The organism is Sinorhizobium sp. GQ132, from assembly GCF_059758575.1.
Window position 1 is genome coordinate 54,840 of the sequence record NZ_JCAXDX010000010.1, and the last position, 55,339, is coordinate 110,178.

A 55,339-nucleotide genomic window follows, 5' to 3' on the forward strand; every position below is an offset into this window, starting at 1 on the left:
GTGGACGTGATCTGGGGCGAGGCGAAGCTCACCAAACCCGGCGAGATCGTCGTCGGCGCGCCGTCCAAGCCGGCCGTCCAGCCGCAGAACCCGGTTCCGAAGGGCGTCAAGGGAGAGGGGACCTATACGGCCAAGCACATCATCGTCGCGACCGGCGCGCGCCCGCGAGCGCTGCCCGGCATCGAGCCGGACGGCAAGCTGATCTGGACCTATTTCGAGGCGATGAAGCCGGAGGAGTTCCCGAAGTCGCTGCTCGTCATGGGCTCCGGCGCGATCGGCATCGAATTCGCGAGCTTCTACCGCTCGATGGGCGTCGACGTGACCGTCGTCGAACTGCTGCCGCAGATCATGCCGGTCGAGGATGCGGAAATTTCCGCCTTGGCCCGTAAGCAGCTCGAAAAGCGCGGCCTGAAAATCATCACCGATGCCAAGGTGACGAAGGTCGAGAAGGGCGCGAACGACGTCACGGCGCATGTAGAGACGAAGGACGGCAAGGTCACGCCGATCAAGGCGGACCGTCTGATCTCCGCCGTCGGCGTTCAGGGCAACATCGAGAATCTCGGCCTCGAGGCTCTCGGCGTGAAGACCGACCGCGGCTGCATCGTCACCGATGGCTACGGCAAGACCAATGTCGCGGGCATCTATGCGATCGGCGACGTCGCCGGGCCGCCGATGCTGGCCCACAAGGCCGAGCATGAGGGCGTCATCTGCATCGAGAAGATTGCCGGGGTTCCCGGCGTGCACGCACTCGACAAGGGCAAGATCCCGGGCTGCACCTATTGCGACCCGCAGGTCGCCTCCGTGGGCCTTACGGAAGCGAAGGCCAAGGAACTCGGCCGCGACATCCGCGTCGGCCGATACAGCTTCGGCGCAAACGGCAAGGCGATCGCGCTCGGCGAAGACCAGGGCCTGATCAAGACCATCTTCGACAAGAAGACCGGCGAACTCATCGGCGCCCATATGGTAGGCGCCGAAGTGACGGAACTCATCCAGGGCTTCGTCGTCGCCATGAACCTGGAGACGACCGAAGAGGAACTGGTGCACACGGTGTTCCCGCACCCGACCCTCTCGGAGATGATGAAGGAAAGCGTGCTCGATGCCTACGGCAGAGTATTGAACGCCTGATGACGCGCGGCCGTCCGGAACTTTCGGCTTTTTCACGCATTGATTGCATGACATCTACAATGCGGGGAGGTTCTCATGAGCTTGAATGGCGTAGGTATCCTGGCGGCGATCATCATCGGCGGGCTTGCCGGCTGGCTGGCGGAAAAATTCATGAACAGCCAGATGGGGCTGTTCGCGAACATCATCCTCGGCATTATCGGCGCCGTGGTGTTGAATTTCATTCTCGCGGCGCTCGGCATGGCTTACAGCGGCTGGATCGCCTACCTCATCATCGGATTCATCGGTGCCTGCCTGTTGATCGCAGCGGGGCGCGCCGTCCGAGGGTAGGGCCATTCACCCATCGCTTGCCGTCAGGCTGCCATGCAAATGGTGGCCTGACTTTTCATGTCCGGCTGTTTATATAAGGCGACAAGGTGCGGGCGGCCTTGTTGCCGCTCGCCCGTCACTATGAAGGAAGACACATGGTAACGGTTTTCGACGCCGTCTCGGATCGGGCGCAGCGTGTTCGTCACCCGGAAAAGGCCCACCGGCCAGACACCGAGGTCCTGCGCAAGCCGGACTGGATCCGTGTGAAGGCACCGACCTCCAAGGGGTATCAGGAGACCCGTTCGATCGTGAAGAGCCATAAGCTCGTTACGGTCTGCGAGGAAGCCGGGTGCCCGAACATCGGCGAGTGTTGGGACAAGAAGCACGCGACGTTCATGATCATGGGCGAGATCTGCACGCGTGCCTGTGCCTTCTGCAATGTCGCGACGGGCAAGCCCAATGCCCTCGATCTGGACGAGCCCGCAAATGTCGCCAAGGCGGTGAAGCAGATGGGCCTGAGCCATGTCGTCATCACCTCCGTCGATCGCGACGACCTCGACGATGGCGGCGCGGAGCATTTCGAGAAGGTCATCTTCGCGATCCGGGAAGCCTCGCCGGAAACCACGATCGAAATCCTGACGCCCGATTTCCTGCGCAAGCCCGGCGCGCTGGAGCGTGTCGTGGCCGCCAAGCCGGACGTTTTCAACCACAACCTCGAAACGGTTCCGTCCAACTACCTGACGGTCAGACCGGGCGCGCGCTATTTCCACTCGATCCGGCTTCTGCAGCGCGTGAAGGAACTCGATCCCACCATGTTCACCAAGTCGGGCATCATGGTCGGCCTCGGCGAGGAGCGCAACGAAGTGCTGCAGCTGATGGACGACCTGCGTACCGCCGATGTCGATTTCCTGACGATCGGCCAATATCTGCAGCCGAGCCGCAAGCATCACAAGGTCGAGAAATTCGTCACTCCGGAAGAATTCAAGTCCTACGAGACGGTGGCCTACACCAAGGGCTTCCTGATGGTGTCCTCGAGCCCGCTGACCCGCTCGTCCCACCATGCCGGGGACGACTTCGCCCGGCTCAAGGCGGCACGCGAGAAGAAGCTGGTGGCCGCGGCGGAATAAGTTCCCGCTCAACGTTGCTGGGAACGACAGCCGCGGGCGCCTGGGCGTTGCGGCGTTTCCTGTCCTGGGGGCGGAATGGCGACTTACTTGAGCGATATCGCGAAGGCGGCTTCTTTGCTTTCCGGTGCGAAACGTGTCCTTGTCATAGGCTGCTCCGGGGGCGGCAAGACGACCCTCGCGCGCTGGCTCTCAGCACGTTTGGACCTGCCATTCGTTTCGATGGACCAGGCGTTCTTCTGGCTGCCCGGCTGGGTGTCGAGGCCGCGCCAGGAACAAAGATCCTTGATAGCAGAAAGAATAGCAGAGCCGGAATGGATCATGGACGGAACCAATCCGTCGAGCTTTGACCTTCGGGTACCGCGTGCCGACTTCGTTATATGGGTGCGCATGCCGCGCCGGCTCTGCCTGTGGGGCGTTGCGCGGCGCTGGCTGAAGTGGCGCGGACGAGCGCGACCGGAAATGGCCGACGGTTGCCCGGAGCGGGTCAGCAGGGATTTCATTCGTTACATCTGGACTTTCGAGCACGAGTTCGCGCCCAAAATCGCGGCAGAGCTGCGGCGGTATGCCGTCCCGATCCTGGAGATAAGAAGCCGGGCACAAATGCGCCGCCTCCTTGATCTTCTCGCGCTGCAGCCTTAACTCACAATCCATGCCCCATTTCGAAACCAACCACGTCGTCAAGCACTCGGCCGAGCAGATGTTCGCTCTCGTCGCCGATGTCGAGCGCTATCCGGAGTTCCTGCCCCTTTGCGAAGCGCTGAGCGTACGCTCACGCAAGGAGCGCGACGGCAAGGTGCTGCTGCTTGCCGACATGACCGTGGGCTACAAGGCGATCCGGGAAACATTCACGACGCAGGTGCTTCTCAAAAGGGAAGAGCGGATCATCGACGTCAATTATATCGAGGGTCCGTTCAAGTACCTCGACAATGTCTGGCGTTTCGAGCCCGTGAACGATAACCAATCGATCGTGCATTTCTGCATCGACTATGAATTCAAGAGCCGCCTTCTGGGCGCGCTCATGGGCTCGATGTTCGATCGCGCCTTCCGCATGTTCTCCGAAGCATTCGAAAAGCGGGCGGATGTGATCTACGCGGCGTAAGCCAGTTCTGCGACCAGATCGAGCGCCGTGTGCACGGTGGCAAGCCGCACCGCAGCCCGGCCGATGTCTCCATAGCGCATCTCCCGGTGAGCCGTCGCGCCGTTACGGGCGGCGGCGGCGAGATGAACGAGGCCAACGGGCTTCTCGGCGGAGCCGCCGCCCGGGCCGGCTATGCCCGTGACGGCTATGGCGATATCGGCGGCTGAGTGCGAAACCGCTCCGCGGGCCATTTCGATGGCCGTCTCACGCGAGACGGCGCCATGTGCGGCAAGCGTTGCGGGATTAACGCCAAGCATCTCGACCTTGGCTTCGTTGGAATAGGTGACGAAGCCGCGGTCGACGACGGAGGACGAGCCTGCGATCTCCGTCAAGGCGCCGGCGATCAGGCCGCCGGTGCAGGACTCCGCCGTCGCCAGCTTCAGTCCGAGGGAAGTGAGATCCCGGATTATGGCCCGCGCTTTCTCTTCAGTATCGGTCGTCCACATCGGGCTTGCTCCGTGATGCATAGACGACGGTCGCGGTGGCGATCGCCGCAATTCCTTCATTCCGCCCGACAAAGCCGAGTTTCTCGTTGGTCGTCGCCTTGATCGAACAGCGGTCGAGCGAAATGCCGAGTATCGCTGCAAGGTTTTCTCGCATCTGCTGACGGTGCGGCCCGACCTTGGGCGCCTCGGCGATCAGCGATATGTCGGCATTGGTAATAGTGCCGCCGCGCTCGCGGACGATCTGCGCAGCGTGTTCGAGAAAGATGCGCGAAGCCGCGCCCTTCCACTGCGGGTCGGATGGCGGGAAGTGGTCGCCGATATCGCCGGCACCGCAAGTGGCGAGCAGGGCGTCCGTCAAGGCATGCAGGGCTACATCCGCGTCGGAATGGCCGGAGAGTTTGCGGTCGTGGGGGATGAAGACACCACAGAGGGTTACGCCGTCGCCGTCCACGAGTTGATGCACGTCATAGCCGTTGCCGGTGCGCACATCGGGAATGGCCATGCGGGTCAGTTTCTCGTCTGCCATCGACAGGTCCCTCCGGAGCGTCAACTTGAAATTGTCCACGGTTCCTTCCACCAGAAGGACGGGGATGCCGGCCCATTCGGCGATCGAGGCGTCGTCCGTAAAGTCGGACCTGCCGCCTGCCGCCGCTTGCCGGTGAGCGGAGAGGATAGGCTCGAGGCGGAAGCACTGCGGCGTCTGTGCGGCATAGAGATCGGTTCGCGGAACGGTCTCAGCGACGAGGCCGGCCGGCGTCCTACGCTTCAGCGTGTCGGCGACTGCAATTGCCGGCAGGAGGGCCTGGGCGCCGCCACGAAGCGCCGCACCGCAGCGATCGAGCAGTGCGTGATCGAAAAAGGGTCGCACCGCGTCGTGGATCATCACGTATTCCACGCCTGTAGCGGCGACCGCTTCCAGCCCGGCAAGCACCGAAAGCTGGCGTGTCGCTCCGCCGTGGACTACTGTCAGCTCCGAAGTTGCCGCCATCCGCCGGCGGGCCGCCGCGAACAGTTCTTCATCGTCCGGGTGGATCACGACGACGACAGGTCCCGTTCCGGGCCATGTCGCGAAAATGTCAAGCGTATGGGCGATAACGGGGCGATCACCGATCGTGCGGTATTGCTTCGGTCCCTCGGCCGACTGGCCGGCGCGCTCGCCGCGGCCGGCCGCAACGATCACGACGCCGCAGGAGAACTGTTCTTCGCCTTGCATCTTCTGTATGTGGTCCCGCATTCGCCAATATTCGCCGTGATGTACCGCGAAGGTCCTGCCATGGCCAGCCATGCGAGGAATTTTGTCCCGCGCGTCGAAAAGGCTTGGCAAGCAGAAGAACAATGTCTAAAAATAGTGCAAGATTTTCATGTGCCTGAAAGATATGCATTTGCCCTCGACGGCTTTTTCACCCTCGCTTCTGATCGGGAATGTCGAAATCCGCAATCGCGTAGCGCTCGCGCCGATGTCCGGCGTGACGGATCTGCCCTTTCGTACGCTTGCCTGGCGTTTCGGGGCCGGGTTCGTCGTGACCGAGATGGTGGCGAGCCGCGAACTGGTCGGTAATGCCGCCGAATCCTGGGCGCGGCTGAAGAATTCCGGCATCGACCCCCACATCGTGCAACTCGCCGGGCGTGAGGCGCATTGGATGGCCGAGGCGGCGAGGATCGTCGAGGCCAATGGCGCCGATATCATCGACATCAACATGGGCTGCCCTGCGAAGAAGGTCACCGGCGGCTATTCCGGATCTGCGCTGATGCGCGATCCGGATCACGCGCTTTCGCTGATCGAAGCGACGGTCAACGCAGCCACGGTCCCGGTAACGCTCAAGATGCGCCTCGGCTGGGATGAGAATTCGATCAATGCGCCGCTGATTGCCCGCAGGGCCGAGGAGGCAGGCGTGAAGGCGATCACCATTCATGGACGCACACGCATGCAATTCTACAACGGCAAGGCCGATTGGGATGCGATTCGGGCCGTCCGCGAGGTGGTCTCCGTCCCGCTGATTGCCAATGGCGATGTGGGTTCGGTTGCCGATGCGCACGAGATCCTGCGCCGGTCGGGTGCGGACGCCGTCATGGTCGGTCGATCGTGCCAGGGGCGGCCGTGGCATGCCGGCGTTCTCGCCGGCGCTGCGGCTCACCCGGATGCGTCGGGCGTCGCCTGCATATTTGCGGAGCATTACGAGATGATGCTGGAATTCTACGGCGTGGAGGTCGGGCTGCGGACCGCCCGCAAACACGCGGGCTGGTATCTCGATCGTTTCGCGCCCGAGCTTCCCGCTTCGGAGAAGGCCGCGATTCTGACATCGACCGATACGGCTTTCGTACGCGACAGCGTGGTAGCCGCCATTGCTCGCTCCGGCGATGCGGCGGCGAGGGAGGAGATTGCGGCATGACGGAGAAGGCAACGGCACCGGTGGAAGGCGCCAACGATCTTTCCATGGCCGTGCTGAACGCGATCCAGAATCCGGTCATCCTGGTGGACGAGAATGGCTTCGTCGCCTTCGCGAACTGGGAGGCCGAATCCTTCTTCGGGGCCAGCGCCAACCATCTTGCGCGGCACGAGATCAGCGCCTTCATTCCGTTCGGCAGCCCGCTCCTGACGCTGATCGAGCAGGTTCGCGAGCGGCGGGCGGCGGTCAACGAGTACCGGGTGGACCTCAGCTCTCCGCGCCTTGGAGCCGACAAGCTCGTCGACCTTTATGTGGCCCCGGTACTGTCGCAACCCGGATCGGTGGTGATCGTCTTCCAGGAGCGGTCCATGGCGGACAAGATCGACCGCCAACTCACCCACCGTGCCGCAGCGCGGTCCGTCACCGGCCTTGCTTCCATGCTCGCCCACGAGATCAAGAATCCGCTTTCGGGCATTCGCGGCGCCGCGCAGCTCCTGGAAACCTCCGTCAATGACGAGGATCGCGCCCTGACGAGACTGATCTGCGACGAGACCGACCGCATCGTCTCGCTCGTAGACCGGATGGAGGTCTTCTCGGACGAGCGCCCGGTCGACCGCTTGCCGCTCAACATCCATGCGGTGCTCGACCACGTCAAGGCGATCGCCAAGGCCGGCTTTGCCCGGAGAATCAAGATCTCGGAACATTACGATCCGTCGCTTCCCCCGGTTTTCGCAAACCGCGACCAGTTGGTTCAGGTCTTCCTTAATCTGATCAAGAATGCGGCCGAGGCGATCGGCGACAGGTCGGACGGCGAGATTCTGCTGACAACGGCCTATCGGCCGGGCATTCGCCTGTCGGTCGCCGGAACGCGCGAAAAGATTTCGCTGCCGTTGGAATTCTGCGTGCATGACAACGGTCCAGGCGTCCCCCCCGATCTGCTGCCGCATCTTTTCGACCCGTTCATCACCACCAAGACGAACGGGTCCGGTCTCGGCCTGGCGCTTGTGGCCAAGATCATCGGCGGCCACGGCGGCATCGTCGAATGCGACAGCCAGCATAGCCGCACGACCTTCCGCGTTCTCATGCCGGCATCCAAGGGGTTGGCGGCCGATGACGAAACTCCGATGACAAAAGGAACCGATGGATGACGGGCGCAACGATCCTCGTCGCGGATGACGACGCTGCCATTCGCACCGTGCTGAACCAGGCGCTCAGCCGTGCCGGATACGATGTGCGCATCACCTCCAATGCTGCAACCCTCTGGCGCTGGATAGCGGCCGGCGACGGCGACCTGGTCGTGACCGATGTCGTCATGCCGGATGAAAACGCCTTCGATCTCCTGCCGCGGATCAAGAAGGCGCGGCCGGATCTGCCGGTTCTCGTGATGAGCGCGCAAAATACCTTCATGACGGCCATCAAGGCTTCGGAGAAGGGCGCTTACGACTATCTGCCGAAGCCCTTCGATCTGACGGAGCTGATCGGCATCATCGGCCGGGCGCTCGCCGAACCCAAGCGGCGGCCCTCGAAGCTCGAGGACGATTCGCAGGACGGGATGCCGCTCGTCGGCCGTTCCGCCGCGATGCAGGAAATCTACCGTGTGCTTGCCCGGCTGATGCAGACCGACCTCACGCTGATGATCACCGGCGAGTCCGGCACCGGCAAGGAACTCGTTGCCCGTGCATTGCACGATTATGGCAAGCGGAGAAACGGCCCCTTTGTCGCCATCAACATGGCGGCGATCCCGCGCGACCTCATTGAGTCGGAACTGTTCGGTCATGAGAAGGGGGCTTTCACCGGCGCACAGACGCGCTCCACCGGTCGTTTCGAGCAGGCCGAGGGGGGGACGCTCTTCCTGGACGAAATCGGCGACATGCCGATGGATGCGCAGACGCGTCTCCTGCGCGTGCTGCAGCAGGGCGAATATACGACCGTCGGCGGACGCACGCCGATCCGCTCGGATGTCCGCATCGTCGCCGCCACCAACAAGGACCTGAAACAATCGATCAATCAGGGCCTTTTCCGCGAGGACCTTTACTATCGCCTGAATGTCGTGCCGCTGCGTCTGCCGCCCCTGAGAGACCGCGCCGAAGACATCCCGGACCTTGTCCGCCATTTCGTCCAGCAGGCCGAAAAGGAAGGGCTCGACGTCAAGCGCTTCGATCAGGAGGCTCTGGAGTTGATGAAGGCGCATCCCTGGCCGGGCAATGTGCGCGAACTCGAGAACCTCGTTCGCCGTCTGACGGCACTTTATCCACAGGATGTCATTACCCGCGAAATCATCGAGAACGAACTGCGCTCGGAGATACCGGACAGCCCGATCGAGAAGACTTCGGCGCGCTCGGGCTCGCTGTCGATATCGCAGGCGGTCGAGGAGAACATGCGGCAGTATTTCGCGAGCTTTGGCGATGCCTTACCGCCCTCCGGCCTTTACGACCGCGTCCTTGCTGAAATGGAATATCCTCTGATTCTCGCGGCTCTGACGGCGACCCGCGGCAACCAGATCAAGGCGGCCGACCTCCTGGGTCTCAACCGCAATACGCTGCGCAAGAAGATCCGCGAACTCGGGGTCTCGGTGTACCGCAGCTCGCGTAGCGCTTGACTGAGATGCAACACCGTTGCATTTTCGCCACAATGCGTTGCTTGAACCTCGCATAAGCGTCGATTCGCCGGCGCTCGGTCGCAGCCCGTCGATCAGACCGGTGCGGGCGGGGAGCTTTGCGTGTCCGAAAGGAGACGCGGCGCTGTAAGGTTCAATGTCTCGGTCCGGGACGCAGGCGTATGCCGGTGTCGTCGGTACGCCGGTTGGGGGTAGCACTTTTCATGGTGGATGGAATGGCCTTGCCATTGGGCACGGAGGACGGAGTCACTGCTGCCCAGGATCGGCGAGCCTCTTTTGCCTTGCCGGGACTTATGCTCGCCACCGGCGCCCTGATCTGCGCCACCTTGTCGCTGCTCGTTCTTCTCGGCCTGACGCCGATCCGTCCCGAGAGAAACATCGTGATCGCCTGCGCCGGCATCAACGGCCTCTTCGTTGTGGGCCTGATCTATCTCATCGCACGCGAAATCTTCAGGCTGCTCAGGGCGCGCAGCAAGGGAAGAGCCGCAGCGCGTCTGCACGTGCGCATCGTCGCGCTCTTCTCGATCGTCGCGATCACGCCGGCGATCCTCGTCGCGATCTTCGCCAGCATTACCCTCGATGTCGGCCTCGACCGCTGGTTCTCGCTGCGTACGCAGGCGATCGTCCGTTCCTCCCTGAACGTTGCGCAGGCCTATGTCCTCGAGAATGCCAGCTACCTTCAGGGTCAGACGGTGTCGATGGCCAACGACCTGGAGCGCAATCGCCAGCTCTATAGCCTCGACCGTACCGGCTTCGTCGAGCTGATGACACGGCAGGCGAGGGGGCGCGGCATGCTCGGCGCATTCCTCGTGCGCGCCGACGGCAGCGCCATACTCCAAGCCAATATTTCGACCGATCGTCCGCTGCCGGCGATCCCGCAGGACGCACTGAAAAGCACCATTGCCGGCCAGCCGACGCTTATCCCTCCGGGCGTGACCAATCTGGTGGGGGCGGTCATTCCGCTCGAAAACATTCCGGGCACCTATCTCTACACCGTCAGAAACGTCGATCCGGAAGTCATGCGATCGATGCGGCTGATGGAAGAGAACACTGCGGAATACAAGACGCTCGAGGCCGGGCGTACCTCCCTGCAGATCGCCTTCGGCGTCCTTTACATCGGTTTTGCCCTGATCGTGCTGCTGGCGGCGATCTGGACGGCCATTGCGGTCGCCGACCGCATCGTCCGGCCGATCCGGCAGCTGATCGGCGCGGCCGACAGCGTCGCTTCAGGCAATCTCGACGTCGTCGTTCCCGTGCGCGCCGTCGACGGCGACGTCGGCAACCTGTCGCGCACGTTCAATAAGATGGTGAGCGAAATTCGGACCCAGCAGGATCAGATCCTGGTGGCGAAGGACGAGGTCGACCAACGCCGCCGCTTTATCGAGGCAGTGCTCTCCGGCGTGACGGCAGCCGTCATCGGCGTCGGCAGGGATCGACGGATCACCATCTTCAATCCGTCTTCGGAAGGGATGCTGAAAAAGGCGGCGCCGGAGCTCATCGGCGCGAATTTGAGCGACGTGGCGCCGGAAATCGAAGCGGTTCTGGTTGAGGCCGAGAGCCGCTACCGCAACGATTACCGCAAGCAGATCAACATCATGCGCGGCGGCACCGAGCGCACGATGAATGTTCAGGTGACGCGGGAGGAGGGCGACGAATCGCATGGCTCCTATGTCATCACCGTCGACGACATCACGGATCTGGTAATCGCGCAGCGCTCCACCGCCTGGGCGGACGTCGCTCGCCGCATTGCGCACGAGATCAAGAACCCGCTGACGCCGATCCAGCTCTCGGCCGAGAGGCTGAAACGCCGCTACGGCAGGCAGATCGATCAGGAGGATCGTGCGGTCTTCGACCAGTGCACCGAAACGATCGTGCGCCAGGTCGAGGACATCGGCCGGATGGTCGACGAATTCTCCGCCTTTGCGCGCATGCCGAAGCCGACGAAGGAGAAGTCCGACCTGCGGGCCATCCTGAAGGACGCCGTATTCCTGCGTGAGATGGGCAACACCCACATCAACTTCGTCCGCGATTTCGGCGACGAACCGCTCGAGGGGCAGTTCGACGGCCGCATGCTGGGTCAGGCGTTCGGCAATCTCGTCAAGAACGCGGTGGAGGCGATCGAAGCCGTGCCCGCGGGAACGTCGCGAGGCGCGCCGAAGGTCCTCATCCGATCCCGTCGCGATGATACCACCGGCCGGTTCGTGGTCGACGTCATCGACAACGGCAAGGGGCTTCCGACCGAGAACCGGCACCGAATTCTGGAGCCGTACATGACGATGCGGGATAAGGGCACCGGTCTCGGCCTCGCTATCGTCAAGAAGATCATCGAGGACCACGGCGGGCAACTGGAACTGCACGACGCACCGCCGGACTTCGACGGCGGCGCCGGGGCGATGATCCGGGTGGTTCTGCCGCCTGCCGGCGAGACCGGGGGCGAAGATAATTTAAAGGATAAGGGTAATACCAATGGCGGCTGATATTCTGGTTGTGGATGACGAGGAGGATATTCGCGAGATCGTCTCGGGAATCCTGTCGGACGAGGGCCATGAAACGCGGACCGCTTTCGACAGCGAGAGTGCGCTCGCGGCCATCAACGACCGTGTGCCGCGCCTGATCTTCCTGGACATCTGGATGCAGGGAAGCAAGCTCGACGGTTTGGCACTGCTCGACGAGATCAAGAACCGCCACCCCGACTTGCCGGTGGTGATGATCTCGGGTCACGGCAACATCGAAACCGCCGTCTCCGCGATCAAGCGCGGAGCCTATGATTTCATCGAGAAGCCGTTCAAGGCCGACCGGCTGATCCTGATCGCCGAGCGGGCGCTCGAGAATTCCAAGCTCAAGCGCGAAGTCTCCGAGCTGAAAAGGAAGTCGGGCGATCCGGTGGAGCTGATCGGAACCTCGGTTGCAGTGTCGCAGCTGCGCCAGATGATCGAGAAAGTGGCGCCGACCAACAGCCGCATCATGATCCAGGGACCGTCCGGCTCCGGCAAGGAACTGGTCGCGCGGATGATCCATCGTAAGTCCGCGCGTGCCAACGGTCCTTTCGTGGCTCTCAATGCGGCTGCGATCACGCCCGACAGAATGGAGATCGCGCTTTTCGGGACCGAAGGAACCGCGGGGCAGCCGCGCCGCACCGGTGCGCTCGAGGAGGCCCATGGGGGGATCCTCTACCTGGACGAGGTCGGCGAAATGCCGCGCGAAACGCAGAACAAGATCCTTCGCGTCCTCGTCGATCAGCAGTTCGAGCGGGTCGGCGGCTCCAAGCGCGTCAAGGTCGATGTCCGCATCATTTCCTCGACCGCCTATAATCTCGAGAATATGATCACCGAGGGCTTGTTCCGCGAGGACCTGTATCACCGGCTCGCCGTCATTCCGGTGCGCGTTCCCGCTCTTGCGGAGCGGCGCGAGGACATCCCTTTCCTGGTCGACATGTTCATGCGACAGGTAAGCGAACAGGCCGGCATCCGCCCCCGCAAGATAGGCGAGGATGCGCTGGCCGTGCTGCAGGCGCATGATTGGCCCGGCAATATCCGCCAGTTGCGCAACAACATCGAGCGCCTGATGATCCTTGCGCGCAGCGACGGTCCCGATACGCCGATCACCGCCGACATGCTGCCGAACGAGGTGGGGGACACCCTGCCGAAGATCTCGGCGCAGAGCGATCAGCACATCATGACCTTACCGCTGCGGGAGGCTCGCGAGATGTTCGAACGCGATTATCTGATCGCCCAGATCAACCGCTTCGGCGGAAATATCTCGCGCACTGCGGAATTCGTGGGAATGGAGCGCTCCGCCCTTCATCGCAAGCTGAAGTCGTTGGGCGTGTAATTGAAAACGGAAGGGGCGTATTTCGCCCCATCTCGAGCATTTCAATGTTTCATGGAAACACTGAAACGCTCCAACCCTTTGGTCCAACGCACTTCCGGACGGAAAACCGTTACACACTTTTGCTGGAAGTGCTCTAGAGCCATCTGCAGATCCGTCCCAGACGTAAGGAACAGCGATGAAGGTGATCATATGCGGGGCAGGGCAGGTCGGCTACGGCATCGCCGAGCGGCTGTCGCGCGAGAATAACGACGTTTCGGTGATCGATACGTCGGCCGCGCTGATTGCCTACATAACCGAGACGCTGGACGTGCGCGGTTACGTCGGCCACGGGGCGCACCCGGATGTACTGGCGAGGGCGGGCGCCGATCAGGCCGACATGCTCATCGCGGTAACGCTGTACGATGAGGTCAACATCGTCGCCTGCGAAGTAGCGCACGCGATTTTCAACGTACCGACCAAGGTCGCCCGCATCCGCGCGCAGAGCTATCTGGCGCCCGAATATTCCGACCTCTTTTCGCGCGAGAACGTCCCGATCGACGTGACGATCTCTCCGGAAATCGAGGTAGGGCGGCTTGTGCTTCGCCGCATTTCCTTTCCCGGTGCCACCGACGTGGTGCGCTTCGCGGATGATCGGATCGCGATGGTTGCGATCGAATGTATGGAAGACTGCCCCGTCGTCGACACGCCTCTGCAGCAATTGAGCGAGCTCTTTCCCGATCTGCACGCGACCGTCACCGGTATCTTCCGGGATGGCAAGCTGATAGTTCCGCATTCCTCCGACCAGTTGAAGACCGGCGATCTCGCCTATGTGGTCTGCGACCGCGACCATGCCCGCCGCACGCTGGCGCTCTTCGGCCATGAGGAACAGGAGGCGCGGCGGATCATCATCCTCGGCGCCGGCAATATCGGCTATTTCGTCGCCCGAACGATCGAGGAACAGCAGCCGCGCATGCGGGTGAAACTCGTCGAAAATGACCGTGACCGCGCCGTGCTCGTCGCCGATAAGCTCAACAGCACGGTGGTCCTCCACGGCTCGGCCATGGATCAGCGGATCCTGGCGCAAGCGGATGTCCAGGAGGCGGATCTCGTCGTCGCGCTGACGAATAACGATCAGATCAACATCCTCGGAAGCATGCTTGCCAGGAGGCTGGGAGCGAAGTCGACCCTCGTGCTGATCAACGAACCCGCCTATCAGGACTTCGCCGGCGCCGCCGGTGTCGATGCCTATATCAATCCGCGCGCCGTCACCATCTCGCGTGTGCTGCAGCACGTGCGAAAAGGCCGCATCCGGTCGGTCTATGCAGTGCAGAACGGCATGGCAGAGGTGATCGAGGCCGAGGCGCTCGAAACCTCTCCGCTGGTCGGCAAGGCGCTGCGCGAGCTCGAATTGCCGGAGGGCATCCGCATTGGCGCGCTCTATCGCGACAAGGCCTATGTGCGCCCGGACGGCAACACGCGGATCAAGGCGAAGGACCGCGTGGTCCTCCTCGCGGCCGCCGAGACCGTCCGCGATGTCGAACAGCTCTTCCGCGTCAGCATTCAATATTTCTGAGGGCCTCAGCCATGCCGAGAATCGCCTATGTCAACGGCACTTACGTCCAGCACGCCGAAGCCGCCATTCACGTCGAGGACCGCGGTTACCAGTTTGCCGACGGCGTCTACGAGGTCTGCGAGGTGCGCCACGGCTTCATCATCGACCTGACCCGGCACCTCGACCGCCTTGGGCGATCCCTGGGCGAACTCAGGATAGGCTGGCCGATGAGCCGTGCGGCGCTGATCCATGTCATCCGGGAGGTGCTGCGCCGAAACAGAGTCCGTAACGGGCTCTTCTATCTGCAGGTGACCCGCGGCGTCGGGCGGCGGGATCATGTTTTCCCTGATGCGGACACGCCGCCGTCGATCGTCGTCACCGCCAAGCGCACGGACCCCGGGGCGATCGCCCGGAAGAATGCCGAGGGCATATCTGCGATAACGGTGCCGGAGAACCGGTGGGACCGCGTCGACATCAAGAGCGTCGGCCTTCTCCCGAATGTGCTTGCCCGTCAGCGGGCGAAGGAAGCGGGCGCGCAAGAGGCGATCTTCGTCGACGTGGACGGCACGGTCAAAGAGGGGGCGGCGACGAATGTATGGATCGTGGACCGTGAAGGGACGTTGCGCACCCGTCCGGCGGAGAACGGCATTCTGCGCGGCGTGACCCGCACCACCCTGATGGACGTAGCCAAGCCGCTGGGCCTCAAGATCGAGGAAAAGGCTTTCTCCGTGGAAGAAATGCTCGCGGCGCGGGAGGTCTTCATCACCGCTGCTACCAGCATCTGCTTTCCCGTCGTTTCCGTGGACGGAAAGACGATCGGCAACGGTCATCCGGGAAGCATAGCACAGAATATTCGCGAGGCCTTTTTCGACATTGCGGAAAAGACGGTGATTTGATACCAAACCCTGCGGAGGTGCCGGGATCGTACGTGACACCTTAAGAATTAACAAAATGCACCGGCGCAAGAACGCCGGCAAATAAGAAAGAAGCGGCGCGATGGCGGAACGTTCTCAAAACTTGCAGGATCTCTTTCTCAACACGGTCCGCAAGCAAAAGATTTCTTTGACCATTTTCCTCATCAACGGCGTCAAGCTGACGGGTGTCGTAACATCGTTTGACAATTTCTGTGTGCTGTTGCGCCGCGACGGTCATTCTCAGCTCGTCTACAAGCACGCCATCTCGACGATCATGCCGGGCCAGCCGTTGCAGATGTTCGAGAATGAGGAAGCTGCCTCCTGACGGGGTGTGAGGAACATTACCAAGCGTGATTCAAAATCGTCGTCGATCATTCCGGAGCTCGAGACGCTCCGTGATGATTCGCGTGCCGTCGTCGTCGTTCCGATCCTGAAAAAAACCGGAAAGGCGTCTGCCGATATCGTTGCGCAGCCCGCCACGCGTTCGGACGAAAGCCGGCTGGAGGAGGCGACGGGCCTGGCGCTCGCCATCGACCTCGACGTCGTTCACGGCATGATCGTTCCCGTCGCCCAGCCGAAACCGGGCACGCTGCTCGGCACCGGCAAGATCGAGGAGATCGGCCACGTTCTGAGCGAAAAGGATGCGGGGCTCGTGATCGTCGATCACCCGCTGACGCCCGTCCAGCAGCGTAATCTCGAGAAGGAATGGAACGCCAAGGTCATCGACCGCACCGGCCTCATTCTGGAAATCTTCGGCCGGCGCGCCTCCACCAGGGAGGGCACGCTGCAGGTCGATCTCGCACATCTCAATTATCAGAAGGGCCGCCTGGTCCGCAGCTGGACGCACCTCGAACGGCAGCGTGGCGGCGCGGGTTTCATGGGCGGGCCCGGCGAAACGCAGATCGAGGCCGACCGCCGGCTGCTGCAGGACAGGATCGTCAAACTGGAGCGCGAGTTGGAGCAGGTGCGGCGCACGCGCCAGCTTCATCGGTCGAAGCGCAAGAAGGTGCCGCATCCGATCGTCGCGCTGGTAGGCTATACAAACGCGGGCAAATCGACGCTTTTCAATCGGATGACCGGGGCCGGTGTGCTCGCCGAGGATATGCTCTTCGCCACGCTGGATCCGACGCTGAGGCGGCTGAAACTGCCGCATGGGCGTATGGTCATCCTCTCCGACACCGTCGGCTTCATTTCCGATCTGCCGACGCATCTGGTCGCCGCCTTCAGGGCGACGCTGGAAGAGGTACTCGAGGCCGACCTGGTCCTGCATGTGCGCGATCTGTCCGATCCGGATAATCAGGCGCAGGCAAGCGATGTGCTGCGTATCCTGGCCGATCTCGGCATTGACGAGAAGGAGGGGGCCGAGCGCATTGTCGAGGTTTGGAACAAGATCGACAAGGTCGAGCCGGAAGTGCGCGAAGCGCTGGTGAAGAAGGCCGCGAGCGCCGACAACACGGTCGCGGTTTCGGCCATGACCGGCGAAGGTGTGGACGATCTTCTCGCTGAAATAGGCCGGCGTCTTTCGGGCGTCATGACCGAGTGCACCGTCGTTCTGGGTCTCGATCAGCTACAGTTGCTGCCTTGGGTTTACCAGCATGCGATCGTCGACGGCCGCGAAGATCTCGAAGACGGACGCGTGAGCCTGGATCTCCGTCTGACGGAGGGAGAGGCCACCGAACTCGAGAGGCGGCTGGGCAACGGCCCGAAGGCCGTCCAAGAGGATTGGTAGCATCCTGGCGTATTGCGCCATTCCCTGATTTCCCGCACGGCCATGAGAAGTTTTCCGAGGACCTTCCACCCTCATCCCTCTGCTCGTCACAGGGATGAGGGAAGCGCCGCGTCTGCGGCCCGGAAGAGTCTTTCCAGTCCAATGACTTGGCCTGGCTGGATTCCTGTGACAAGCACAGGAATGAGGGCCGGGGAGGTTTGGGCGCTACAACTTCTGCTTGCGAATATGCGAGGGAATGGTCAACCTTTCACGCAATGAAAGGTTACGTCTACATTCTCGCATCGAAGCGAAACGGGACGCTGTACACGGGCGTAACCCGGGACCTGCCGCGCCGCCTCCTCGAGCACCAGAACGATCTGACGCCTGGATTCACGTCCAGATACGGCGTGAAGACCTTGGTATGGTTCGAGGAGTTCGACCTGCTGACTTCCGCCATCATGCGGGAGAAGACGATGAAGAAGTGGCCGAGGAAGTGGAAGCTTAAGTTGATAGAAGAATTAAACCCGGAATGGGAAGATATCTCTCACTATCTTCACGGTTTATGAAACGCGCCGAGGGCCGCACCCCTTCCTCCCTCATCGCTGTGCTCGTCACAGGGATGAGAGCTGCGCCGCGTCTGCGGCGCGGAAGAGTCTTTCCAGCCCAAGGACTTGGTCTGGCTGGATTCCTGTGACAAGCACAGGAATGAGGAGGGCACGGGTGTGACGGAAACCTTCGTCCACTATCCGCACGGGCTGTGAGAAGTTTTCTGAAGGACCGCACCCCTTCCACCCTCATCCCTGTGCTCGTCACAGGGATCCAGCAGCGCCGCGTCCGCGGCGCGAAAGAGTCTTTCCACTCCAATGACTTGGTCTGCTGGATTCCTGTGACAGGCAGATACAAGGAACGGCAATGACGCAGCGGATAGCGCCGCAAGCCTAGGTCAGCTGCCTTTCGATAGCCTTCGCCGCCTGCCAGAGTTCTTCCATGCGCTCCAGCGATGCCGCGTCGAGCGTTTCGCCTCCGGCTTCCAGTTCCTTTTCGATGTGTCCGAAACGGCGCCGGAACTTGGTATTGGTGCCGCGCAGCGCCATTTCCGGATCGGTGCCGACATGGCGGCCGATATTGACGAGCGCGAAGATCAGATCGCCGAGCTCGTCCGCGACCTTCCCCCGGTCACCGTCCTTCAGTGCCTGCCGCAGCTCGCCGATTTCCTCCTCGACCTTGTCGAGGATCGGCTCAGGCTCGGACCAGTCGAAGCCGACCCTTGCCGCCCGTTCCTGCAGCTTCAGCGCTTCGACCAACGCGGGAAAACTGCGCTGGATCGAGCCGAGATGGCCGGCATGCTCCTCTTGCGACGCGCCGCGCTGCAGGCGCCGTTGTCGCCGGTCGGCTTTCTCGGCCTGCTTGATCTCGTCCCATTGCAGCTTCACCGCCTCGGCGGTGTCGGCGTCGGAGCGGGCGAAAACATGCGGATGGCGGCGGATCATCTTCCGCGTGATGGCTTCGACGACGTCGCCGAAGGAAAACGCGCCGGCTTCCTCGGCCATGCGTGCGTGAAACACCACCTGCAGCAAAAGGTCCCCGAGTTCGTCGCACAGGTCGTCCATATCATGACGCTCGATCGCGTCTGCGACCTCGTAGGCCTCTTCGATCGTGTACGGCCGGATCGTATCGAACGTCTGCACGACGTCCCAAGGGCAGCCTGTCTCCGGGTCGCGGAGCGCGGCCATGATGTCGAGCAGGCGTTGAATGTCGCGGGAGGCTTCCATGGCTCAGTTCAGCGGTATGGCGTTGGTGTCTTTGCTCGCCTGATAGGTATCGGACAGACGATCGTAGCGTGCCCGGATGCGGGCGTCCTGGCCGGTGAGCCGCTGCCGCGTTTCCGGATCGGTCTCCTGCATCAGTGTCGCGATGGACGCCGATTTCCAGAATGCATTCTGCCGGGCGTAGCCGCCCGGTTCGAGGCGGAAGACCTCCTTCAGGATTTTCAGGTCATGCGGGATAGCGAAGCTGTCGCGCGAATCCTCGTGGCTGAAGAAGTAGTAGAAGTTATCGAAACCTGCCCAGGTGATCGCCGAGAGACACATGGAGCAGGGCTCATGCGTCGACAGGAAGATCAGCTCGCGCGTGTCCGGCGTCTCGGCCATCTCGTAGAAGCGCTTGAGCGTGTGCACCTCGCCATGCCACAGCGGATTCTCGGTCTCGTTATTGGTTTCGGCCAGTACCAGCGACAGATCGGACTTGCGCAGGATAGCGGCGCCGAACACCTTGTTGCCGTCGGCTACGCCCTTCTCGGTGAGCGGAAGTATGTCCTCTTCGATGACGGTCAGCAGGCGCTCTGCCAGTTGGGTTTGTCTCATGTCTCGGTCTCCTGCTTGAGCCGGCATTTAACGGAGGTCGACCACCCGGCGCAATGGCCGAACCACCGGTGGTTCAGGGCTCCGGAGATATTTGCTCAAAAAGATCGGCTGTCGAGCAAAACAATACGTGACCGGAAAAGCATTGAAATTTCTGTTCCTTCAATTGTTGCGGCCTATAGGGGATATTCGCCGCAGCCTGCAAAAGGAGCCGTCCCCTCGTCATGTCGCAGAAATTGTCCGTCTTTCCGGCATTCTTTCGCGTCGCGCAGAAAAGCGTGGCGGTGTTCGGCAATGGGGACGAGGCCTTCGCCAAGGTGCGGTTGCTGCTGAACACCGAGGCGCGCATCGTCGCCTATGCGGATCGGCCGGAACCGGCATTCGAGGCTTTTCTGGATGCCAACAATATCGAGACCGTGCGCGAACCCTTTGGGGCTCATCAGGTGGAAGGCGCCGTCCTCGTCTTTGCCGCAACCGGCGATGCGGCGCTCGACCGCGTTGTCGTGACTGCGGCGCGTGAGCGGAAAATCCCCGCAAATGCCGTGGACCAGCCGGACTATTGCGATTTCCTGACGCCGGCACTCGTCAACCGGGCGCCCGTCGCAGTTGCGATCGGCACAGAAGGGGCAGGGCCGGTTCTGGCTCAGATGATCCGCGCGCAGATCGATCAATTGCTATCGCCGTCGCTGGGTATCGTTGCCTCTCTGGCAGCCAACTATCGCGACGCCGTCGACCGCCTCGTGCCGCGCGGCGTCGCGCGGCGTGTTTTCTGGCGCCGCTTCTTCTCGGGGCCCGTGGCGGATCACGTCGCGGTCGGCGATCTTGCATCCGCACGCCGGGAGGCCTCGAAGCTTCTGGATGCCGCGGGCGGCGTGGCCGGCCATGTGTGGCTGGTCGGCGCCGGGCCGGGCGCCGAAGACCTGCTGACGCTCCGGGCGCAGCGTGTGATGATGGAAGCGGACGCCATCGTCTATGACGCGCTGGTGCCGCAAGCGATCGTCGACATGGGCCGCCGCGACGCTGAGCGGCTTTCGGTCGGCAAGCGCAAGGGCTGCCATTCCAAATCGCAGGACGAGATCAATCAGTTGCTGGTGAAGCTTGCCGGCGAAGGCAAGCGCGTCGTCCGGCTGAAATCCGGCGACCCTCTGGTCTACGGCCGGGCAGGCGAGGAAATGGCGGCGCTGCGTGACGCCGGCATCAGCTACGAGGTGGTGCCGGGGATCACATCGGCCTTTGCAGCGGCCGCCGATTTCGAACTGCCGCTGACGCTGCGCGGCGTGGCGTCGTCGCTGGTTTTCACGACGGGCCACGATTTGACAGGCAGCGTTCTTCCCGATTGGGCGCGACTGGCTGTTTCCGGCGCGACGATTGCGGTCTATATGGGCCGCACCGTTGCGGCTTCCGTCGCCTCGCGGCTCATGCAGGCCGGTCTGCCGCAGGACACGACCGTCGCTGTCATCGAGAATGCGAGTCGTGCCGAGCGCCGTCTCCTGCACGGAACGCTCCGCGATCTGCCGGACCTGGAGGCCCGCACGGAACTGGAAGGGCCGGTCATGGTGATCATCGGCGAAGCGGTGGCGGGCGCGAATTTCGAACGCTCCGAGCCGCTGGCGGCCGGCCGCATCAAGTATAGCGGTGCCGGCAAAGTTTCAGCGAAACGCACCGAACAGATTTGGAACTGAGGACGACGCGATGGTGGAAAAGGTTCTGACGGCAAACCGTCTGGCGGATGGCATTTCCGTCTGGCTCGACGCTTCCGGCAACTGGGTGGAGTCGTTGCAGGATGCCTTCGTCGCTCGCCATGCGGAGGCCGTCGCCGCCCTGGAGGCGACCGGAAAGCGCTCGTTCGACGAGAATAAAGTGGTAGACGTCAACGTTGTCGACGTCGAGGAAGTCGACGGTACGCTGCGGCCGTTGCGCATGCGTGAGCGGATCCGTGCCGAAGGGCCGTCGATCCCCTACGCTCCCGGATATAGTGGGCTTGCAGGCCCAAAGAATGTTGCTGCCTGAGGACCTGAGAAGCCATGTATCGTTACGACGAATTCGACCACGCCTTCGTTTCCGCACGCGTCGAGCAGTTCCGGGACCAGGTCCAGCGGCGGTTGTCCGGTGAACTCGCGGAGGATGCGTTCAAGCCGCTGCGCCTGATGAACGGCGTCTATCTGCAGCTCCATGCCTATATGCTCCGCGTCGCCATTCCCTATGGTACGCTCTCGAGCCGGCAGATGCGGATGCTCGCCCATATCGCCCGCAAATATGACCGCGGCTACGGACATTTCACCACCCGCCAGAACATCCAGTACAACTGGCCGCGCCTTTCCGATACGCCTGATATCCTCCAGGAGCTGGCGAGCGTGGAGATGCACGCGCTGCAGACCTCCGGCAACTGCATTCGCAATGTGACGGCGGACCATTTCGCCGGTGCCGCTGCGGACGAAGTCGCCGATCCGCGCCCCTATGCCGAAATCCTCAGGCAATGGTCGAGCGTCCATCCGGAGTTCTCGTTCCTGCCGCGCAAGTTCAAGATCGCGGTGACCGGCGCCGAGCGCGACCGCGCAGCCATTCAGGTGCATGACATCGGCCTGCACCTGAAGAAGGACGAGAATGGCAAGCTTGGCTTTGCCGTCTATGTCGGCGGCGGGCAGGGCCGCACGCCGCTGATCGCCAAAAAGATCCGTGACTTCCTGCCGGAAGAGGATCTGCTTTCCTACACGACCGCGATCATGCGCGTTTACAACCTTCATGGTCGCCGCGACAACAAGTACAAGGCGCGCATCAAGATCCTGGTTCATGAGACCGGTGCCGAGGAACTGGCCCGTCAGGTGGAGGTCGAATTCGCCAATCTGAAGGACACGGAACTGAAGCTGCCGGATGCGGATATCCAGGCGATTGCTGCTTATTTTGCGCCGGCGATGCTGCCGAATCGGCCCGAGGGCTGGGGCAGTCTCGCCCACTGGAAGAAGGCCGATCCGGAATTTGCCCGCTGGGTGCACCAGAACGTTCAGCCGCACAAGCATCCCGATTACGGCATGGTAACGATCTCGCTGAAGCCGATCGGCGGCATTCCGGGCGACGCGAGCCACGAACAGATGGATGCGGTCGCCGATATCGCCGAGGAATATGCCTTCGACGAGATACGCGTCAGCCATGAGCAGAACCTGATCCTGCCGCATGTGGCGCTGGCGGACCTCGAGCCGGTCTATCGCGCCCTGGTCGCCGCCGGCCTCGCCACCGCCAATGCGGGGCTGATCACCGACATCATTGCCTGTCCCGGGCTCGACTACTGTGCGCTTGCCAATGCACGCTCGATTCCGGTCGCGCAGGAGATTTCGAACCGTTTCGGCTCGCCCGAGCGGCAGGCCGAAATCGGCGAGCTCAAGATCAAGATCTCCGGCTGCATCAATGCCTGCGGCCATCATCACGTCGGCCATATCGGTCTTCTGGGCGTCGAGAAGAAGGGCGCGGAGCTCTATCAGATCACGCTCGGCGGCTCCGGTGATGAACATACATCGATCGGAGAGATCATCGGCCGCGGCTTCGAGCCGGAAAGAGTGACCGACGCGGTGGAGACGATCGTCGACACCTATCTCGGCTTGCGCCGGGACAAGTCCGAGACCTTCCTCGAAGCCTATCGCCGGGTGGGGCCGCAGCCTTTCAAGGACGCGCTCTATGGCGGCGGTGCCCAGGCGGCGGCGTGATCAAAGGACAGCATAAGATGACGAAAATCTGGAAAGAAACGGGCTTCGTGAACGACGATCCCTGGGTGATCGAAACCGACGAGACCAAAGCCGGGTCGAACGAAAAGGCGATCCTGAACATCGACGCCTTCCTGGCTGCGGTTGCGGAGAGCGATGCCTCGGAGCTTGGCGTTCTGATCAACCCCGCAGACGACGTGATGCGTCTTCAGCCCTATCTCGAAAGGATAGCGCTGGTGGCGGTGGCATTTCCGGCTTTCAGCGACGGCCGGTCCTTCAGCCATGCTTCGCTGCTGCGTTCGCGGCTCGGCTACCAGGGCGAAATTCGCGCCGTCGGCGACGTGCTGATCGACCCGATCCCGCTTATGCTGCGTTGCGGCGTCGACAGCTTCGCCGTAACCAACGCCACGGCGATCAAGCGGCTTTCGGAGGGCCGGCTGCCGGGCATTTCCAACCACTACCAGCCGACGGCAAAGCCGTCCGTCAACGCCAATTCCTACAGCTGGCGCCGCGTCTCGTGAGCGGCGCGGCCGCGACAGTGTGAAGCAAGCCGAAATCCTCGAAAGCGACTATATTTGGAAGGGATTTCCTTTCAATTCGGCATGGGTTGGAATATCCGCTTGTAGTTGATAAACAGCGTCACCATTTATAGGACTGTGGTCACGATGAATGCTCCGGCAAAAAAAGAAGATTTCGCGGTACAGGCTCCGGCAGGCGTCTTCGCTGAAACGGTGACGAGCGTCGAACACTACACCGACCGGCTCTTCCGCTTCCGCATGACGCGCCCGCAGGAGTTCCGCTTCCGCTCGGGCGAATTTGCGATGATCGGCCTGATGGTTGGCGACAAGCCCGTTTATCGTGCCTATTCGATCGCGAGCCCGGCCTGGGACGAGGAACTGGAATTCTTCTCGATCAAGGTGCCTGACGGACCGCTGACGTCGCATCTGCAGGGGATCAAGCCCGGGGACCAGGTGCTGATGCGCAAAAAGCCGACGGGCACGCTGGTGCTGGATGCGCTCGTGCCTGGCCGCAGGCTCTATATGTTTTCGACGGGCACGGGTATCGCGCCTTTTGCGAGCCTCATCCGCGACCCGGAGACCTTCGAGAAGTTCGAGGAGGTCATCCTCACCCACACGTGCCGCGACGTGGCGGAGCTGAAATATGGCTTCGACCTTGTCGAGGAAATCCGCAACCACGAATTCCTGAACGAGATCGTCGGCGACAAGCTCCGGCACTACGCGACGGTGACGCGTGAGGAATATCCTTTCAAGGGCCGGATCACCGACCTGATGACCAACGGCAAGTTTTTCGCCGACCTTGGCCTCCCGCCGCTCGATCCCGCGATCGACCGCGGCATGATCTGCGGCTCCACTGCCATGCTGAAGGATACCAAGGAAATCCTCGAAGCCGCCGGCCTGACGGAAGGCGCCAACAACAAGCCGGCAGAGTTCGTCATCGAACGTGCGTTCGTCGGCTGATCCCTGCTGCCGTGGGCAATAGCGTCCTCCTAGAGCATTTCAACGTTTCATAGAAACCTTGAAATGCTCTAACCATCTGATTCAACGCACTTCCGGACGGAAAACCGTCACACACTCTTCCTTGAAGTGCTCTAAAGAAATTTCGCCCCTCATCCGCCTGCCGGCACCTTCTCCCCCCAAGCGGGGCGAAGGGACTCGTGGCGGGCGTTCCGGCTGCGTCCGGAAGTGCGTAGTTTCAAAAGATGGGAGCGCTTAGTTGGCCTATGATGCGAGGTCCGGCGATCTAACGCCCGCGTGCTCGCATTGTGTTGTAGACGTCCCCCCGTTCTCGCTTCCCGACTGCCACGACCAACACAATGACAGTGCCATCATCGACCCTGTAGACGAGACGGTAGCCAAGCTGTCTCAGTTTGATTTTGTAGTGGTCGGGCATTCCGCTTAGCGCGGCGCTCGGAATGCGGGGACGCTCCAATCGCTCACGCAGCTTCTTTACAAACTGCTGCCGGATCGTCGCGCCTAACTTGTCCCATTCCTTTCGAGCAGACGGCAGGAATTCGAGGCTATAGGGCATCGATATCGACCGGCTCGCCCTTTTCCTCCGCTCGCTCTTTCACGAGCTCGGCAAGATAGAGATCGTCCAGCCGCTCAAGCATGGATTCGTAGACCTCGGCAGGCACCAGATAGGCCATGACGCGATTGTGGTTCAGCACGGCCACGGCTTCGCCTTGGGCCTCGCCCATTACCGCCGTGGGACTCTTCTTCAAGTCGGAAACGCTCACGGCTACAGAGGCTTCTACACGCTGCATAATGCCCTCTTACTCAAGACCGTTGGTGGAACCTTTTTCAGTACCATAATTGGTGCGTTTTAGCAACTGGAGTCCGTAGATCAGATCCCGGGCTCGCCCTCTTTGCCGGCGAGACAAAACGAACCAGGGCTGATATTTCGGCCTAGAACGGCAGGCTTCTGCGAGGTCTCGGCCTGCAGTTCAAACGAAACGGCCCGCCGTAAAAGCGGGCCGCAGTCATTTCGAGCGGTTGGAGGATCAGTGCAGGATCTGGCTGAGGAACAGCTTGGTCCGCTCGTGCTGCGGATTGTCGAAGAACTCGGCCGGCGAGTTCTGTTCGACGATCTGGCCCTGATCCATGAAGATCACGCGGTTGGCGACCTGGCGGGCGAAGCCCATTTCGTGGGTGACGCAGATCATGGTCATGCCTTCCTCGGCGAGTCCCACCATGGTGTCGAGCACTTCCTTGACCATTTCCGGGTCGAGCGCAGAGGTAGGCTCGTCGAAGAGAAGGATTTTCGGCCGCATGCAAAGCGAGCGGGCGATGGCGACGCGCTGCTGCTGACCGCCCGAAAGCTGGCCTGGATATTTGAGCGCCTGCTCCGGAATCTTCACGCGCTCCAGGAAGTGCATCGCCACCTGCTCGGCTTCCTTTTTCGGCATCTTGCGGACCCAGATCGGCGCCAGCGTGCAGTTTTCCAGGATCGTGAGATGCGGGAAGAGGTTGAAGTGCTGGAAGACCATGCCGACTTCCCGGCGCACTTCGTCGATCTTCTTCAGGTCGTTGGTGAGTTCGATGCCGTCGACGACGATCTTGCCCTTCTGGTGTTCCTCGAGCCGATTGATGCAGCGAATCATCGTCGACTTGCCGGAGCCCGACGGGCCAGCGACGACGATGCGCTCGCCGCGCATGACCCTGAGATTGATGTCGCGCAGCACGTGGAAATCACCGTACCATTTATTCATGTTGGTGATTTCGATCGCGACATCCGTCGTCGAGACGGCCAAGTTCGGTGCAGTGGCGGTATTTGCCATTTTCTTTTCCCCTTTTTTTACCGCTGGCTTCTGTCGAGCAGGCGTTCCATGAAGCCTGAATAGCGTGACATGCCGAAGCAGAAAAGCCAAAAGACGAAGCCCGCGAAGATAAGACCGGTCAGCGGCGTGACGGCGCTGGCCCAGTTCGTATCGCTGAAGTTCAGGCGAACGATGCCGAGCAGGTCGAACATGCCGATGATCGACACGAGCGATGTGTCCTTGAACAGGCCTATGAATGTGTTGACGATACCGGGAATGACCAGCTTCAGGGCCTGCGGCAGGACGATGAAGCCCATTTTCTGCCAATAGCTGAGCCCCAGCGAATCGGCGCCCTCATACTGGCCCTTCGGAATTGCCTGCAGACCGCCGCGTACGACTTCCGCCATATAGGCGGAGGCAAAGAGCGACACACCGATCAGGGCGCGCAGGAACTTGTCGAAAGTGACGCCCTGCGGCAGGAACAGCGGCAGCATGACGCTGGCCATGAACAGCACCGTGATCAATGGAACGCCGCGGATGACTTCGATGAAGACGGTGCACAGCATCTTGATCACCGGCATGTTCGATCGGCGTCCAAGCGCCAGCAGGATGCCGAGCGGCAGCGAAACTGCGATGCCGACGAAGGAGAGGACCAGGGTGACCATCAGGCCGCCCCAGAGCGGCGTTTCGACATAGGTGAGGCCGAACCAGCCGCCGGGCAGGAGGATCGCCGCAAGGATAGGCAGGGCGACCAGCAGCAGAAGCGCGTTCAATCCCTTGTATGGGATTCTCGGTATCAGCATCGGCACCAGCAGCAAGACGAAAAGGATGCCGACGAGCGCCGGACGCCAGCGCTCATCGAGCGGGTAGCGGCCAAAAAGGAACTGGGCGAATTTCGCGTTGACGAAGGCCCAGCAGGCGCCGCTCCAGCCTTCCGGCTGCGTGCCGCCTTGCGAGAGCGTGGCACAGACGCCGCGGCCGCCCCCGGTCCAGGCGGCATCGATGAAGAGCCACTGGATTGCCGGCGGCACCAGCCATGCCAGGATGAGCAGGCTGATGATCGTCAGGGCCGTGTCCTTGGGCGTGGCGAACAGATTTTTTCGCAGCCAGGAGACGACACCGCTTTCCAGCGACGGGGCAGGCGAAGCTTCGATCATCGAAGCGCGAACGAAAGAGGCCTGATTCGTGCTCATGATCTCACCTCTCCACCAGCGCCATTCGGGCGTTGTACCAGTTCATGAACAGCGACGTCGCGAGGCTCAGGCTGAGATAGACGATGAGCCAGATGCTTACGATCTCGATCGACTGTCCGGTCTGGTTGAGGATGGTGCCGCCGACGGCGACGAGGTCGGCATAACCGATGGCAACCGCCAGCGACGAGTTCTTGGTGAGGTTGAGATATTGACTGGTCAGCGGCGGAATGATGATGCGCATCGCCTGCGGCACGACCACGAGGCGCGTCGTCAGCGCCGGGCGTATGCCGAGGGCATGCGCCGCCTCCGTCTGGCCCTTGGAAACGCCGCGGATTCCGGCCCGGACGATTTCGGCGATGAAGGCTGCCGTGTAGAAGGAAAGCGCGAGGAACAGCGACATGAACTCCGGTCCGACGACCGAACCGCCCGTGAGGTTGAACTTGCCCGCCACGGGAATGTCGAAGGTGATCGGCGCACCGGTCACGAGAAAAGTGACCAGCGGCAGGCCGATGATCAGTCCGAGCACGGTCCACAGGACGGGAAGGCGCTCGCCGGTCGCCAACTGCCGTTGGCGCGCGTAACGGGCAAAGAACACACTTGCGGCGACGGCGATAACAAAGGCGAGGAGCGTGTATCCTGCACCCTCTTCGGCAATCGGCCTCGGAAAGGCGACACCGCGATTGCTCAGAAAGATATCGAAGGGCAGGGCAAGCGCATCTCGTGCCTGCGGCAATATCGAAAGCACCCCGCTGTACCAGAAGAATATGACGAGCAGCGGCGGGATGTTGCGGAACACCTCGACATAGGCCAGCGAGAGCTTGGCGATGATCCAGTTATGCGAAAGGCGTCCGATGCCGACGATAAAACCGATGATCGTCGCCGTGATGATTCCGGTAATTGCGACGAGCAACGTGTTGACGAAGCCGACCAGCAAGGCGCGGCCATAGGTGGAATCGCTGGTAAATGAAATCAGCGATTGTCCGACATCGAAGCCGGCGCGGCTTCTAACGAAGTCGTAGCCGGATGCGATGTTCGCGCGTCTCAGGTTGTCGACGGTGTTGTCGACGATCCAGTAGATGAGCGCTGCGAGGATGATGATGGTGATTGCCTGATAGAATATCCCGCGCACCTGAGGATCGTTGATGATCGATCCCGAGGACGTGCTTCGTTCAGGCGCGTTGGTGACGCCAATGGCCATGCAATGCCTCTTTCCCCTAATCCATCCTTACGGATGTTCCCGTTATCGGGTTTTTATCGTTGATCGGGGGAACGGCCGCGGCCATCCCCCCGACATCCGCGTCCGATCAGCGGACCGGCGGCGCGTACTGGAGACCGCCCTTGTTCCAGAGGGCGTTGAGGCCGCGCTCGATCTTCAGCGGGCTGCCTGCACCGATGTTGCGGTCGAACACTTCGCCGTAGTTGCCGACTGCCTTGACGATATTGACCGCCCATTCGTTGGTGAGGCCGAGGTCCGTGCCGATCTTGCTGTCGGCCTCGACGCCAAGGAAGCGTTGAACGTCGGGGTTCGTCGACTTCTTCATTTCTTCGATATTGGCCTGGGTAATGCCGAACTCTTCGGCCTGGACCAGGGCGTAATGAACCCAGCTGACGATGTCGAACCACTGATCGTCACCCTGGCGGACCGCCGGTGCGAGCGGCTCTTTGGAGATGATCTCCGGCAGAACGATGTGGTCATCGGGCTTCGAGAGGGTGAGGCGCAGCGAATAGAGGCCGGACTGGTCGGTCGTATAGACATCGCAACGGCCGGCGTCGTAGGCAGCGTTCACTTCCTCGAGTTTCTCGAAGACGACCGGATTGTACTGCAGATTGTTCGCCTTGAAGTAATCGGCAAGGTTGAGCTCGGTCGTCGTGCCGGTCTGAACGCAGACGGCGGCGCCGGAAAGCTCGAGGGCGGACTTCACGTCGAGTTCCTTGCGAACCATGAAGCCTTGGCCGTCGTAGTAGTTGACGGGACGGAAGTTGAAGCCAAGTGCGGTGTCGCGGTTGATCGACCAAGTCGTGTTGCGCGCAAGCACGTCGACTTCGCCGGACTGCAGCGCCGGAAAGCGTTCCTTGGCGGAGAGCGGCGTATACTTGACCTTGCTGCCATCGGCGAAGATCGCAGCCGCAATCGCCTTGCAGTAGTCGACGTCGAAACCGCTCCAATTGCCCGAGGCGTCAGGGGCTGCGAAACCGGCGAGGCCGGTATTCACGCCGCACTGGACGAAGCCTTTGGCCTTCACGTCGTCGAGCGTCGCGGCGGATGCCGCATGTGTGCCAATCCCCACGACAGCAGCGCCAACGAGAGCTGTCAGAATTCTTCTTGCCATTTTTTCGAACCTTTTCGGTTGTCGTTTTTCGCGTCTGCACGGTAGCGCTCTCTGGCGCGTGCAGCCTCAGCCACCCTCCTGGCCTGAGTAAAAACTATCTCATGCTCAAAATCTGGAAGGGTCAAGAGACGTGGCCGATTTTGTGATCTTCCATGTGAAAAACGTGAAGCTCGCCAGAAGTTTAGGCAGGTCCCGCGACGGAATCGCCCGACATGGATAAAAAACCGCCAGTTGCGCCTCCTTGGTGATTCACAGTCGGCCGGCTCGAATTTTTCCTTGACCCGGCCCGTAGCCCGTTCGATGAGTCGGCAGGGAAAATCAACAGCGGATGTTTCAATGGCAGACAAGACGAGCGGGCGAGCGGAGCAGGGCATCAATACCCGCCTCGCGCATACCGGCAACAATCCCTCCGACTTCCATGGTTTCGTCAATCCGCCGGTGGTTCACGCTTCCACCGTGCTGTTCCCGAATGCGAGGACGATGGAGACGCGGGCGCAGAAATATACCTATGGTACGCGCGGCACGCCGACGACCGACGCCCTTTGCGAGGCCGTGAACGAGCTGGAGGGCGCAGCGGGCACGATCCTCGTTCCCTCCGGGCTCGCTGCGGTCACGGTGCCGTTCCTGGCCTATCTGTCTTCGGGCGACCATGTGCTCATCGTCGATTCGGTCTACTTCCCCACCCGCCACTTCTGCGACACGATGCTCTCGAGGCTCGGCGTCACTGTCGAATATTATGACCCGACGATCGGCGCCGGGATCGAAAACCTGATCAGGCCGAACACGCGGCTGGTGCATACGGAAGCTCCGGGCTCGAATACGTTCGAGATGCAGGATATTCCGGCAATCGCGGCCGCGGCGCACCGGCACGGCTGTATCGTGACCATGGATAACACCTGGGCGACCCCGGTCTACTTTCGGCCCCTCGACCACGGCGTCGACGTTTCGATCCATGCGGCGACCAAATACCCCTCCGGTCACTCGGACGTTCTTCTCGGAACCGTTTCCGCCAATGCGGCCCATTGGCCGGCACTCAGCGAGGCGATGGTTACGCTCGGCGTCTGCGTTTCGCCGGACGACAGCTATCAAATCCTGCGCGGCCTGCGCACGATGGGCGTTCGCCTGGAGCGCCATCAGGCAAGCGCGCTGGCGATCGCTGAATGGCTCGAGAGCCGTGACGAGGTGGCGCGCGTGCTGCATCCGGCACTGCCGAGCTTTCCCGGACACGAATTGTGGAAGCGCGACTTCGGCGGCGCGAGCGGGATATTCTCCTTCGTGCTCAGGGCTGAACCGGAAGACGGCAAGGCAAAGGCGCATGCCTTCCTGGATGCGCTCTCGCTGTTCGGGCTCGGTTACTCCTGGGGCGGCTTCGAAAGCCTCGCCGTTCACGTGAACCTCTCCGACCGCAAGGTCGCGAAGGCCCCGTCCGAGGGGCCGGTCATCCGGCTGCAGATCGGCCTCGAGGATGTACCGGACATCCGCCGGGATATCGAGGCGGGCCTCGCCGCCGCAAACGCCGTCTGAACGGAGCGACAGGGAGGCGAATAGGCCTCCCTCATCGCGTTCCAACTAAGCGCCGTAGCCGTAAAGCCAGTCGAAATCGGCTGCGAGCGCTTCGGGTTTTCTGAAAGAGAGAACGAAATCGCGCGCGATCCGCACCGGACCTGCTGCGTGGTAGGCGAAGCTGTTGAATGCGGCGCGCTTGCGAACGCGGCCGATTCGGGTTCTGCGTGCGTCTTCATAGCGCGCGAAGACGGAGGGAAGGTCGGGAGTGTCGGCCATACAGCGGGCGAGTTCACGGGCGTCCTCGATGGCCATCGCCGCGCCCTGGGCTGCAAATGGCGTCATGGCATGGGCAGAATCGCCGATCAGAATGGTGTCGCGCCCATTGTGCCAGGCCCCGTCTTCAACCGTGCAGAGCGGCCAGTAGGTCGGCGAGCCGGCGTGACCGAGAAGCGCGCGCAGGTCGGTATGCCAATCCCTGAAGGCCGCCTCGAACTCGCGCCGGCGATCGCCGGATTCGTGCCCCGTCCAGGTTTCGCCCGACGCCTTTCCGGCAACGATCGCGACGAGGTTGAAGCCGTCGATCTTTCTGAGCGGATAGGCGACGAGATGGGCCTTCGGCGCGAGGAAGGCGGTGACGCGATCAGGCGACAGGCAGGCGGGCGCCCGGGTGCGTGACAGCGTGAAGCGCCAGGCGACATTGCCGGAAAAACGGACGGGGCCGGCGCCGGGAACAGAGGAGCGTATCCGCGACCAGATGCCGTCCGCCCCGATGATTACTGCCGGTGATCGCTTGTTCGCTTCGGTGATGACTGCCCGCGGATCGTCCGCGATGCGGGTTCCCAGGTGAAGACGGCAAAGCGGTTCCGCCCGGACGGCATCCAGAAGGATCGTTTGCAGGCTGGCGCGATGCAGGACGCCGTAGGGAGCGCCCCAGCGCTCGCGGGCGCGTGCGCCGGCAGGCACGTTGGCAAGCGGCCGCAGCGAGCGGCCGTCGGCAAGCGAGATCGCTTCCGGTTCATTCCAGACGCGTTCGAGAGCGGGCAGCAAGCCGAGTTCGATGAGGATGCGCGATGCATTCGGCGAAAGCTGAAGCCCGGCACCGGCCTCCTCCAATGCATCGGCCTGCTCGAAGATATCCGTCCGGAATCCCTGCCGTGCAAGGCAGAGCGCGGCGGTCATCCCGGCGATGCCGGCACCGACGATCGCAACCGGATCAGCCTTTTGCATGGATGTCGCGCCGTCGCCTGCGCAGGATCAGGCGGCTTTAGTCGTGAAAAGGCAGCCCGGAGGAATCGTTTCCGTCGCCTTCAGGGAAGGTTTGTAGCGGTAGAGGGTCGAGCAATAGGAACAGACCTTCTCGTTCTCGTCGCCCATGTCGACGAAGATGTGAGGGTGGTCGAACGGGACGGAAGCACCCGTGCACATGAATTCCTTGACGCCGATCTCGATGACCCGGTGCCCGCCGTCGTTCTGAAAATGGGGGATGCTGTGGCCGGCCATGTCGTACTCCGATATATGCAAGTCTTAGGTGTCGATTGGGGTGTCGAATTTGCCGGCACCATAGTGAGCTTTGGCGAAAATGTGTAGCGGCAAACATGCCGCGCTTTATGGTTTTTGAAGCGGTTGGGGTTTCCGGCCGTTGCTTTACCAACTAACGTCCGCGCCGACAGGACAATACCAGGAAATCCAGATGGACTTGAACCCTCCGCCATTTTCCCGCTTCACGCATGACGGACTGGAAATCGCCTATTTCGACGAAGGTGACCCCTCGGGCGACCCGATCCTGCTCATTCACGGCTTTGCATCGAGCGCCAATGTCAACTGGGTGTTTCCCGGGTGGCTGAAGACGCTCGGCGACGCCGGATACCGCGTCATCGCGCTCGACAATCGCGGGCACGGGCAAAGCAGCAAGCCCCATGATCCCTCGCTCTATCACCCGCCGCAGATGGCAGGGGATGCGGCGGCACTTCTGGTGCATCTCGGCATCGGCGAGGCGCATGTGATGGGTTATTCGATGGGCGCGCGGATCTCGGCATTCCTGGCTTTGCAGCACCCGGATCGCGTCCGTTCGCTGGTATTCGGCGGTCTCGGGATAGGCATGATCACGGGGGTGGGGGAGTGGGATCCGATCGCCGACGCGCTGCTTGCACCTTCTTTGGAGGACGTTACGCACGAACGGGGCCGGACGTTCCGCGCCTTCGCAGACCAGACGAAAAGCGATCGTCAGGCGCTTGCCGCATGCATATCGACATCGCGCGACCTGCTTACCGCCGACGAGGTAGGCCGCATAGACGTGCCGGTGCTGATCGGTGTCGGGACGAAGGATGACATCGCCGGATCGGCTGAGGAGCTTGCCGCGCTGATGCAGCATGCCGTGGCACTCGACATTCCCGGGCGCGACCACATGCTGGCGGTCGGCGATCGTGTGTTCAAGAAGGCGGTCCTGGAGTTCCTTGCCGGGGTTGGGTGAGGCCGATCCAGACGGAAACCCTGCGCATTTTTTCTCGAATTGCTCTCGGCCGTGCCACTAACGAGAGGTGAAATCCGGCCAGGCCATTTATGTCGGCGGGAAATTGGCCTATATATGCCCGAACACGACCCATCCTAAGACCGGCAGGCCAAAGACGACCCCGCTGAAGGAACGCCCAGGAAGGAGAGCGACCATGGTCGCCAAGACAGAACTTCGTCATACGGAATCGCTCGAAGCGATCGATCCGATCTGGGATAGCCTGCGTGAGGAGGCGCGGCTGGCGGCCGAGCGCGACCCGATGCTGGCGGCCTTTCTCTATTCGACGGTGGTCAATCAGCATTCCCTGGAAGATTGCGTTATCTATCGGATTTGCGAGAGGCTGGACCATCCCGACCTCCAGGCGAGCCTCCTGCACCAGACCTTTGCAGAAATGCTCGAGGACTGGCCCGAATGGGGCGCCGTCCTGCGCGTGGATATCCAGGCGGTCTACGATCGCGATCCCGCCTGCACGCGCTTCATGGAGCCGGTGCTTTATTTCAAGGGCTTCCATGCCATACAGACGCACCGTCTGGCTCACTGGCTGTGGAACCGCGGCCGGAGAGACTTTGCGCTCTATCTCCAGAGCCGCTCCTCCAGCGTTTTCCAGACCGACATCAATCCGGCCGCCCGCATCGGACGCGGAATCTTCCTCGATCATGCAACGGGGCTCGTCGTCGGCGAAACCGCGGTCATCGGCGACAACGTATCTATCTTGCATGGCGTGACGCTTGGCGGCACCGGCAAGGAAGGCAGCGACCGTCATCCGAAGATCGGCAACGGGGTGCTGATCGGCGCCGGCGCAAAGATTCTCGGCAATATCCACATCGGCCACTGCTCGCGCGTGGCCGCCGGATCCGTCGTGCTGAAGGCGGTCCCTCCCAAATCGACGGTCGCCGGGGTGCCGGCGAAGGTCGTCGGCGAGGCCGGCTGTTCCGAGCCGTCGCGTCAGATGGACCAGATCCTGGCGTCGTTCGATATCTGATCAAGGCGCCCGAAGCCCGGCTGTGGCGGGCATCGACGCTGCGAAAAATCAGTGCACCAATTCAAGGCGTTGCGAGCATTTCTTCGCCTCCCGGCGAACGCTTGGCGCTCTGATGGGTTTACACCTGGCAATGGCCCGTGCAACAAGCGCGGCAAATCAATCGGCTACGGAGAATAGTTTTGAAGCCCGAAGAAATCCGCAAGCTTGAGGCCTATCTTAAGCGCACGTTCAACCAGTCCATGGTCGTCAAGGCTCGCCCGAAGAAGGACGAATCCGCTGAAGTCTATCTCGGCGACGAATTTCTCGGTGTCGTCTTCCGTGACGAAGAGGACGGCGAGCTCTCCTATAATTTCTCGATGGCGATCCTCGACATCGACCTCTGAGAGCAACACGAATCCACCTGGATCCGTGGTAATCGCGCGTTGCAAGACCCGGTGCTGAGCAATCAGGCCGGGTTTCCTGTTGTTAAATCATACTTTTCGGAGAAATTTGACTGGAGGCGTCCGTCTTCATCAAGTCGTTGCAAGAACTGTATTTTATTGCAATGCACACTGAACTTGACTTTTTGTGCAGTGCACCTAGACTGGCCGCGTTCCTAGCCGAGCCGTTACAAGGAGACGCCCGATGTTTAACTTCGACGATGCGAACAGGAAGAGCAAGGAAGCGCTCGACGTAGCCGTGAAGAGCTACTCAGCCATGACCAAAGGTTTCCAGGCTATTGCGACCGAAGCGGCCGACTATTCGAAAAAATCCTTCGAGGATGGCGTTGCCCATGTCGAAAAGCTTACCAGTGTCAAAAGCCTCGAAGCAGCGTTCGAGCTTCAGACGAATTATCTGAAGGCAAGCTACGAAGGTTTTTTCGCCGAGGCGACGAAGATCGGTGAGATGTATGCCGACCTCGCCAAGGACGCCTACAAGCCCTATGAGGCGCCGGTTGCCAAGGCAGGCACTGCGGTCAAAACGGCCGCCGCCGCCTGACCATCAGTTTCATCGCTATTGCAGAAAGGCCGGTCGCGGATGCCGCGGCCGGCCTTCGTCCGTTCATGTTCTGCACTTCTTCAATACCGCCGACGGGCCTGAAGGCTGCAGGTGCCGGCGAAGAAATTTGATCAATCTTGTGTTTCGCCGTGCGAATATGTTTGCAGTGCGTGGGTTCGGTCTTAAAATCCAAGAACGAACCATTAGATAAAGGCAAGCATGTCGTGGTCGAATGCAAATGGATCCGCGGCTGTAAAGGAATGAACAAGAATGATCGCCATGCCGGTCCGGATGCAGCAGGGAAGCGAAGGAGACGGAGGCGGCCCCAGTCGTGGCACGTCCGTCATCACGCGCACCAAGCCGAAGACCAAGAAGCCGAGTTTGTACCGCGTTCTGCTTTTGAATGACGATTACACACCGATGGAATTCGTCATTCACATCCTCGAGCGCTTCTTTCAGAAGAACCGCGAAGAGGCGACCGTCATAATGCTACATGTCCACAACCACGGCGTTGGAGAATGCGGCGTCTTCACCTACGAGGTCGCCGAAACCAAGGTGACGCAGGTGATGGATTTCGCCAGGCAGCATCAACATCCGTTGCAATGCGTCATGGAAAAGAAATGAGGAACTAACGTGCCAACATTTTCGCCCAGCCTCGAAAAGGCGCTGCATCAGGCACTGACTTTTGCCAACGAGCGCCATCACGAATATGCGACGCTCGAGCACCTGCTGCTGGCATTGATCGATGATGCCGATGCGGCGGCTGTGATGGGCGCGTGCAATGTCAATCTCGACACGCTTCGCAAGACCGTGACCGATTACGTCGACAACGAATTGTCGAACCTCGTCACCGGTTACGACGAAGACTCCAAGCCGACGGCGGGCTTCCAGCGCGTGATCCAGCGAGCCGTCATCCATGTGCAGTCTTCGGGCCGCGAAGAGGTGACGGGCGCCAACGTGCTCGTGGCGATCTTCGCCGAGCGCGAGAGCCATGCTGCCTATTTCCTGCAGGAGCAGGAGATGACCCGGTATGACGCGGTCAATTTCATTTCGCACGGTATTGGCAAGCGGCCGGGAAGCTCCGAGGCGCGGCCGGTGCGCGGGGCGGAAGACCAGGACTCCGAACAGAAGGCTTCGCGCGAGAGCGAGGAGGCGGGCCCGAAGAAGCAGCAGGATGCGCTCACGGCCTATTGCGTAAACCTCAACGAAAAGGCCAAGTCCGGCAAGATCGATCCGTTGATCGGGCGTCACGCCGAAGTCAACCGGACCATTCAGGTTCTTTGCCGCAGATCCAAGAACAACCCGCTTTACGTGGGCGATCCTGGCGTGGGCAAGACGGCGATCGCCGAGGGCCTTGCCAAGCGCATCGTCGAGAAGAAGGTGCCCGAGGCGTTGCAGGACGCCACGATCTTCGCGCTCGACATGGGAACCCTGCTGGCCGGCACGCGCTATCGCGGCGACTTCGAGGAGCGCCTGAAGCAGGTGGTCAAGGAACTCGAAGATTACCCCGGTGCGGTGCTGTTCATCGACGAGATCCACACGGTCATCGGTGCCGGCGCCACGTCGGGCGGCGCCATGGACGCGTCGAACCTCTTGAAGCCCGCGCTTTCTTCCGGCGCGATCCGCTGCATCGGCTCGACCACCTATAAGGAGTACCGCCAGTTCTTCGAAAAGGACCGGGCTCTCGTTCGCCGCTTCCAGAAGATCGACGTCAACGAGCCGACGATCGCGGATACGATCGAGATCATGAAGGGCCTCAAGCCGTATTTCGAGGACTACCATCAGCTGAAATACACCAACGATGCCATCAAGGCGGCGGTGGAGCTTTCGGCACGCTACATCAATGACCGGAAGCTGCCGGACAAGGCGATCGACGTCATCGACGAGTCCGGTGCCGCGCAGATGCTTTTGCCCGTCAGCAAACGCCGCAAGCTGATCACCGAAAGGGAGATCGAAGCGACCGTCGCAACGATGGCACGCATCCCGCCGAAGACCGTGTCCAAGGACGACGAGGCGGTGCTCGCCAATCTCGAGCAGGAACTGCGCTCCGTCGTTTATGGTCAGGATCTGGCGATCGAGGCGCTCGCCTCGTCGATCAAGCTGGCGCGCGCAGGCCTTCGCGAGCCCAACAAGCCGATCGGCTGCTACGTCTTCTCCGGCCCGACCGGCGTCGGCAAGACGGAAGTGGCGAAGCAACTCGCCACCTCGCTCGGCGTCGAGCTGCTGCGCTTCGACATGTCGGAATATATGGAACGCCACACGGTCTCGCGACTGATCGGCGCGCCTCCCGGCTATGTCGGCTTCGATCAGGGCGGACTCCTGACCGACGGCGTCGACCAGCATCCGCATTGCGTGCTGCTGCTCGACGAAATCGAAAAGGCGCATCCGGATCTCTTCAACATCCTCCTGCAGGTCATGGACCACGGTTCGCTGACCGACCATAACGGCAAGAAGATCGATTTCCGGAACGTCATCCTGATCATGACGACCAATGCCGGCGCGTCCGACATGGCTCGGGCGGCGATCGGCTTCGGTTCCTCCAAGCGGACGGGTGAGGACGTGGAGGCGCTGAATCGCCTCTTCACGCCGGAGTTCCGCAACCGTCTCGACTCCGTCATTCCGTTCAACTCGCTGCCGACCCCGGTCATCCACAAGGTCGTGCAGAAGTTCGTCATGCAGCTCGAAACGCAGCTTGCGGAGCGCAATGTCACCTTCGACCTTGCGCCTGATGCGATCGCCTGGCTCGCGGAGAGGGGCTATGACGAGAAGATGGGTGCACGGCCGCTGGCACGCGTCATCCAGGAAAACATCAAGAAGCCGCTCGCGGACGAGATCCTCTTCGGCAAGCTGAAGAAGGGCGGTGTCGTCAAGGTGACGATCGGTGCAAAGGAAGACGGCACGAAGGGGCTCATGCTCGAGGCCGTGCCGGAAACGGCTCCGATCAAGCCCAAGGCCGAGGTCTCGCGTCCCGCCGGCAAGGGCGCGAAACCCAAGAAGGCCGCCGAAAAGGAAAGCGTAGCCGCATCCGAAGAGGGCGCGAAAGCCAAGTCGAAGAAGACGGCCGCCAAGTCCTCGAACAAGAGCGGCGGTTCCGGCGCGGCTCCGCTCAGGGGGCGGACGGTTCCGAAGGTGCCGCGCAAGAAATAACGCGATCGCGACTGGACGTGACAGTGCCGGGTGAGTTACCCGGCACTTTCTTGTGAGCGTGGAGCATAGCGGGTGGATTCCACTAACCGTATCGAAGAGGAGCGATCGCCTCTGGGCTGGTTTCTGGCGGGTGCGCGTGGGATATTCAGCCTTCCGGCCATAATCCTCATGCTTTCCTTCGTGGGCTTCTGCTCGCTGACGGTTCAGGCCGGGATCCCACCGGCGCAAGTCGTGTTCATGACCGGCATCGTCTGGGCCCTGCCGGCAAAGGTCATTCTCGTAAGTTCCATCCTCAGCGGCGCCAGTCTTGCGACGGCGTTCCTGGCAGTCACGCTTTCGTCGGTTCGGTTGATGCCGATGGTCGCCGCACTCGTTCCCGAACTCCGTACGCCGAAGACGCCGACATGGCTGCTTCTCTTGCTTTCGCATTTCATCGCCATCACCGCCTGGGTCTTCGCGATGGAGCGCGTGCATGCGGTTCCGCGCCGGCACCGCGCGACCTTCTTCGCCGGCTTCGGCATCACGCTGGTCGCGACGAACATGGCGCTGGTCGGGATCGTTTATCGCCTCGTCGCCGATTTCCCGCCGATCGTCGCCGGATGTCTCTTCTTTCTGACGCCGGTCTATTTCCTCGCCTCGATCTGGAATTCCGCCCGTCATCCGGTTGTCTATGCCGCGCTCGCGATCGGTCTCGCCGCAGGGCCGGTCTGCTACTGGATCGCCCCGGAGTTCGACATTCTGCTCGCCGGCCTCGGCGGAGGAACGCTCGCCTGGCTTGGTGAGCGCTTCTGGCGCATGCGAAAGGAAACGAGCGCGTGAGCTGGATGGACGGATGGTGGGCCTACGCATTCATTGCGATCGCCGGCTGGCTCGCGACCGACATCTGGCGGTGGCTCGGAGTGCTCGCCGGAAATCGGCTGCGCGACGATTCGGAGGCGCTGAACTGGGTGAGGGCGGTGGCGACGGCGCTGGTGGCGGCCGTCATTGCCAAACTCGTACTTTACCCGACCGGCGTTTTGGCCCAGTCGCCTCTGTGGCTTCGGCTCGGCTCCGTCGTTCTCGGCGCGATCGCGTTTTTCCTCGCCCGCCAGAAACCCGTCGCCGGGATCGGAACGGCGATCGCTGCCCTGGCCGCAGGCCTCTGGTGGCTGGGCTTCTGATGAGTTAAAGCGGAATAATAGTAAAATTCCGTAAGCGATTGAATCAAACGTTACATGGCAGCCTAAAGCGCTCGGCGGATCTTCTCCGCGTTTGCGGCCAGCACCTCTCCGTCTTCCATCTTGCCGGAATGCGGCTTCAGCGGAATGCCCTCCCGCCGGGGGATCACGTGGAAGTGCAGATGGAAAACGGATTGGCCGGCCGGCGCCTCGTTGAACTGCATGATGGTGACGCCGTCCGCCGCGAAGGCGGCCTTCGCGGCGAGGGCGATCTTCTGGACGGTCGCGATCAGGCTGGCGAGGGTGGCTGGATCCGCATCGAGAATGTTGCGGGACGGCGCCTTAGGCAACACCAGGACATGGCCTTCGGCCTGAGGCATCACGTCCATGAAGGCGACGGTGGCCTCATCCTCATAGACGCGATGCGAGGGGATCTCGCCGCGCAATATCTTGGCGAAGATATTGTTGGTGTCGTATGCGCTCATGTCGTTTCCTCTTCCTGGCAGGCATTCGCGGCGTCTCAGCCGTCCTGGCGTCCACCTTTGCGGAAAGGGCCGTGTTCCGCAAGAAACTCGCCGGTTTCTTCCACATCCCGGCGCTCCCGTTCCAGATAATCGGCTACGGCGCGCGCAAGCCCCGGATGGCTGATGAAATGTGCGGAATGAGTCGTCACCGGCATGTAGCCCCGTGCAAGCTTGTGCTCGCCTTGCGCGCCGGCTTCGACGCGCTTCAATCCCTTCGCGATCGCGTAGTCGATCGCCTGATGGTAACAGACTTCGAAATGCAGGAAGGGGTGGTCCTCGATGCAGCCCCAGTGCCGGCCATACAGCGCATCGCCCCCGATGAAATTGATCGCTCCGGCGATATAGCGCCCACCGCGCTTGGCCATGACCAGCAAGATATCGTCGGCCATGCGCTCTCCGATCAGCGAGTAGAAGGCGCGGGTCAGATAGGGACGCCCCCATTTGCGTCCGCCGGTATCCATGTAGAAGGCAAAGAACTGGTCCCAGATAGCTTCCGTCAGGTCGCTGCCGGTCAGCCAGTCGATGGTTATCCCGTTTTCCACCGCCGATCGGCGTTCTTTCTTGAGTGCCTTGCGCTTTCGCGAGGTGAGCGTGGCGAGAAAGTCGTCATGCGATCCATAGCCTTCATTCATGAAGTGGAACTGCTGATCCATCCGATGCAGGAAGCCCGCCTGCTCCAGGATGGGCATTTCGTCGGTCGGGACGAAGGTCACGTGGGCCGAGGAGAGGCGGTGGCGGCGCGTGAGCTCCTTGAGGCCGGCAGCGAGCGCGTCGCGCACGGTTCGTGGATCGCATCCCCCGGCCACCAGCAGCCTTGGCCCCGTCGCCGGCGTGAAGGGCACGGAACATTGCAGTTTCGGATAGTAGCGGCCGCCGGCCCGCTCGAAGGCATCCGCCCAGCCATGGTCGAAAACATATTCCCCCTGGCTGTGGCTCTTGACGTAGCAGGCGAGAGCCCCCCGCAGGAAACCGTCCGCGTCCTCCATGAGGAGATGCTGCCCGAGCCAGCCAGTCTCCGCCGTCGCCGAGCCCGATTCCTCCAATGCCGACAGATAGGCATGCGAGACGAAGGGATTGTAAGCCGTGCCGGCATGCCCTTTGGAAGCGCCGGCAAGCCCGCCCCAGCTCGCCGGCGATATCGACGTGAACGAAGGTTCTATGCGGATGGTGATCGCGTCTGTCATGCGCCTACGAAATCATGCTCTCCCGGGGATCGAAACCCTCGAAGGTCATCTGGTCGGCATTGGCGAGTGTGTGCTCCTGAGCCTGTCTGTCGCGTACCGTCCAGGTGATGAGCGTTCGGCCGAGCGCGCGCTCCTTTTCCGTGAAGGCGTTGGGAAGATGGCCGTAATGATAGGAGATGAAATCCAGCCCGAGATGCATCGCCTCCTCGTGCACGAAGAAGGTTTCCGGATTGACACCCTCGGCAGTCAGGCCGAGGGGGTAGGGCGCATCGAGTTCCTTCAGGTCCCTGAGCAGCCAATGGTCGAAGCTCATCAGCGCGACGTGGCCCTCATAGGCTTCCAGCGTCTCGAGCACGGCCGCGCAAAAGCCTTCGTCGTCTCCCAGTCGCCCCTTGAGCTCGATGATCAGTGGGACACGGCCGGCAACGAGACGCAGCATCTGCTTCAGCGTCGGCACCTTGTCGCCCGTGCCGCCGACTGACAGAAGCCCCAGCTCGGCGGACGTCTTCGCGCGCACGTCGCCCGCGATCCCGCAGAGCCGTTGCAGGTCGTGGTCGTGGAAAACGACGGGAACGCTGTCAGCCGCGAATTGAAGGTCGCACTCGATCGCGAAGCCGGCTTCGACCGCGCGAGAGAAGGCGGAGAGCGTGTTTTCCCAAACCTCCCGATTCATGTCGTGGAAGCCGCGATGGGCGATCGGCTGGGCCTTGAGCCAGGAAAGATCCTTCATTGGACGTCCCTGATCATGCGATTTCGATCACGGCGTCGATCTCGACAGCCGCGTTGAAGGGAAGGGAAGCCATTCCGACAGCGGCACGAGCGTGTTTGCCCGCTTCGCCGAGCGCATTGGCAAGCAGGTTCGAGGCGCCGTTGATCACCAGGTGCTGTTCGACGAAGTCCGGCGTGGAAGCGACGAAGCCGTTGATCTTGACGAGGCGGCGGATACGGCCGAGATCGCCGAGAGCCGCTTTGGCCTGGGCCAGGATGTTGATCGCGCAGAGTTCGGCGGCTCTTTGCGCGCCGGCGACATCGACATCCTTGCCGACATGGCCGGTTACGGCGACCTTGCCGTTTTCCATCGGCAACTGCCCGGAAATGTAGAGCATCGACCCCGAGACGACGTAAGGCACGTAGTTCGCGACGGGCGCAACTGCCTGCGGAAGGACGATGCCGAGTTCGGTGAGGCGGGTTTCGATCTCTGCGGACATGGAAGGCTCCGTTGTTGTCTTTTGTGCTAAAATCCGGCATGCAAAGCAGATCTTGACAGGCGTGGACCAGAACCGATCTGCCTTGTTTCTGCCGAATGCTTGTTTATCGCATTGGCGGCGAGTCCAACAGGAGGAAACGGATGTTTCGTAAAGGCTTCGGTCTCGTCACTGTGGGAAGCGTCTGTGTCGTGGTCATGACGGCGGGCGCGGCACAGGCGACTGCTCTCGTTCCCCATCGCGCCGTCTACGATCTGGAATTGAAGGACGCCTCCGAGCGGTCCGGCATCTCCGGCATGTATGGCCGCATGGTCTATGAGTTCAACGGCTCCTCCTGCGAAGGCTATACCGTCAGCTTCCGCTTCGTCACCCAGGTCGATACGGGTGAGGAGGTTCGCCTCACCGATCAGCAGACCACCACCTATGAGGACATGAAGAACGGCAATTTCCGTTTCCTCACCCGCTTCTTTACCGATGAGAAGCTGGACAAGGAGGTGCGCGGAAGCGCGCATGACGATAAGTCCGGCGTCAAGGTCGAGCTGACCGCCCCCGACAAGCGCCAGGTGGCGCTTGCGGCCAGCCGGTTTCCGACAGAACACATGCTCGAAGTGATCGAACGTGCGAAAAAAGGAGAGACCTTTTTCGAGGCGCGTATTTTCGATGGTTCCGATTCGGGCGACAAGACGCTGATTACCTCGACCTTCGTGGGCAAGCCGCGCAAGCCCGCTCCTGACGATGCGGATGTCGGCAAGGCCGGAAAGCTTGCGGGCGAGAACTATTGGCCGGTGACGATCACCTATTTCAACGACGAAGCCAACGGCGACGCGCTGCCCGTCTACCGCATGGCGTTCAAGCTCTACGAGAACGGCGTGACGCGGGATCTCACCATGGACTACGGTGACTTCGTCCTGAGCGGAAAGCTCGCAAAGCTCGAGGTCTTCAATAGCGAAGAGTGCAAATAGACAACCGCAGAAGCGATTTTCGAAAGTGACCGCAACCTGCTCCTATTGACAGGACCCATTTATTTTCTAAAGTTGAGAAAATAAATGGCAAAGGGGGCGAAGAGTGGGTGTGCATCACGGCCAGGTCCTGCGCATCCTTCGCGACGAAGGGCCCCAATCACGCGCCATCCTTGCGCGCCGCACCGGGCTGTCCGCGACCACCCTTACCCATGTGACGGCGCAGCTCCTCGCCGACGGCTCCGTCGCCGAGGTGGAGCCGGCGGCAAGCAGCGGGGTGGGGCGGCCGGGACTGGCGATCCGGCTCCTGCCGAACGCTCATCACGTTGCCGGCGTGCATATCGGTGCAGGGCTCGTCCAACTGACGGTCACGGATCTCCTGGGTTCGCCGAAAGCGGCCGCTTCGTTCGAATTCGCGCTGCCGGACACCTCGCCGGAGGCCGTGGCCGCGCGGATCGCGGACGAAATAGAGAATCTGAAGCTTCTCGCACGCACAGCCCATCTCCTCGGCGTCGGAGTAGGAGTGCCGGGACCCGTCGATGCCGGCCAGCGCACCATCCTGGCTTCGATCAATACCGGCTGGCGCAACCTGCCGCTGGCGGGCATGCTGGAGCGACGCACGGGCCTGACGGTGGTGCTGGAGCATAACGTTACCGCAATGGCGGTCGCGGAGGCGCGCTTCGGTCTCGGCCGCGGGGTCCCGGCATTGCTTTACGTCTATCTGCGCTCCGGTCTCGGGGCAGGGCTGGTGGTCGACGGCGTGCCGTTTCGGCCGGGCGGCCATGGCGCAGTCGAGCTCGGTCACATCCAGATCTCACAGGACGGGCCACGGTGCAGTTGCGGCAACCATGGCTGTCTCGAAAGCTATGTGAACGAACGCGTCCTGATGCGTGCATTGGGGCTGGAAGGCTCTGCTCCGGCCGATCTCCTGATGCAGGTGGAGAACACGGACGTCTGGGGTCCGACACTCGCTCGGCTGACCGACTCGCTCGCCATCGCAATCAGTCTGCTTACGCCCGATCTGATCGTCTTCGGCGGTCACCTCGCTGACGCGCCGGAGAGCCTGTTCGCGCATCTGCGAAAACATCTGCCGCCACGGGTCATGCCTCATATGCGCGACATCCTTCGGTTCGAACGAACCGGCTTTGGCTCGCAACCGGGCGCGATCGGCGGGGCGGCGGTCGCGCTCGACCACTTTTTCTATTCGGGGGCCCGGTATTGAGCACTCTGACGTCCAAAGACGAGGAAACGACAGGAAACGGGTTTTCGCCGGCGGAGCTGGCGCCCATCGTCCTGAACCTGATCGCCTTGGTGTTCGCCGTCACGGTATGGTGGGGTATCACGGCGGCGGGGCTGGTGATCCTGCCGGGACCGGCCGAGGTTTTCCGGCGCGCAGTGGAGTTGATCGCGAACGGCCAGTTGCCGCTGGACGTCGTCTCCAGTCTTCGCCGCGTGCTGGCCGGCTTCCTGCTCGGCGTGGCGGCAGCCATTCCCGTCGGCTTCCTGATGGGCTGGTACCGCGTCGCCCGCGCACTGATCGAGCCCTACATCCAGTTTTTCCGCATGATTCCGCCGCTGGCGGTCATACCGCTCGCGATCGTGACCATGGGCATCGACGAAGCGCCGAAGGTCTTCGTCATTTTCCTCGCCTCGTTCCTTTCCTGCGTCGTCGCCGCCTATCAGGGTGTCATCGGCGTCGACCGTACCTTGATCAGCGCTGCACGCGTGCTTGGGGCCAACGACGGCGTGCTGTTCTACCGCGTGATCGTCCCTGCCTCCATTCCCTTCATTCTGGTCGGTGTCCGGATCGGGCTCGGCTCGGCCTGGGCAACGGTCGTCGCAGCCGAGCTCATCGCAGCGCAATCGGGCCTCGGCTTCCGAATGCAGCAGGCGCAACTCTATTACGACCTACCCACCATTTTCGTCAGCCTCGTCACGATAGGCATTCTCGGCCTGCTCATGGATCGCATCGTCCAGGCGGCGGAACGCCGTCTGACCCGCTGGCAGGAGCGCGCGCAATGACAGCTGTTCCGGACCCGGCCTCCGACCCGAAGATTTCATTTCAAAACGTCACCCGCCGTTTCGGCGAAGGCGAGAGCTCGGTCCTCGCGCTCGACAGGCTGAGCCTGGATATCGGCGAGGGTGAATTCGTCACGGTCGTCGGGCCGTCCGGCTGCGGCAAGTCGACGGCCATGAATATCGCGGCCGGCCTGACGGAGGTGTCGGACGGACGTGTTCTGGTCGACGGTAAGCCGGTCGACGGGCCGGGGCCCGAACGCGGCGTGATCTTCCAGCAATATGCGCTGTTTCCGTGGCTGACGGTTCGCCAGAACGTCGAATTCGGCCTGCGCATCAAAAACATGCCGGCGGCCGAGCGCAGGCGCATCGCCGATCACTTCATCGATCTCGTCGGGCTGAAGGATTTCGCCGATGCCTTGCCCAAGACCTTGTCCGGCGGCATGAAGCAGCGCTGCGCAATCGCCCGTGCCTATGCGGTCAATCCGACGGTCCTCCTCATGGACGAGCCCTTCGGCGCGCTCGACGCATTGACCCGCGTCAACATGCAGGACCAGCTGCTCGACACCTGGAGCCGCGAGCGACGGACGGTGATCTTCATCACCCATGATGTCGATGAGGCGGTCTATCTCGCCAATCGCGTCATCGTGATGGCCGCGCGGCCAGGCCGCCTGCACGAGATCATCCCCGTGGACCTGCCCTATCCGCGCAACGAAGAGATCCGGCTATCGCCTGAATTCGCGCAGGTCCGCAATCGGGTTTGGCACGCCGTTTACCATCAGAAACCCCAGGTCAGTTCGAGTTCATCACAAGGAGGAGGAATGCCGTGACTTTTACCCGACGCAGTTTCATCCGCGTTGCCGCTGCCGGTGCGCTGGCGGCCCCCATAGTGGGCGCCACCACGCGAGCCGCTTACGCAGAGGCGAAGCCCGTGCGGATCGGTTACATCGCCGACTATTTCGGCACGAGCCTGACGGCGATCGCCACCGACCAGAACCTGTGGGCAAAACACGGCCTGGAACCCGACCTGAAGATCTTCACCAACGGCCCGATCCAGATCCAGGCGTTGGGCGCGGGCAGTCTCGATTTCGGGTATGTCGGTCCGGGCGCCCTTTGGCTTCCGGCAACTGGCAAGGCCAAACTCGTCGCGATCAATGTGCTCGGACTGTCCGACCGCGTCATCGCGCAGAAGGGCATCAACTCCGTCGCGGACCTCAAGGGCAAGAAGGTCGGCGTTCCGGAAGGCACGTCGGGCGACATGCTGTTGCGTCTCGGCCTTGCCAAGGCCGGCATGACGATTTCCGACATAGAAGTGGTGAAGATGGACCCTTCGACGGTCGTTTCGGCTTTTGCATCGAAGCAGATCGACGGCGCCGGCATCTGGTATCCGCTGGTGGGCATCATCAAGAAGACCGTCCCGGATCTGGTCGAAGTCGCCAAGAGCGACGATTTCTATCCCGAGAACTCTTTCCCTTCGGCCTTCGTCGCGCGCAATGAGGTGATAGCCGGCGACGTGGACGTGGTCAGGAAATTCATCGCCACGATGAAAGAGGCCAACGACTATCGCGTTGCCGACGTGCCGCGCTCGGTCGCGATCACCGCCAAGTTCCTCGGAGTGCCGGCCGAACCGCTTGAAGTCGAAAGCCGCAACGGCAAGTTCCTGACCACTGCCGAGCTCGTTGCTGCCAGCAGGGATGGGACGGTGGCCAACTGGCTGAAGGGTCTCAACGACCAGTTCGTCGCCTTCGGCAAGATGCAGAACCCGCTCGACCCGAAGGACTACTATCTCGCCGACCTCTACGCAGGCGACTGAACGCCAACCCGCCGGCGCGCTCCGTCGCGCCGGCACTCTTCATCGAGATTAGAATGTCAAAGCAGCCCAATATTCTGTTCATCATGTCGGACGACCATGCGGCGCGGGCGATTTCCGCCTACGGCGCGGGCCTGAACAGCACGCCCAATATCGACCGCATCGCCGACGAAGGCATGCGGTTCGATCGGTGCTATGTCACCAATTCGATTTGCACGCCCAGCCGTGCCGCCATTTTGACCGGCACCTACAACCATGTGAACATGGTCACCACGCTCGATACCCATATCGACAACCGGCTCCCCAATGTGGCCAAACATCTGCGCGCGGGCGGCTATCAGACGGCGATCTTCGGCAAGTGGCACCTGGGCGAGGGCCAGGCGCACGAGCCGACGGGATTTGACGAATGGTCGGTACTGCCCGGGCAGGGCGAATATTTCGATCCAGTGATGATCGACCGCAACGGACCGCGAACGGAGAGAGGCTACGCCACCGACATCATCACGGACAAATGCCTCGATTTCCTCGGCAAGCGTGATCCCGAGCGGCCGTTCTTCCTGATGTGCCACCACAAGGCGCCGCATCGCAGCTTCGAGCCGCACCCGCGCGACAGGCATCTCTATGCCGACGGGAAACTGCCGGTTCCGGAAACTTTCTCCGACGATTATTCCAACCGCGCAGCAGCGGCGGCAGCTGCGAAAATGCGCATTCGCTGCGACATGACATACAGGGACCTCGGCCTCGTCCAGCCCGAAGGCGGCGACGAGATCGGCGAACTGCTTCTGCCGGGCTGGACCCAGCGCAAGGTTCCGGACATCGAGGAAGGTCAGGAACTGCGATTGATCGACGGAGCCACCGGTGAGAATTATCTCTTTACCGATCCGCGGAAACTCGCCCTCTTCAAGTACCAGCGCTACATGATGCGCTACCTGCAGACCATTGCCGCCGTGGACGACAATGTCGGCCGTCTGCTCGACTATCTCGACGCGGAAGGCCTGCGCGACGACACCATCGTTATCTATACGTCCGACCAGGGGTTCTTCCTTGGCGAGCACGGCTGGTTCGACAAGCGCTTCATGTACGAAGAATCGCTCCAGATGCCTTTCCTGATCCGCTATCCGAAGGGCATCCGGCCCGGCACGCAAGCCGGCCACATCGCGACCAATGTCGATTTCGCGCCGACCTTTCTCGATTATGCGGGCCTGCCGATCCCCAATTACATGCAGGGCAGGAGCATGCGCCCGATTATCGAGCAGACGGCGGACGAGGACGATAAGGGTCTCGCCTATCACCGGTACTGGATGCACAAGGACGAGTTCCACAATGCCTTCGCGCATTACGGCGTGCGCGACGCCCGCTACAAGCTCATCTACTGGTATAACGATCCGCTCGGCCAGCCTGGTGCCTTTTCCGGCGACGAGGCTGCGGAATGGGAACTGTTCGATTGCGAGGAGGACCCGTTCGAGCTGCGCAACCGGGCGAACGAGCCGGCCTACTCCGCTGTGTTCGAGGAAATGCTGGCTAAGCTCGATGCGCGCATGGCCGAAATCGGCGACATTCCGGAACATGTCACCGCCGAGGTGCTGGCTCGGTGCCGAATGAAGGCGGCCTGAGCCGGCGCGATACAAAAAGCGTCCCCAAGGCTTGATTTCCGGGCCGGTTACCGCTAAGGGGCTGGCCATTCCACACGTAAGGCATGGGATTTTCCGGGAGAAATCCGGATCGTTCCGCCGGTGGGCGCATTGCGGTGCGCTCGACGCCTTGCGGAGGTTCAACCGGAAAAGGAGACAAAGGCATGGCATTGCCTGATTTCACTATGCGCCAGCTTCTCGAGGCGGGCGTCCACTTCGGTCACCAGACGCACCGCTGGAACCCGAAGATGAAGCCGTACATCTTCGGCGACCGTAACAACGTTCACATTATCGATCTCGCCCAAACCGTACCGATGCTGTCGCGCGCCCTGCAGGTCGTCAGCGACACCGTCGCCAGCGGCGGCCGCGTGCTTTTCGTCGGCACCAAGCGCCAGGCGTCCGAGATCATCGCGGACGCTGCGAAGCGTTCCGCCCAGTACTACGTCAATGCCCGCTGGCTCGGCGGCATGATGACGAACTGGAAGACGATCTCCAACTCGATCCAGCGCCTGCGCAAGCTCGATGAAATCCTGGCTTCGGAAGCTTCCGGCTTCACGAAGAAGGAGCGCCTGAACCTCGAGCGCGAGCGCGAGAAGCTCAACCGCGCACTCGGCGGTATCCGCGATATGGGCGGTACCCCGGATCTGATGTTCATCATCGACACCAACAAGGAATCGATCGCCATCGACGAAGCCAAGCGTCTTGGCATTCCGGTCGTTGCCGTCATCGACTCCAATTGCGATCCGGACCAGATCGACTACGCGATCCCGGGCAACGACGACGCATCGCGCGCTATCGCCCTTTACTGCGATCTCATCGCCCGCGCCGCCATTGACGGTATCGCCCGTCAGCAGGGCGCCTCTGGCCGCGATCTCGGCGCATCCGAAGAGGTTCCGGTCGAGCCGGCTCTCGAGGAAGCGTCCGAAGCCTGATCGGCCCGACCGGCAGACGACGCGCTGCCGTACGCATGAAATATCGGGACGAGGCCGTTTGTGATGTAGAATCTGAACGGCCTTGTTCTTTATCAGCCGGAAATGGCCCGGCCGATCGCGCGCGGTGAGCCCGCGAACATCGCCAAAGTGGCTTCATCACGATGTCACACAGAAAGGCCATTTCCTGCCAAACCTTCTGGCACTGCGCCAATCCCGGTCGGCGCGCCAGCAAACAGACAAGAGGCACAAAGATGACTGTTACCGCCGCAATGGTGAAGGAGCTGCGCGAAAAGACCGGCGCAGGCATGATGGACTGCAAGAAGGCGCTTGCCGAGACCAATGGCGACATGGAAGCCGCCATCGACTGGCTGCGCGCCAAGGGCATCGCCAAGGCTGACAAGAAGTCCGGCCGCACCGCTGCCGAAGGCCTCATCGGCATTGCCAGCTCCGGCACCAAGGCCGTCGTCGTCGAAATCAACTCCGAGACCGACTTCGTTGCCCGCAACGACGCCTTTCAGGAGCTCGTTCGCGGTGTCGCCAGTGTCGCCCTCGGCACCGACGGCAGCGTTGCAGCCGTCTCCCAGGCGACCTATCCGGCGACGGGCAAGTCCGTTGAAGATACGATCAAGGACGCCATCGCCACGATCGGCGAGAACATGACGCTGCGCCGCTCGGCACTGCTCGAGGTCGAGGACGGCGTCGTCGCGACCTATGTGCACAATGCCGCAGGCGAAGGCATCGGCAAGCTCGGCGTTCTCGTCGCGTTGAAGTCGACCGGCGACAAGGAAGCTCTGAACGCGATCGGCCGGCAGGTTGCCATGCACGTCGCCGCGACCAACCCGCTCGCGGTCCGTTCGAGCGAAATCGACCCGGCGGTCGCCGAGCGCGAGCGCAACGTCTTCATCGAGCAGTCGCGCGCTTCCGGCAAGCCGGACAACATCATCGAGAAGATGGTCGATGGCCGCATGCGCAAGTTCTTCGAGGAAGTCGCCCTTCTGTCGCAGGCTTTCGTCATGAACCCTGATCTGACGGTGGAAGCCGCGATCAAGGAAGCGGAAAAGTCCGTCGGCGCGCCGATCGAAGTTGCCGGCATTGCCCGTCTCCTGCTCGGCGAAGGCGTCGAAAAGGAAGAGAGCGATTTCGCGGCAGAAGTGGCAGCCGCCGCGAAGGGTTGATTTCTTCACCTCGAATGGGAAAACGTGGGGGCATCGCGTGACAACGCGGTGCCCTTCGTGTATCCGGCTCCAGTCGATGCGTAGGACCCGCCGGAGCGGTTGATACCACGCAGCGGAATTTGCCTTTACGCCGCTGTGCGCCAGATGCCTGCACACGCGCGCTGATCTATTTCAGGAGTGACGATGTCGGCCAAGCCAATCTACAAGCGCGTTCTTCTCAAAGCCTCCGGTGAAGCGCTTATGGGAAGCCAGGGGTTCGGCATCGATGTTGCCGTAGCCGACCGGATTGCCTCCGATATCGCGGAAGCGAGAGCGATGGGTGTCGAAGTCGGCGTCGTCGTCGGCGGCGGCAACATCTTCCGCGGTGTCGCTGTGGCGTCCAAGGGCGGCGACCGTGTAACCGGCGACCACATGGGAATGCTGGCGACGGTCATCAATGCGCTTGCGCTGGCGACGTCGCTGCGCAAACTCGATATCGACACCGTCGTCCTGTCGGCCATCGCCATGCCGGAAATCTGCGAGAGCTTCTCGCAGCGCGCGACGCTTTATCATCTTTCGCTCGGGCGTGTCGTGATATTCGCCGGCGGCACGGGCAATCCGTTCTTCACGACGGATTCGGCTGCGGCGCTTCGTGCGGCGGAGATGGGCGCCGAGGCGATCTTCAAGGGAACACAGGTCGACGGCATCTATTCCGCGGATCCGAAGAAGGACCCCTCGGCGACCCGCTTCGACCGACTGACCCATAGCGAGGTTCTCGAAAAAGGCCTCGCAGTCATGGATGTTGCCGCCGTGGCGCTTGCGCGGGAGAATGCCATTCCGATCGTCGTCTTCTCCATCCACGAGAAGGGCGGCTTCACGGAGATATTGACGGGTGGCGGCCGTGCCACCATCGTGACCGATAATTGACAAGCTGCTGGGGCCCGCAAGGGCTGCTGATAAGAACGGGAGTCTTGAACCATGAGTGAAGGTGTGGATCTGAAGGAACTCAAGCGTCGGATGGACGGGGCGATCGCTGCTTTCAAGCACGACATCGCGTCGCTGCGGACCGGCCGCGCTTCGGCGAACGTACTCGATCCGGTGACCGTCGAAGCCTACGGTTCTCGCATGCCGCTGAACCAGGTGGCAAACATCACGGTTCCGGAGTCGCGCATGCTCTCGGTTTCGGTGTGGGACAAGTCCATGGTCGGTGCCGTGGAGCGGGCAATCCGGGAGTCCAATCTGGGGCTCAACCCGATCGTCGACGGGCAGAACCTGCGCATTCCGTTGCCGGAACTGAACGAGGAGCGCCGCAAATCGCTGGTCAAGGTCGCCCACGACTATGCCGAAAAAAGCAAGGTGGCCGTCCGCCACGTTCGCCGTGACGGTATGGACGACCTGAAAAAAGCCGAAAAGGACGGCGAGATCGGCCAGGACGAGAGCCGTGCTCAGTCCGAACGCGTCCAAAAAATGACCGATGACGTAATTTCCGAAATCGACCGCTTGCTCGCGGAGAAGGAAAAGGAAATCATGCAGGTCTGACCTGCGGATAGGTGAGTCTCTTTGTCCGGACAACCCATGCAAGAATTCAATCCCGCAAACGTACCGGCTCACGTCGCCATCATCATGGACGGCAACGGTCGTTGGGCGAATGCGCGTGGACTGCCCCGTACCATGGGCCACCGCAAGGGCGTTGAGGCGGTCCGCGGGGCGGTAAGGACGGCTGCGGAGATCGGCATCCGGTACCTGACACTGTTCGCATTCTCGTCGGAGAACTGGAACAGGCCGGAAAGCGAGGTCAGCGACCTCATGGGCCTGCTCAAGGCTTTCATCCGACGGGATCTCGCCGATCTCCACCGTGAGAACGTCCGCATCCGGGTCATCGGGGACCGAACGAATCTGAGCGGCGATATCCTGCCTCTGCTCATCGAAGCGGAGGAGACGACGGTCGCGAACACCGGCATCACGGTGGTCATTGCGTTCAATTACGGCGCCAGAGACGAACTGGCGAGAGCCATGCGCCGCCTGGCGGGGGACGTGGCCGCCGGTCGTCTGCGGCCGGAAGAGATTACCGCGGAACGGATATCCTCGACGATCGATACGGCGGGCATTCCCGATCCCGATCTCATTATCCGGACGAGCGGCGAGGAGCGTCTCTCCAACTTTCTCCTTTGGCAGGGGGCCTATTCCGAATTGCTGTTCATTCCGGACCTCTGGCCGGATTTCACGCGCGAGACATTCTTTGCGGCGATCGAACAATATGCCTGCCGCGAGCGCCGATTCGGCGGACTGACCCAACCGACTTTGGCGGTCGGCTCCTGATGCAGGCCGAACTCAAACTTCGTATCGCCTCCGGGGTGGTTCTTGCTGCGGTGGTTCTTGCTGCAACCTGGATCGGCGGCTTTGCCTTCCAGCTTCTCTCCGTCGCGATCGGCCTCCTCGTCTATTACGAGTGGTCCACCATCACGAAGCTCCCCGAGCGGGACTTTCAGGGCAATGCCCTCGGCTGGCTGGCACAGGCGGTGATCGCCGGTTTCGTCCTCCTCGGTTATATGCATGTCAGCCTCCCGGGGCTTGCCCTCTGTGTGCTCGCGGCAGCGCTTTGGGTGGCGATAAAGGGAACCAGCTGGTGGCTGCCGGGCGGGATCGTCTATGCGGGTCTGACGAGCATTTCGCTCGCGGCGATCCGCGGAGCGGACTATCTCGGTCTGATGGCGATGCTGTTCGTGTTCGCCGTCGTATGGGCAACGGATATTTTCGCCTACTTCACGGGGCGGGCGATCGGCGGGCCAAAGCTGGCGCCCGCAATCTCGCCGGGCAAGACCTGGTCGGGCGCGATCGGCGGGGCGATTTTCGGCGTTCTTGCGGGTGTCGCCGTTTTCATGGCTCACTTTGCCCTCGATGATCTGCGCATTCCCGTCATCGCGCTGGTCCTGTCCGTCGCAAGCCAGACAGGCGATCTGTTCGAGTCCTTCGTCAAACGCCGCTTCGGCGTCAAGGATTCGAGCAGGCTGATCCCGGGTCACGGCGGCGTCATGGACCGGGTGGACGGGCTGATATTCGCCTGCATTGCCGCACTGGCCCTGGTGCTTGGGCAGTTCTTGCTGGCGGGCGGCCGGGAAGTCTCTTTCGGCTCGATTCTGCTGGGTCTTTGAAGACTGCCGGTGTAGTCCTTATATCGGGCTCGAAGCGGGACTATCCTGCGGCGGTCCGACCATGGCGTCACGGCCCCGACCTTGCAATTTGAACTGGCGGACGTGGCAACGGACGCGTTAGGAATGACTATGAGCCTGCTGCTTGACAATCTCCAGTACACGATCCCCACCTTCCTGTTTCTCCTGACGTTGCTGGTCTTCGTTCACGAGATGGGACATTACCTGGTTGGGCGCTGGTCGGGCATCCGCATCCTGGCCTTTTCCGTCGGCTTCGGACCCGAGCTCTTCGGCTGGACCGATCGCCACGGCACCCGCTGGAAATTCTGCGCGATCCCGCTTGGCGGCTACGTGAAGTTCTTCGGCGACGAGGATGCGGCGAGCACGCCCGACTACCGGCGGCTGGAGACGATCGCGCCGGAAGAACGGGGCCGCACATTCCTGGGTGCAAAGCTATGGAAGCGTGCAGCGACGGTCGCGGCGGGTCCCATCGCGAATTTTCTACTGGCGA

The 55,339-nt window shown here is 61.8% G+C and carries 58 protein-coding genes (2 of these 58 only partly in view); 42 read left to right on the forward strand and 16 right to left on the reverse strand.

The features are described from left to right. The 5 genes from lpdA to AC6CIG_RS22710 form a co-directional block, all read left to right on the forward strand. Positions 1-1,125: the 3' portion of a dihydrolipoyl dehydrogenase gene (gene lpdA, locus AC6CIG_RS22690; RefSeq protein ID WP_437412520.1), read on the forward strand. Its footprint begins 321 nt before the window's first position; 1,125 of the gene's 1,446 nt are visible here — the last part of the coding sequence; its start codon lies off the left edge, out of view; the stop codon is at positions 1,123-1,125. Between the two features lie 75 nt (positions 1,126-1,200). Then, positions 1,201-1,452, forward strand: a complete 252-nt coding sequence (locus AC6CIG_RS22695; RefSeq protein WP_018097806.1) for a GlsB/YeaQ/YmgE family stress response membrane protein — start codon at positions 1,201-1,203, stop codon at positions 1,450-1,452. 134 nt (positions 1,453-1,586) lie between these two features. Further along, positions 1,587-2,558, forward strand: a complete 972-nt coding sequence (lipA, locus tag AC6CIG_RS22700; RefSeq protein WP_437407791.1) for a lipoyl synthase — start codon at positions 1,587-1,589, stop codon at positions 2,556-2,558. A gap of 75 nt (positions 2,559-2,633) precedes the next feature. Beyond that, positions 2,634-3,197: a P-loop NTPase family protein gene (locus AC6CIG_RS22705; RefSeq protein ID WP_437407790.1), complete on the forward strand. Its 564-nt coding sequence runs from the start codon at positions 2,634-2,636 to the stop codon at positions 3,195-3,197. Between the two features lie 10 nt (positions 3,198-3,207). Further along, positions 3,208-3,657, forward strand: coding sequence for a type II toxin-antitoxin system RatA family toxin (locus AC6CIG_RS22710; RefSeq protein WP_437407789.1), 450 nt, complete (start codon positions 3,208-3,210; stop codon positions 3,655-3,657). On the opposite strand, the gene AC6CIG_RS22715 is transcribed toward AC6CIG_RS22710, so the two are convergent. Together AC6CIG_RS22715 and AC6CIG_RS22720 are read right to left on the reverse strand one after the other, a co-directional pair. Beyond that, positions 3,645-4,142 carry a CinA family protein gene (locus AC6CIG_RS22715; protein ID WP_437407788.1) on the reverse strand — a complete coding sequence of 166 codons (498 nt, stop codon included), beginning with the start codon at positions 4,140-4,142 and terminating at the stop codon, positions 3,645-3,647. The two genes, AC6CIG_RS22710 and AC6CIG_RS22715, sit on opposite strands and share 13 nt — an antisense overlap. Next, positions 4,123-5,355: a bifunctional 2-C-methyl-D-erythritol 4-phosphate cytidylyltransferase/2-C-methyl-D-erythritol 2,4-cyclodiphosphate synthase gene (locus AC6CIG_RS22720; RefSeq protein ID WP_437407826.1), complete on the reverse strand. Its 1,233-nt coding sequence runs from the start codon at positions 5,353-5,355 to the stop codon at positions 4,123-4,125. The genes AC6CIG_RS22715 and AC6CIG_RS22720 overlap by 20 nt, the downstream gene beginning before the upstream one ends. A 148-nt stretch (positions 5,356-5,503) precedes the next feature. Here AC6CIG_RS22720 and dusB point away from each other — a divergent pair, with 148 nt between their 5' ends. The 10 genes from dusB to AC6CIG_RS22770 all read left to right on the forward strand — a co-directional run bounded on the left by dusB (position 5,504) and on the right by AC6CIG_RS22770 (position 17,696). Continuing rightward, complete coding sequence (dusB, locus tag AC6CIG_RS22725; RefSeq protein ID WP_018097801.1) at positions 5,504-6,532, forward strand: tRNA dihydrouridine synthase DusB; 1,029 nt, start codon at positions 5,504-5,506, stop codon at positions 6,530-6,532. Beyond that, a complete protein-coding gene (locus AC6CIG_RS22730) occupies positions 6,529-7,677 on the forward strand; it encodes a two-component system sensor histidine kinase NtrB (protein ID WP_437407787.1) in 1,149 nt (382 codons plus the stop codon). Before dusB ends, AC6CIG_RS22730 begins: the two co-directional genes overlap by 4 nt. After that, on the forward strand, positions 7,674-9,128 hold the full coding sequence (gene ntrC, locus AC6CIG_RS22735) for a nitrogen regulation protein NR(I) (protein ID WP_437407786.1): 1,455 nt from the start codon (positions 7,674-7,676) through the stop codon (positions 9,126-9,128). The genes AC6CIG_RS22730 and ntrC overlap by 4 nt, the downstream gene beginning before the upstream one ends. Before the next feature lie 179 nt (positions 9,129-9,307). After that, positions 9,308-11,623, forward strand: a complete 2,316-nt coding sequence (gene ntrY / locus AC6CIG_RS22740) for a two-component system sensor histidine kinase NtrY (RefSeq protein ID WP_018097798.1) — start codon at positions 9,308-9,310, stop codon at positions 11,621-11,623. After that, complete coding sequence (ntrX, locus tag AC6CIG_RS22745) at positions 11,613-12,977, forward strand: two-component system response regulator NtrX (protein ID WP_018097797.1); 1,365 nt, start codon at positions 11,613-11,615, stop codon at positions 12,975-12,977. The genes ntrY and ntrX overlap by 11 nt, the downstream gene beginning before the upstream one ends. 175 nt (positions 12,978-13,152) lie before the next feature. After that, on the forward strand, positions 13,153-14,529 hold the full coding sequence (gene trkA / locus AC6CIG_RS22750) for a Trk system potassium transporter TrkA (RefSeq protein ID WP_018097796.1): 1,377 nt from the start codon (positions 13,153-13,155) through the stop codon (positions 14,527-14,529). An 11-nt stretch (positions 14,530-14,540) separates the two neighbouring features. Continuing rightward, positions 14,541-15,404: a D-amino-acid transaminase gene (locus AC6CIG_RS22755; RefSeq protein WP_018097795.1), complete on the forward strand. Its 864-nt coding sequence runs from the start codon at positions 14,541-14,543 to the stop codon at positions 15,402-15,404. A 100-nt stretch (positions 15,405-15,504) separates the two neighbouring features. After that, positions 15,505-15,747, forward strand: a complete 243-nt coding sequence (hfq, locus tag AC6CIG_RS22760) for an RNA chaperone Hfq (RefSeq protein ID WP_003535434.1) — start codon at positions 15,505-15,507, stop codon at positions 15,745-15,747. Between the two features lie 6 nt (positions 15,748-15,753). After that, positions 15,754-17,151, forward strand: a complete 1,398-nt coding sequence (gene hflX / locus AC6CIG_RS22765; RefSeq protein ID WP_018097794.1) for a GTPase HflX — start codon at positions 15,754-15,756, stop codon at positions 17,149-17,151. Between the two features lie 254 nt (positions 17,152-17,405). Continuing rightward, complete coding sequence (locus AC6CIG_RS22770; protein ID WP_100673929.1) at positions 17,406-17,696, forward strand: GIY-YIG nuclease family protein; 291 nt, start codon at positions 17,406-17,408, stop codon at positions 17,694-17,696. A gap of 372 nt (positions 17,697-18,068) precedes the next feature. Here AC6CIG_RS22770 and mazG read toward each other — a convergent pair whose 3' ends face one another. Together mazG and AC6CIG_RS22780 are read right to left on the reverse strand one after the other, a co-directional pair. After that, on the reverse strand, positions 18,069-18,902 hold the full coding sequence (mazG, locus tag AC6CIG_RS22775; RefSeq protein ID WP_127710780.1) for a nucleoside triphosphate pyrophosphohydrolase: 834 nt from the start codon (positions 18,900-18,902) through the stop codon (positions 18,069-18,071). A gap of 3 nt (positions 18,903-18,905) precedes the next feature. Next, entirely contained in the window at positions 18,906-19,493 is a 588-nt protein-coding gene (locus AC6CIG_RS22780) for a deaminase (RefSeq protein WP_127710782.1), read from the reverse strand. 221 nt (positions 19,494-19,714) lie between these two features. Between AC6CIG_RS22780 and cysG the strand changes: the two genes are divergently transcribed. From cysG to AC6CIG_RS22805, 5 genes are all read left to right on the forward strand, one after another. Beyond that, complete coding sequence (gene cysG, locus AC6CIG_RS22785) at positions 19,715-21,172, forward strand: siroheme synthase CysG (RefSeq protein ID WP_127710784.1); 1,458 nt, start codon at positions 19,715-19,717, stop codon at positions 21,170-21,172. A gap of 10 nt (positions 21,173-21,182) precedes the next feature. Further along, the gene (locus AC6CIG_RS22790) at positions 21,183-21,500 is read left to right on the forward strand and encodes a DUF2849 domain-containing protein (protein WP_018097788.1); all 318 of its coding nucleotides are present in this window, start codon (positions 21,183-21,185) and stop codon (positions 21,498-21,500) included. 14 nt (positions 21,501-21,514) lie between these two features. Further along, positions 21,515-23,188, forward strand: coding sequence for a nitrite/sulfite reductase (locus AC6CIG_RS22795; RefSeq protein ID WP_018097787.1), 1,674 nt, complete (start codon positions 21,515-21,517; stop codon positions 23,186-23,188). A gap of 17 nt (positions 23,189-23,205) precedes the next feature. Beyond that, entirely contained in the window at positions 23,206-23,706 is a 501-nt protein-coding gene (locus AC6CIG_RS22800) for a DUF934 domain-containing protein (protein ID WP_018097786.1), read from the forward strand. A 144-nt stretch (positions 23,707-23,850) separates the two neighbouring features. Beyond that, positions 23,851-24,663, forward strand: coding sequence for a ferredoxin--NADP reductase (locus AC6CIG_RS22805; RefSeq protein ID WP_018097785.1), 813 nt, complete (start codon positions 23,851-23,853; stop codon positions 24,661-24,663). Positions 24,664-24,946: 283 nt separating this feature from the next. On the opposite strand, the gene AC6CIG_RS22810 is transcribed toward AC6CIG_RS22805, so the two are convergent. From AC6CIG_RS22810 to AC6CIG_RS22835, 6 genes are all read right to left on the reverse strand, one after another. After that, positions 24,947-25,234: a type II toxin-antitoxin system RelE family toxin gene (locus AC6CIG_RS22810; protein WP_018097784.1), complete on the reverse strand. Its 288-nt coding sequence runs from the start codon at positions 25,232-25,234 to the stop codon at positions 24,947-24,949. Beyond that, positions 25,224-25,469, reverse strand: coding sequence for a type II toxin-antitoxin system Phd/YefM family antitoxin (locus AC6CIG_RS22815; RefSeq protein WP_026168897.1), 246 nt, complete (start codon positions 25,467-25,469; stop codon positions 25,224-25,226). Before AC6CIG_RS22815 ends, AC6CIG_RS22810 begins: the two co-directional genes overlap by 11 nt. A gap of 237 nt (positions 25,470-25,706) precedes the next feature. Then, positions 25,707-26,483: an amino acid ABC transporter ATP-binding protein gene (locus AC6CIG_RS22820; RefSeq protein ID WP_018097782.1), complete on the reverse strand. Its 777-nt coding sequence runs from the start codon at positions 26,481-26,483 to the stop codon at positions 25,707-25,709. A gap of 17 nt (positions 26,484-26,500) precedes the next feature. Then, positions 26,501-27,655: an amino acid ABC transporter permease gene (locus AC6CIG_RS22825; RefSeq protein WP_018097781.1), complete on the reverse strand. Its 1,155-nt coding sequence runs from the start codon at positions 27,653-27,655 to the stop codon at positions 26,501-26,503. Between the two features lie 4 nt (positions 27,656-27,659). Then, positions 27,660-28,853 carry an amino acid ABC transporter permease gene (locus AC6CIG_RS22830; protein ID WP_018097780.1) on the reverse strand — a complete coding sequence of 398 codons (1,194 nt, stop codon included), beginning with the start codon at positions 28,851-28,853 and terminating at the stop codon, positions 27,660-27,662. Positions 28,854-28,959: 106 nt separating this feature from the next. Beyond that, complete coding sequence (locus tag AC6CIG_RS22835) at positions 28,960-29,985, reverse strand: amino acid ABC transporter substrate-binding protein (protein ID WP_018097779.1); 1,026 nt, start codon at positions 29,983-29,985, stop codon at positions 28,960-28,962. A 336-nt stretch (positions 29,986-30,321) separates the two neighbouring features. On the opposite strand from AC6CIG_RS22835, the gene AC6CIG_RS22840 reads away from it, so the two are divergent. Further along, complete coding sequence (locus AC6CIG_RS22840; protein WP_018097778.1) at positions 30,322-31,509, forward strand: cystathionine beta-lyase; 1,188 nt, start codon at positions 30,322-30,324, stop codon at positions 31,507-31,509. Between the two features lie 45 nt (positions 31,510-31,554). Here AC6CIG_RS22840 and AC6CIG_RS22845 read toward each other — a convergent pair whose 3' ends face one another. Together AC6CIG_RS22845 and AC6CIG_RS22850 are read right to left on the reverse strand one after the other, a co-directional pair. Beyond that, positions 31,555-32,718: an FAD-dependent monooxygenase gene (locus AC6CIG_RS22845; protein ID WP_127710788.1), complete on the reverse strand. Its 1,164-nt coding sequence runs from the start codon at positions 32,716-32,718 to the stop codon at positions 31,555-31,557. A 27-nt stretch (positions 32,719-32,745) separates the two neighbouring features. Next, entirely contained in the window at positions 32,746-32,991 is a 246-nt protein-coding gene (locus tag AC6CIG_RS22850; protein ID WP_437407782.1) for a zinc-finger domain-containing protein, read from the reverse strand. Between the two features lie 190 nt (positions 32,992-33,181). Between AC6CIG_RS22850 and AC6CIG_RS22855 the strand changes: the two genes are divergently transcribed. The 8 genes from AC6CIG_RS22855 to AC6CIG_RS22890 all read left to right on the forward strand — a co-directional run bounded on the left by AC6CIG_RS22855 (position 33,182) and on the right by AC6CIG_RS22890 (position 40,267). Beyond that, entirely contained in the window at positions 33,182-33,961 is a 780-nt protein-coding gene (locus AC6CIG_RS22855) for an alpha/beta fold hydrolase (protein ID WP_015241159.1), read from the forward strand. Positions 33,962-34,154: 193 nt separating this feature from the next. Further along, entirely contained in the window at positions 34,155-34,982 is an 828-nt protein-coding gene (gene cysE, locus AC6CIG_RS22860; RefSeq protein WP_018097775.1) for a serine O-acetyltransferase, read from the forward strand. 179 nt (positions 34,983-35,161) lie between these two features. Next, the gene (locus AC6CIG_RS22865) at positions 35,162-35,365 is read left to right on the forward strand and encodes a DUF3126 family protein (RefSeq protein ID WP_003535016.1); all 204 of its coding nucleotides are present in this window, start codon (positions 35,162-35,164) and stop codon (positions 35,363-35,365) included. 241 nt (positions 35,366-35,606) lie between these two features. Then, entirely contained in the window at positions 35,607-35,960 is a 354-nt protein-coding gene (gene phaP2 / locus AC6CIG_RS22870) for a phasin PhaP2 (RefSeq protein WP_018097774.1), read from the forward strand. A 270-nt stretch (positions 35,961-36,230) separates the two neighbouring features. Beyond that, complete coding sequence (clpS, locus tag AC6CIG_RS22875) at positions 36,231-36,584, forward strand: ATP-dependent Clp protease adapter ClpS (protein WP_003535011.1); 354 nt, start codon at positions 36,231-36,233, stop codon at positions 36,582-36,584. Positions 36,585-36,593: 9 nt separating this feature from the next. Then, the gene (clpA, locus tag AC6CIG_RS22880; RefSeq protein WP_018097773.1) at positions 36,594-39,107 is read left to right on the forward strand and encodes an ATP-dependent Clp protease ATP-binding subunit ClpA; all 2,514 of its coding nucleotides are present in this window, start codon (positions 36,594-36,596) and stop codon (positions 39,105-39,107) included. A gap of 72 nt (positions 39,108-39,179) precedes the next feature. Next, entirely contained in the window at positions 39,180-39,926 is a 747-nt protein-coding gene (locus tag AC6CIG_RS22885) for an AzlC family ABC transporter permease (RefSeq protein WP_437407781.1), read from the forward strand. Between the two features lie 5 nt (positions 39,927-39,931). Beyond that, positions 39,932-40,267 (forward strand): AzlD domain-containing protein, encoded by a 336-nt coding sequence (locus AC6CIG_RS22890; protein ID WP_080636661.1) that lies wholly within the window; start codon positions 39,932-39,934, stop codon positions 40,265-40,267. Between the two features lie 62 nt (positions 40,268-40,329). On the opposite strand, the gene AC6CIG_RS22895 is transcribed toward AC6CIG_RS22890, so the two are convergent. From AC6CIG_RS22895 to AC6CIG_RS22910, 4 genes are read right to left on the reverse strand one after another with little or no spacing between them, the layout of a single operon-like run. Beyond that, complete coding sequence (locus AC6CIG_RS22895; RefSeq protein WP_018097770.1) at positions 40,330-40,749, reverse strand: HIT family protein; 420 nt, start codon at positions 40,747-40,749, stop codon at positions 40,330-40,332. A 35-nt stretch (positions 40,750-40,784) separates the two neighbouring features. Next, on the reverse strand, positions 40,785-41,972 hold the full coding sequence (locus AC6CIG_RS22900; RefSeq protein WP_437407780.1) for a GNAT family N-acetyltransferase: 1,188 nt from the start codon (positions 41,970-41,972) through the stop codon (positions 40,785-40,787). 4 nt (positions 41,973-41,976) lie between these two features. Then, complete coding sequence (locus AC6CIG_RS22905) at positions 41,977-42,702, reverse strand: glycerophosphodiester phosphodiesterase (protein ID WP_437407779.1); 726 nt, start codon at positions 42,700-42,702, stop codon at positions 41,977-41,979. 13 nt (positions 42,703-42,715) lie between these two features. After that, complete coding sequence (locus AC6CIG_RS22910; RefSeq protein ID WP_127710803.1) at positions 42,716-43,180, reverse strand: RidA family protein; 465 nt, start codon at positions 43,178-43,180, stop codon at positions 42,716-42,718. 140 nt (positions 43,181-43,320) lie between these two features. Here AC6CIG_RS22910 and AC6CIG_RS22915 point away from each other — a divergent pair, with 140 nt between their 5' ends. The 13 genes from AC6CIG_RS22915 to rseP form a co-directional block, all read left to right on the forward strand. Further along, complete coding sequence (locus AC6CIG_RS22915) at positions 43,321-44,139, forward strand: cell envelope integrity EipB family protein (RefSeq protein WP_437407778.1); 819 nt, start codon at positions 43,321-43,323, stop codon at positions 44,137-44,139. Positions 44,140-44,242: 103 nt separating this feature from the next. Beyond that, the gene (locus AC6CIG_RS22920; protein ID WP_437407777.1) at positions 44,243-45,358 is read left to right on the forward strand and encodes an ROK family transcriptional regulator; all 1,116 of its coding nucleotides are present in this window, start codon (positions 44,243-44,245) and stop codon (positions 45,356-45,358) included. Positions 45,359-45,414: 56 nt separating this feature from the next. Continuing rightward, positions 45,415-46,158 (forward strand): ABC transporter permease, encoded by a 744-nt coding sequence (locus AC6CIG_RS22925; RefSeq protein ID WP_026168894.1) that lies wholly within the window; start codon positions 45,415-45,417, stop codon positions 46,156-46,158. Then, positions 46,155-46,982 (forward strand): ABC transporter ATP-binding protein, encoded by an 828-nt coding sequence (locus AC6CIG_RS22930; RefSeq protein ID WP_437412518.1) that lies wholly within the window; start codon positions 46,155-46,157, stop codon positions 46,980-46,982. Before AC6CIG_RS22925 ends, AC6CIG_RS22930 begins: the two co-directional genes overlap by 4 nt. A 44-nt stretch (positions 46,983-47,026) precedes the next feature. Then, positions 47,027-47,965, forward strand: a complete 939-nt coding sequence (locus AC6CIG_RS22935) for an aliphatic sulfonate ABC transporter substrate-binding protein (RefSeq protein WP_164866969.1) — start codon at positions 47,027-47,029, stop codon at positions 47,963-47,965. A 53-nt stretch (positions 47,966-48,018) separates the two neighbouring features. Beyond that, complete coding sequence (locus AC6CIG_RS22940; RefSeq protein WP_437407776.1) at positions 48,019-49,575, forward strand: sulfatase family protein; 1,557 nt, start codon at positions 48,019-48,021, stop codon at positions 49,573-49,575. A gap of 182 nt (positions 49,576-49,757) precedes the next feature. Then, entirely contained in the window at positions 49,758-50,525 is a 768-nt protein-coding gene (gene rpsB, locus AC6CIG_RS22945; protein WP_003534993.1) for a 30S ribosomal protein S2, read from the forward strand. 251 nt (positions 50,526-50,776) lie between these two features. Further along, entirely contained in the window at positions 50,777-51,700 is a 924-nt protein-coding gene (gene tsf, locus AC6CIG_RS22950; RefSeq protein WP_127710813.1) for a translation elongation factor Ts, read from the forward strand. Positions 51,701-51,883: 183 nt separating this feature from the next. Beyond that, positions 51,884-52,606, forward strand: coding sequence for a UMP kinase (gene pyrH / locus AC6CIG_RS22955; RefSeq protein WP_018097759.1), 723 nt, complete (start codon positions 51,884-51,886; stop codon positions 52,604-52,606). 51 nt (positions 52,607-52,657) lie between these two features. Further along, entirely contained in the window at positions 52,658-53,218 is a 561-nt protein-coding gene (gene frr, locus AC6CIG_RS22960; protein WP_003534987.1) for a ribosome recycling factor, read from the forward strand. A gap of 36 nt (positions 53,219-53,254) precedes the next feature. Further along, positions 53,255-53,998, forward strand: a complete 744-nt coding sequence (locus AC6CIG_RS22965; RefSeq protein ID WP_411932909.1) for an isoprenyl transferase — start codon at positions 53,255-53,257, stop codon at positions 53,996-53,998. Then, a complete protein-coding gene (locus tag AC6CIG_RS22970) occupies positions 53,998-54,831 on the forward strand; it encodes a phosphatidate cytidylyltransferase (RefSeq protein WP_018097757.1) in 834 nt (277 codons plus the stop codon). Before AC6CIG_RS22965 ends, AC6CIG_RS22970 begins: the two co-directional genes overlap by 1 nt. A 129-nt stretch (positions 54,832-54,960) precedes the next feature. Then, positions 54,961-55,339 carry the 5' end (the start) of an RIP metalloprotease RseP gene (gene rseP, locus AC6CIG_RS22975; protein WP_437407774.1) on the forward strand. It continues 746 nt past the right edge of the window, so only the first 379 of its 1,125 coding nucleotides appear in the window; it begins with the start codon at positions 54,961-54,963; its stop codon lies off the right edge, out of view.

What these genes read in the sequence shown, in the direction of transcription:
- AC6CIG_RS22695 (WP_018097806.1), top strand. Translation starts at nt 1,201, where the DNA reads ATGAGCTTGAATGGCGTAGGTATCCTGGCGGCGATCATCATCGGCGGG.
- lipA (WP_437407791.1), top strand. Translation starts at nt 1,587, where the DNA reads ATGGTAACGGTTTTCGACGCCGTCTCGGATCGGGCGCAGCGTGTTCGT.
- AC6CIG_RS22705 (WP_437407790.1), top strand. Translation starts at nt 2,634, where the DNA reads ATGGCGACTTACTTGAGCGATATCGCGAAGGCGGCTTCTTTGCTTTCC.
- AC6CIG_RS22710 (WP_437407789.1), top strand. Translation starts at nt 3,208, where the DNA reads ATGCCCCATTTCGAAACCAACCACGTCGTCAAGCACTCGGCCGAGCAG.
- AC6CIG_RS22715 (WP_437407788.1), bottom strand. Translation starts at nt 4,142, where the DNA reads ATGTGGACGACCGATACTGAAGAGAAAGCGCGGGCCATAATCCGGGAT.
- AC6CIG_RS22720 (WP_437407826.1), bottom strand. Translation starts at nt 5,355, where the DNA reads ATGCAAGGCGAAGAACAGTTCTCCTGCGGCGTCGTGATCGTTGCGGCC.
- dusB (WP_018097801.1), top strand. Translation starts at nt 5,504, where the DNA reads ATGTGCCTGAAAGATATGCATTTGCCCTCGACGGCTTTTTCACCCTCG.
- AC6CIG_RS22730 (WP_437407787.1), top strand. Translation starts at nt 6,529, where the DNA reads ATGACGGAGAAGGCAACGGCACCGGTGGAAGGCGCCAACGATCTTTCC.
- ntrC (WP_437407786.1), top strand. Translation starts at nt 7,674, where the DNA reads ATGACGGGCGCAACGATCCTCGTCGCGGATGACGACGCTGCCATTCGC.
- ntrY (WP_018097798.1), top strand. Translation starts at nt 9,308, where the DNA reads ATGCCGGTGTCGTCGGTACGCCGGTTGGGGGTAGCACTTTTCATGGTG.
- ntrX (WP_018097797.1), top strand. Translation starts at nt 11,613, where the DNA reads ATGGCGGCTGATATTCTGGTTGTGGATGACGAGGAGGATATTCGCGAG.
- trkA (WP_018097796.1), top strand. Translation starts at nt 13,153, where the DNA reads ATGAAGGTGATCATATGCGGGGCAGGGCAGGTCGGCTACGGCATCGCC.
- AC6CIG_RS22755 (WP_018097795.1), top strand. Translation starts at nt 14,541, where the DNA reads ATGCCGAGAATCGCCTATGTCAACGGCACTTACGTCCAGCACGCCGAA.
- hfq (WP_003535434.1), top strand. Translation starts at nt 15,505, where the DNA reads ATGGCGGAACGTTCTCAAAACTTGCAGGATCTCTTTCTCAACACGGTC.
- AC6CIG_RS22770 (WP_100673929.1), top strand. Translation starts at nt 17,406, where the DNA reads ATGAAAGGTTACGTCTACATTCTCGCATCGAAGCGAAACGGGACGCTG.
- mazG (WP_127710780.1), bottom strand. Translation starts at nt 18,902, where the DNA reads ATGGAAGCCTCCCGCGACATTCAACGCCTGCTCGACATCATGGCCGCG.
- AC6CIG_RS22780 (WP_127710782.1), bottom strand. Translation starts at nt 19,493, where the DNA reads ATGAGACAAACCCAACTGGCAGAGCGCCTGCTGACCGTCATCGAAGAG.
- cysG (WP_127710784.1), top strand. Translation starts at nt 19,715, where the DNA reads ATGTCGCAGAAATTGTCCGTCTTTCCGGCATTCTTTCGCGTCGCGCAG.
- AC6CIG_RS22790 (WP_018097788.1), top strand. Translation starts at nt 21,183, where the DNA reads ATGGTGGAAAAGGTTCTGACGGCAAACCGTCTGGCGGATGGCATTTCC.
- AC6CIG_RS22795 (WP_018097787.1), top strand. Translation starts at nt 21,515, where the DNA reads ATGTATCGTTACGACGAATTCGACCACGCCTTCGTTTCCGCACGCGTC.
- AC6CIG_RS22800 (WP_018097786.1), top strand. Translation starts at nt 23,206, where the DNA reads ATGACGAAAATCTGGAAAGAAACGGGCTTCGTGAACGACGATCCCTGG.
- AC6CIG_RS22805 (WP_018097785.1), top strand. Translation starts at nt 23,851, where the DNA reads ATGAATGCTCCGGCAAAAAAAGAAGATTTCGCGGTACAGGCTCCGGCA.
- AC6CIG_RS22810 (WP_018097784.1), bottom strand. Translation starts at nt 25,234, where the DNA reads ATGCCCTATAGCCTCGAATTCCTGCCGTCTGCTCGAAAGGAATGGGAC.
- AC6CIG_RS22815 (WP_026168897.1), bottom strand. Translation starts at nt 25,469, where the DNA reads ATGCAGCGTGTAGAAGCCTCTGTAGCCGTGAGCGTTTCCGACTTGAAG.
- AC6CIG_RS22820 (WP_018097782.1), bottom strand. Translation starts at nt 26,483, where the DNA reads ATGGCAAATACCGCCACTGCACCGAACTTGGCCGTCTCGACGACGGAT.
- AC6CIG_RS22825 (WP_018097781.1), bottom strand. Translation starts at nt 27,655, where the DNA reads ATGAGCACGAATCAGGCCTCTTTCGTTCGCGCTTCGATGATCGAAGCT.
- AC6CIG_RS22830 (WP_018097780.1), bottom strand. Translation starts at nt 28,853, where the DNA reads ATGGCCATTGGCGTCACCAACGCGCCTGAACGAAGCACGTCCTCGGGA.
- AC6CIG_RS22835 (WP_018097779.1), bottom strand. Translation starts at nt 29,985, where the DNA reads ATGGCAAGAAGAATTCTGACAGCTCTCGTTGGCGCTGCTGTCGTGGGG.
- AC6CIG_RS22840 (WP_018097778.1), top strand. Translation starts at nt 30,322, where the DNA reads ATGGCAGACAAGACGAGCGGGCGAGCGGAGCAGGGCATCAATACCCGC.
- AC6CIG_RS22845 (WP_127710788.1), bottom strand. Translation starts at nt 32,718, where the DNA reads ATGCAAAAGGCTGATCCGGTTGCGATCGTCGGTGCCGGCATCGCCGGG.
- AC6CIG_RS22850 (WP_437407782.1), bottom strand. Translation starts at nt 32,991, where the DNA reads ATGGCCGGCCACAGCATCCCCCATTTTCAGAACGACGGCGGGCACCGG.
- AC6CIG_RS22855 (WP_015241159.1), top strand. Translation starts at nt 33,182, where the DNA reads ATGGACTTGAACCCTCCGCCATTTTCCCGCTTCACGCATGACGGACTG.
- cysE (WP_018097775.1), top strand. Translation starts at nt 34,155, where the DNA reads ATGGTCGCCAAGACAGAACTTCGTCATACGGAATCGCTCGAAGCGATC.
- phaP2 (WP_018097774.1), top strand. Translation starts at nt 35,607, where the DNA reads ATGTTTAACTTCGACGATGCGAACAGGAAGAGCAAGGAAGCGCTCGAC.
- clpS (WP_003535011.1), top strand. Translation starts at nt 36,231, where the DNA reads ATGATCGCCATGCCGGTCCGGATGCAGCAGGGAAGCGAAGGAGACGGA.
- AC6CIG_RS22890 (WP_080636661.1), top strand. Translation starts at nt 39,932, where the DNA reads ATGGACGGATGGTGGGCCTACGCATTCATTGCGATCGCCGGCTGGCTC.
- AC6CIG_RS22895 (WP_018097770.1), bottom strand. Translation starts at nt 40,749, where the DNA reads ATGAGCGCATACGACACCAACAATATCTTCGCCAAGATATTGCGCGGC.
- AC6CIG_RS22900 (WP_437407780.1), bottom strand. Translation starts at nt 41,972, where the DNA reads ATGACAGACGCGATCACCATCCGCATAGAACCTTCGTTCACGTCGATA.
- AC6CIG_RS22905 (WP_437407779.1), bottom strand. Translation starts at nt 42,702, where the DNA reads ATGAAGGATCTTTCCTGGCTCAAGGCCCAGCCGATCGCCCATCGCGGC.
- AC6CIG_RS22910 (WP_127710803.1), bottom strand. Translation starts at nt 43,180, where the DNA reads ATGTCCGCAGAGATCGAAACCCGCCTCACCGAACTCGGCATCGTCCTT.
- AC6CIG_RS22915 (WP_437407778.1), top strand. Translation starts at nt 43,321, where the DNA reads ATGTTTCGTAAAGGCTTCGGTCTCGTCACTGTGGGAAGCGTCTGTGTC.
- AC6CIG_RS22930 (WP_437412518.1), top strand. Translation starts at nt 46,155, where the DNA reads ATGACAGCTGTTCCGGACCCGGCCTCCGACCCGAAGATTTCATTTCAA.
- AC6CIG_RS22940 (WP_437407776.1), top strand. Translation starts at nt 48,019, where the DNA reads ATGTCAAAGCAGCCCAATATTCTGTTCATCATGTCGGACGACCATGCG.
- rpsB (WP_003534993.1), top strand. Translation starts at nt 49,758, where the DNA reads ATGGCATTGCCTGATTTCACTATGCGCCAGCTTCTCGAGGCGGGCGTC.
- tsf (WP_127710813.1), top strand. Translation starts at nt 50,777, where the DNA reads ATGACTGTTACCGCCGCAATGGTGAAGGAGCTGCGCGAAAAGACCGGC.
- pyrH (WP_018097759.1), top strand. Translation starts at nt 51,884, where the DNA reads ATGTCGGCCAAGCCAATCTACAAGCGCGTTCTTCTCAAAGCCTCCGGT.
- frr (WP_003534987.1), top strand. Translation starts at nt 52,658, where the DNA reads ATGAGTGAAGGTGTGGATCTGAAGGAACTCAAGCGTCGGATGGACGGG.
- AC6CIG_RS22965 (WP_411932909.1), top strand. Translation starts at nt 53,255, where the DNA reads ATGCAAGAATTCAATCCCGCAAACGTACCGGCTCACGTCGCCATCATC.
- AC6CIG_RS22970 (WP_018097757.1), top strand. Translation starts at nt 53,998, where the DNA reads ATGCAGGCCGAACTCAAACTTCGTATCGCCTCCGGGGTGGTTCTTGCT.